Here is a 57,443-nt window from a genome sequence, read left to right as displayed (position 1 = left end):
CGAAATCCCCACCGGGAAACATGATCGTTTCGTGGCCGTCGTCGAACCGGACCAGGTACGGCGGCGCACCGTCGGCACCCTTCACTTCAAGGATCAGACCGTGCCGGTCCGTGGACTCGACCGTCGTCCCCCGGATGATGATGCGGTCCCCTGCGGTTGCCTTCATGGCGGTCACCTGTATCCCTATTGACGCCTGTGTGCCCGAAGATCATTATGGCTCTTATCGGCTGGGGGGCGCTATGGCCTGAGGTTGAGGAGCCGCGCCGTGAATGGTAAATGTGCAGTTGGCCAAGCAGGAAAAGCAGTCAGCACCCTTTTCCCGGTGATCGGTTTCGCGGCAGGACCGCGCCACGACCCGCCCCCTCCCTCCGCCCACCCCGACGGCCCGGGACACCGGCGACGCCGACGCGGACGTAATCCCGCCAGCCCGTGCACCACGGTGGAGCCAGCGGGGTACCGGCCATGATGAATGCAATCGTGCGCTGGACGCTGCAGTTCCGGCTCTTGGTCCTGGCCGCCGCGGCAGGAATCCTGGCCCTCGGGCTCACCAATCTGCCGGGCATGTCCGTGGACGCCTTTCCGGAATTCGCCCCGCCGCAGGTAGAGATCCAGACTGAAGCCCTGGGACTCTCGGCCGCCGAGGTTGAGCAACTCGTCACCTCGCCCATGGAGGCCGACCTGCTGAACGGGGTGGCCTGGGTTGAAGCCATCCGGTCCAAATCCGTGCCCGGCCTTTCGTCGATCCAGATGGTTTTCAAGCCGGGGACCGACATTTTGCGGGCACGCCAGCTCGTCTCGGAACGGCTGACCCAGGCGCGTGCACTGCCGAATGTTTCGGCGGCTCCAGTGCTCATGCAGCCGCTGTCCTCGACCAGCCGGGTCATGATGGTCCGGCTAACGTCCAAAAACATGTCCGCCATCGACATGTCCGTCCTGGCCCGCTGGACCATGAAGCCCGGACTCCTTGCCGTTCCCGGCGTCGCGAACGTGGCGATCTGGGGCCAGCGCGACCAGCAGCTTCAAGTCCTGGTGGACCCGGCACAGCTCGAAGCCAAGGGCGTCACGCTGGACGAAATCATCAAGACGACCGGCAACTCCGTCTGGGTTTCGCCACTTAGCTACCTGGAAGCATCCACACCGGGCACCGGCGGTTTCTTCGAGACGGGCCACCAGCGGATCGGCGTCCAGCATGTCCTGCCTATCACCACGCCGGAAGACCTGGGCCAGGTTCCTGTCCAAGGTCCGGCCGGCAATCTCCTGCTCAAAGACGTGGCAACGGTGGCAACCGACCACCAGCCTCTGATCGGCGACGCCCTGCTCAGCAATGAAGCCGAGTTGCTGCTGGTCATCGAAAAGTTCCCGGAGACCAACACGATGGACGTGACTCGGGGCGTTGACGAGGTCCTCCGGGAGCTCCAGCCCGGCTTGCCCGGAGTCGTGATCGATACCAGCGTCTACCGRCAGGCCTCCTTTATCGACGAAGAGGTCGGGACGCTCGGCGTCGCTGCGCTGATCGCGCTGCTGCTGATCGTTGCCCTGTTTGGCGCTTTCTTCCGTTCCTGGCGTACGGCCCTGATCACCCTGATCACGATTCCCGTCTCGCTGACCGCGGCAGCGCTGGTGCTCGATCTGCGTGGCACCGGGATGAACACCATGGTCCTGGCCGGCATGGTGCTTGCCCTGGCCGTCATCGTAGGCGACGTCGCGGAAGACCTGAACGGCATCGCGCGGGCACGCAGCGCCGCGGCCAGGTCCGGCCACGAAACTGCCGACGGCGGGACGGAGGCCGGCCAGGACCTGTCACAGGACCAGCGCCGACGCGACTCCGTGATCCCGGGCGCCCTGCGGGCAGCCCGCACGCCAATGCTCTACTCGCTGCTGATTATGGCGCTGGCCGTCATGCCCGCGCTCTTTATTTCCGGTGAGAACGGCGCCCTGTTCGGACCCTTGGTCCAGAGCTATCTGCTGGCCCTGGTTGTCTCGATGATCGTGGCGCTCACGGTCACGGCGGCACTGGCGTTCGTCCTTCCGGTCGGTTCCAAGGCGCCGCAACGGCGTTCCCTGGCGCGGCTGCAAGGCGCCTACGGCCGGACCGTGACGCGGCTGACGCAAAAGACGCGGTGGGTATTCGCAGCCGCGGCGGTGCTGGCGGTGGCCGGACTGGCGCTCGCACCCCAGCTGGCCGGGACCCGTCCTGTGGTGCCGGTGCTGGCGGACAAGACGCTGGTGGTGCACTGGAGCGCGATAGCAGGCACCTCGGACCAGGAAATGAGCCGGATCACCGAGGCTGCTGCCGTAGAACTGCGCACCGTCCCGGGCGTGGCCAATGTCGGAGGACACGTCGGGCGCGCGATCACTTCGGATCAGGTCGGTGACGTCAGCTCCGGCGAGCTGTGGGTGACCGTGGCCCCGGACGCGTCCTACCCGGACACGGCCGCCGCCGTCGACCGCGTGATCGCAGGCTACGCGGGCCTGACCAGCAAAATTTCCACCTACCCGCAACAACGCATCGACCGGATCCGCGAAGAAGCCGATAGCGGCTTTGCCGTCCGGGTCTTTGGCCTGGACCCGACAGTCCTGCGGCAGAAGGCGGCGGAGGTCCAAACAATCCTGGAGCACACAGCCGGCGTCGTTAATCCCCACGTCGACCTGCCCCCCGAACAGCCGATCGCCGAGGTCAGAGTGGACCTCGCCGCGGCCCAAAAAGCCGGCGTCGTCCCCGGTGATGTACGGCGCGCGGCTGCCGCCCTGCTGCAAGGCATCGAAGTCGGCAACCTGTACGAACAGCAGAAGGTCTTCTCTGTCATCGTGAAGGGGAATGCGGCCACCCGCAGCAGCCTGGACAGCGTCCGCAACCTGATCATTGACACCCCCAACGGCGGGCACGCCCGCCTCGGCGACGTCGCGCAGGTGACCATGGTCGGGAACGAGTCCGTGATCCTGCACGACGACACCTCGCGGCGCATCGATGTGAAGGCCGACATCCAGGGCCGTCCGCTGGGCGACATCGAAGGAGACATCAACACGGCCCTGCAGCAGATGCAGTTCCCGATTTCCTATCACGCCGAGATCCTCACCCAATACGCCCAGCAGCAGAACAATTACCAGTGGCTCTGGCTGCTCGCGGCGGTTGCCGCGGCCGGCATCCTGGTTCTGCTGCAGACGGCGACGGGGAGCTGGCGGCTCGCCGGCCCGCTCTTCCTGGGCCTGATCCTGGCAATGTCCGGCGGTGTGCTGGCCGCCCAGGCTACGGGCGGGGTCAACTCGCTGGTGGCCCTGGTCGCCTTCGCCGCTGTGCTGGGGATCGCCGTGCGYGGCACACTCCTGCTGACGGGCCAGGTCCGGGATTTACGGGCAACAGATGCTTCGGCGCCCTGGCCTGCGCTGGTGGTCCGCGGAAGCAGGGAGAGACTGGGACCCATCCTGCTGTCGACCGTGATCACGGCCCTGGCGCTTTTGCCCCTGGTCCTTCTGGGCGGCGTCGTCGGAACGGAAATTATCCTGCCGCTTGCCGTGATCATCTGGGGCGGCCTGCTGACAACAACTTTCTTCACCCTGTTTGTTGTGCCCGCTGTGCTGCTTCGGTTCGAGCCGAAGCAAGCACCCAGCGCGCGGACCGGTCAGGGCACCGCAGCACCAACGGAAAGCCAGGATGCGTCGTGAACTCCACACTTTCGCCGAGGGGCCACAAGGTCGCGGTTTTCATCCTTGCGCTGTTCGTGACGGCGTTCACCGCTCTCTCCGCCACAGGTTGCGCCCAGGCGCCGGAGGCCGCACCGTCCGAAGGCGAACCGGCGGCTATCGCTGAAGTCCCCGGCACGGACCTTCACCGGCTCACCCTCACCGAGCACGCCATTGAACGGGTCGGGATCGCGACAGCTGTGGTTGCCGTAGATCCCAAGACCGGGAAGCTCACCGTCCCCTACGGGGCCATACTCTACGACAGCTCGGGCAACGCATGGGTCTACACCAACCCCGAGCCCCAGGTCTACGTCCGCCAGTCCATCACCGTCCAGCGCATCAATGGCGACGTCGCCGTCCTGACGGACGGGCCGCCGGCAGGGACCGTGGTTGTCACGACAGGGGCCGAGGAACTTCTCGGCACCGAATTCGATACGGCCGAGTGACATGCGCTGGCTCATCGGGATCAGCCTCCGTTTCAAGACGGTTGTTGTCGCCCTCGCGTGCGCCGTGATGCTGCTCGGTTCCCTGCAGTTGGGTGCCGCTTCCGTGGATGTCTTCCCGGAGTTCGCCCCGCCGCGCGTCGAAATCCAGACCGCATGCCTCGGGTTGACCGCCCAGGAAGTCGAAGAGCTCGTCAGTGTGCCGATCGAGGCCGCGGTCAGCGGCATGCCGGGTCTGGACGAGATACGGTCCAAGTCCGTGCCCCAGCTGTCCTCGATCGTGCTGCTCTTCCATCAGGGCACTGACCTGCTCAACGCCCGTCAGCTCGTATCGGAACGGATGGCTTCGGTGACTGCGGCGCTGCCCACGTGGGCGGCCCCGCCGGTGATGCTGCAGCCGCTGTCCGCGACCAGCCGCGTGATGAAGATCGGGATGACATCGTCGGAACATTCGCTCATCGAAATGTCCATGCTGTCCTACTGGACCATCCGGGCCCGGCTGCTGCGGGTCCCCGGGGTGGCCAACGTGGCCATCTGGGGCGAGCGGCTCCAGATGCTGCAGGTCCAGGTGGAACCTGACAAGCTCAAGGCCCAGAACGTCTCCCTCAACCAGGTCATGGAAGTCACCGCCGGCGCCCTCGACGCCGGGCTGCTKAAATACTCGCCCGGACGCTTCATCGGCACCGGCGGCTTCATTGACAGTCCCACCCAGAGGATGGGGGTCCGGCACGTCCAGCCGATCCAGACCCCCGCCGATCTGGCCCAGGTGACCATTCGGGAAAAGGACGGCGTGGCGCTGCACCTGGGCGACGTTGCCCAGGTTGTCGAGGACCATCAGCCGCTCATTGGTGACGCCGTGATCAACAACGGGCACGGGCTCATGCTGATCGTCGAGAAGCTGCCCTGGGGCAACACACTCGACGTGACCAAAGGCGTGGAGGAGGCCCTCCACGAACTGCAGCCGGGCCTGAGCGGTATCAACTTCGACACCACGATCTTCCGGCCCGCCAGCTTCGTTGAGGAGGCGATCTCCAACCTCAGCATCGCGCTGCTGCTGGGCTGCCTGCTGGTCGTCATGATCCTCGTGGCGTTCCTCTTCCAGTGGCGCACGGCCCTGATCAGCATCGTCGCAATTCCGTTGTCCCTGCTCACCGCCGCACTGGTGCTCTATTTCACCTCCAGTGCGATCAACACGATGGTCCTCGCGGGGCTGGTCATAGCCGTGGGCGTCGTGGTCGATGATGCGATCATCGACGTCGAGAACATCATGCGCCGGCTTCGGCAGCGACGCGCCCAGGGCAGTGACGAATCTGCGGCGTCGGTGGTTTTGAAGGCCTCCCTGGAGATGCGGAGCCCGATCGTCTACGCGACCCTGATCATTGTGGTCGCCGCCGTACCGATCTTTTTCCTGGACGGGCTGACCGGCGTCTTCTTCCGGCCGTTGGCCGTCTCCTACACCCTGGCTGTCCTGGCCTCCATGTTCGTGGCGCTGACAGTGACGCCGGCCCTTGCCCTGATTCTGCTGGGCAACGCCAAACTGAAAGAACGCGATGCGCCGCTGGTCCGTGTGCTCAAACGCGGCTACCACGCCGCCCTGTCCAAGGCCATGAACCGGCCCCGGTTCGGCTACGCAGGCTTTGGCGTGCTTGCCGTCGTGGGCTTGCTCCTCGCTCCCCTGATGGGCTCGTCCCTGTTCCCCACGTTCAAGGAACGGGACTTCCTGATGCACTGGATCTCGGAACCGGGAACCTCTGCCGCGGAAGAGTTCCGGATCTCCCAGCGCGGCTGTGAGGAATTCCTCAAGGTCCCTGGCGTCCTGAACTGCGGCACGCACATCGGGCAGGCATTCGCCGCGGACGAAATCGTCGGTGTCAATGCCGGCGAACACTGGATCAGCATCGACCGCCACGCCGACTACGACGAGACGGTGGCCGCCGTGGAGGAAGTGGTCAAAGGTTACCCGGGGCTGCACCGTGACGTCCAGACCTATCTGAAGGAGCGGATTGAAGAGGTCATCACCGGCGCCAGCGAGCCCATCCTGGTCCGGGTCTACGGAGACGACCTCAACGTGCTCCGGGAACAGGCCCAACGGGTCAAGACCATCATGGACTCGATTCAGGGCACCCAGAACCCGCACGTCTCCCTCGAGGTGGAAGTCCCCCAGATCGCCGTGACGGTTGACCTGGCCGCGGCGCAGAAGTACGGCCTCAAACCGGGAGATGTCCGGCGTGCGGCCGCGACACTCGTGGCAGGCGAGGAAGTCGGCGACGTCTTCCGGGACGGCCGGGCCTACGACGTCCAGGTCTGGAGCACCCCGGCCACCCGCTCGTCCGTCACCGCCATCGAGGATCTGCCCATCGATACGCCCAGCGGAGCGCGGGTTCGCCTCGCCGACGTCGCCGACGTGAGCCTGCAGGCGACGCCGAACCAGATTGACCGCACCAACGGATCCCGCCGCGTCGAGGTGGGATCCTTCCTGGCCCAGGGAGCGGACTTGGGAACCGTAGCCGGCGAGCTGAAGTCGAGGCTGGAGAACTTGGATCTGCCAGCAGGATACAGCGTGCAGCTTCTCGGCGAATACACCGAGCGCGAGGCGGCAACGAACCGCCTGATGATCTACTCCGCGGCGGCCCTTGTCCTGATCCTCCTGCTGCTGCAGGCGTCCTTCCGCAGCTGGCGGCTGGCCGTCCTGTCGCTGCTGACGCTGCCAGTCGCCCTGGTGGGCGGGGTCATAGCCGCCTACATGACCGGCGGCGTCCTGTCCCTCGGGTCCCTCGTTGGCTTCCTCACGGTGATGGGGATCGCCGCGCGCAACGGCATCCTGCTGATCAACCACTGCCAGCATCTGGAAACCTATGAAGGCCAAACCTTTGGCCGCGACCTGGTGATGCGCGGGGCGGCGGAGCGGCTCTCGCCCATCCTCATGACCACCCTGGCCACCGGGCTTGCCCTGGTACCCCTGGTTGTCATGGGCAACATCCCGGGCCATGAAATTGAACACCCCATGGCCGTGGTTATCCTGGGCGGCCTGGTCACCTCCACCCTGCTCAATCTGTTCATCGTGCCCTCGCTCTATCTCCGGTTCGCCAAGTCCAAGAAGACCAGGGAGAGGGAGCGCGCTGCCGCCGGGCCGGTGTCCGTCTAACAGCTGCAGGCGTCAGAACCTCAACCATCAGAACAGGGCGGCGGTCACGGTCCGGGTGAGCTGCTGAATGATCTGGGTGCGGGGGCCCATATCGGAGTAATTCCTGCCGCGGGTGTACACGACGAACACGAAGGCCCGGCCGTCCTTGTCCAAGACGGCCGCGTCATGCAGGTTTCCGAACAGCAGCCCGTACTTGTGGTGAACCCCTACCCCGGGCGGAACCGCCGGCGGGATCAGTGTCTCAAAGTTGGTGTTCTGCATATAGGACAGGAGCTGGGCGGTGTTGCGGGCATTGAGCAGCTGTCCCGTGTAGAGCAACTGGAGGGTCCTGGCCATTTCTGCGGGAGTCAGCAGGTTGACCGTGCGGTCGTAGGTGATCCCGATCGAGGCGGCGTAATCCGTGATGCCCCACTGGCCGACCGCCCGCAGGATCAGCGCCCACGAGTCGTTGTTGCTCTGCTGGACCATCCGGCGGATCTGGGTGCCGGCAGTCGAGTTGCCCATGGGGGCGGTCAGCGAGGCGCGGCCGGTCTCAACGAGGTGGTAATACGCCGACGCGGCCAGAATCTTTGCCGTGCTGGCGGCCACAAACTTGTCCTGGATCCCGTAGCCGTGGACCACGCCGTCGGAGACATCGATCAAGGACACCCCCAGGGCATAGGCACTGTTGGCCGCGATGATCCCGTTGATCTGGCTGTCCAGTTCCGGGTCAATGGCCGGGACCGCGACGRCAGGCACGGCGGGGATCTCAGCGGGCTTCCCGGCGGCCGCCGTGACGGCGCCGGCCGCGGGCGAAGCAGTTGCTGGCGAAGCAGTTGCGGGCAGGTCAGATGCCGGCGGAACGGTCCGGCCGGCATCCGTGACCGGCGCCGTCGGCGTCGCTGCGGCGGCCGGCGGGTCAACGGGTAGCGCCGCCTGGACGCCTGCATAGACGCCGGCAGCCACAAGGGCCAGTGCGACGGCGGCCGCCGTCAGATACTGTCGCCGGGTCCTCCCCTCACGCCGGGCGCGGGACCGCGGACCGGGCCGGGAACCGTCGTTGGCCCGGTGCCCGCCGGAGCGGTAGTGCCGCGGCGCCGGCTCAGGCTTCCGGACCGGCCCCGTGCTGTTGTTCGAATCGTTCGCAGGCATCATTCTTCCCCGAAGGTGACTGACCGCGGTGGGGMCATGGACCAGCATTCTTCCCGCTGGCGGCTTCCCGCGCAAGGGCACGGCTCCGGGAAAATGTGGGTCTGCCATCCGAAGCAGCGGCGTACGCTGGTGAAAACGTAAGGAGCGGCGATGCGCAAAATCATCCTGGCCATGCAGGTGTCCCTCGACGGATTCTTCGAGGGCCCGGACCGCGACATCAGCTGGCACATGGTCGACGACGAGCTGCACCGCCATTTCAACCAACAGCTCAGCACCATGGGTGCCTTCCTTGACGGCCGCGTCACTTACGAGCTGATGGAAGAGTTCTGGCCCACCGCGGACCAGGAYCCGGCCGCCGGCGCAGTGATGGCCGAGTTCGCCCGGATCTGGCGGGACATGCCCAAGATCGTGTACTCGCGGACGCTGACAACTGCCGCCTGGAACACCACTGTGGTCCGGGATGTGGTGCCGGAAGAAGTGCTGGCCCTGAAAGAGCGGCCGGGCGGGGACCTGGCCCTCGGCGGGGCAGAACTGGCCGACACCTTCCGGCGGTTCGGGCTGATCGACGAATACTGGCTGTACGTCCATCCGGTCCTGATCGGACAGGGCCGGCCCCTGTTCAAGGCTGCGGACAGCAAAGCCCAGCTCCGGCTGCTGGAGACGCGCGCCTTCGGCAACGGGGTGGCGCTGTTGCGCTACGCCGCGTAGCCGGCACGGAGCAGCCGGGCCTGCGGCACCCCGCTGCGGCCGGCGCTGCGTCACTTTCTTAAGCGTTTCTTAACGGGCTGGCGGAAGAGTGGGAGTCGTCGCCTGTCCGGGCGCCCTTGTCCCGAGCCGGAGGATCCCATGACTGGACCTGCCCCTGTTAAGAGCGATGCGCCGCTGGGCGGTGCCGGAGCACTCAGCCGAAGTGGAGCACCAAGCCGTCCCGACGCCGTGCGCCCCGCCGCGGGTCCCCGGCTGTGGGCCCTCCCCCAGGTCCGCCACTGGTTAGTGCTGGGCGTCCTGCTGTCGGCCGCCGTCGTGGCATTGGGCCTGGCGGCGCAGCTGACACCCGGCTTCAGTGCCGCCGAGCTCGGGGTCGATCAGGACCTGAGCCAGCACCACGCCGCCGCCCTGACCGCCGTCGCGATGGCGCTGAATGTTGTGTTTGGCCCGGTGGCGGGCCTCGCGCTGATCGGCGCCGCGGCGCTGTACATCTGGCTGTTCCGCGGCGGCCTGGCCAAGGCGATTGCCTTCGGCCTCGTGGCATCATCCGGCTGGGTGGCAAGTGAATTCTTCAAGCTCCTCGTGGCCCGCCAGCGGCCCAGCCCTGCCCTGCTGTTCGAYCCCCTGGCTCCGGAAACGGGTTCCAACAGCTTYCCSAGCGGCCACGTGTCCTTTGCGGTGGCACTGGGATTCGCAGTGTACTTCCTGGCCCGTGGAACCCGCTGGGCCAAGGTCACGGCCCTCGCGGCGGCCGTGATGGCCCTCGTCGTAGCCTGGTCACGGCTGTACATCGGCGTTCACTACCCCACTGATGTCGCGGCGTCGTTCCTGGCCTCGAGCGCGGCCGTGGTCCTGCTCGCGGGACTGTGGAACCTTCTCGCGCCGCGGATAGCGGAGCGGATTCGGGCCCGTTCGGGCAGCCGGCCGCTGGGCAGTGAGGAGAAATGAGAATGCCCGCCATGGACGTTTTTGCCGCCCTTCCGGCCGTCCACGCCGCCGCAACACTGTCCCTGCTGGACCCGGCAAGCCTGCTCGCCGGGTTGGGCCCGGCCGCCCTGGGTGTGATCGCGGTGATGGTCTTCATCGAATCGGGCGTGCTCTTTCCCTTCCTGCCCGGCGACTCCCTGTTGTTCACAGCAGGACTTCTGCACCAGCAGCTGCAACTGACGTTGCCTGTGCTGATCGGCGTCGTCACCGCGGCCGCGGTCGCCGGGGACCAGGTCGGTTACATGCTCGGACGGAAATTTGGCCGGCGATGGTTCAAGGACGACGCCCGGATCCTGAAGACAGCGCACCTGACCACCACGGAGGACTTCTTCCGCCGCCACGGCGGGGCCGCCGTCGTGCTGGCCCGCTTCGTCCCCATGGTCCGGACGTTTGCTCCGCTGACCGCCGGGACCGCGCGCTATGACTACAAATCCTTCACCCTGTGGAATATCACCGGCGCCGTCGCGTGGGCAGCCTCCGTGACGATGCTTGGCACCTGGCTGGGGCACTTTGACATCATCGCCAGGAACATCGACGCCATCGTCGTGGCCATGGTGCTCGTCTCCGTCGTGCCGGGGGTGGTGCAGCTCCTCAAACGCCGCCGGAACTCCCGCGGCGCAGCCGCAGACAAAGCCGCCGGCGACACGGCAGAAGAACCCGGGGCCGGACTGCGGACTGAGGAAATGGCCGCGGAAGAATAGCTGACATGACCTCCGCTGACCTTCCGTCCCTGCTGCTCGTCGAGGACGACGCCGTCCTGGGACCGCTCATCGCCGAGCTCCTGGACCCGGACTACCGGGTCCAGTTGGTCACCAACGGCCGCGACGGCCTCCACCAGGGGCTGACCGGGAGCTGGGACATCATGGTGGTGGACCGCGGGCTGCCCGGCATGGACGGCATCGCCCTCATTACGGCTTTGCGCTCGAAAGGCATTGCCACGCCCATCCTGATCCTGACCGCGCTGGGCGATGCCGACGAAAAAGTCAGGGGCCTGGACGCCGGAGCCAACGATTACGTGACCAAGCCGTTCGACGCCGGCGAACTGGCAGCACGCCTGCGCGCACTGACGCGGACTTTCACTCCCCCGGCCCCGGCACCGGTGGCGATCGGGGACTGGGAACTGGATCCAACGCAGCGCTCCGTCCGTTCCGTCTACGGGCAAACGGTGTCACTGACCGCAAAGGAAGGCCAGCTGCTGGCTGCCCTGGCCGCGGAACCGGACCGCGTCTTCACCCGGGATGAGCTCCTCGCGGCGTGCTTCCACGCCTCGGAACAGCCCGGCGTGATCGATACCTATGTTCATCACCTGCGCCGGAAGATCTCCAAAGCAGTGATCCGCACGGTGCACGGCCTCGGATACCAGATCGGCGAAGCCCATGAGTGACGGCCGGCCGGCCGGCGGAAATCCGGACCACTCCATCCTGCGCAAGGCTTCCCTCAAGGTCGCGGTGCGGATCAGTGCTGCGTGCGCGGTCATGGTTCTCGGGCTGCTCGCCGCCACGGCGCTGTACCTCACGAACCAACTGGCCCATCCTGAAGTGCCGGGCTCGGCGGCGGCCGGGACGGCCTACACCTACCTGGATTCCAAGGACGTCCTCGAAGCCATGATCATCGCCGGGGTGGCGGGAATCCTGCTGGCCGGAATCGTCGGGTGGCTCAGTGCGCGCAGCGCGATTCGTCCCCTCAGTGATGCCCTGGCAAGGGAGCGGCGTTTTGTCCAGGACGCCAGCCACGAATTGCGCACGCCATTGACCATCCTGGACACCAGGATCCAGCTGGCCCAGCGCAACACTGTGCCCGGCTCCAGGCAAAGCCACGACCTGGCCCGGATCCGGGAGGACGCCGCGACGCTGACAGGGATTGTCAACGAACTGCTCCTCGCGGCAACCGCGGAGGCCCCGGACCGTTCCGCGCCCCCTGCCGACCTCGCCGAGGCTGCCGCCAGCGTCGCCGGCAGCCTCCAGCAGGTGGCAGAGCAGCGCCAGGTGCGTCTGGAATTCTCCGCCGATGCCCGGCCGCTGGCCCGGATCGAGAAGAATGCGCTGCGGCGTGCCGTGCTGGCCCTGGCGGACAACGCGCTGGCCCACACGCCTCCGGGCGGCCGCGTGTCCATCACGACCTCAATCGAGCAGAAGCGCGCCGTGATCACGGTGGCGGACTCCGGGACCGGAATCACCGGCGTCGATCAGGCCCGGATCTTTGACCGGTTCGTGCGGACGGCCGGCACCGGCACCTCACAGGGACAGCGGAGCTTTGGCATCGGCCTGGCCCTGGTCCGGGAGATTGCTGTCGCGGCCGGGGGCACCGTCGAGGTGGCCGCGACGGGCGACGAGGGAACCGTCATGAAGTTGACGCTTCCGCTCATGGGCAGCGGGAATCCCTGAGGTCCATCCGCCGGGGAAAGATATGCCATCGGGATCCCGGACTCCCGAATGCGGAGACAGGAAAGACCGGCGGTCGAGTTGCCCCCAAGGGAACTCGAGCGCCGGTCTTTCCGGACTGTCTGGCCCCGGGTCGGGGCCGTGCGGCTTAGGCGCGGACGAACGTCACGCCGCCGGTCGCGGTGAGCCAGGACAGCGGGTGGACCATGGTCTGGTTCTTGCCGTTCATGCCGCCACTGACCACCTGGCCGTTGCCGGCGTAGATGCCGACGTGGCCGGACTGGACCACCATGTCACCGGGCTGCGGCGTCGCCACAACGGTTCCAAGGCCAAGGAACGCGCGGGGACCGATGTCGCCAACGGGCTTACCCGCGGCGCCAAGGGCCTTTTCCACCATGGCGGTGCAGTCCTGGGTGATGCCCACCTGGCTGTAGGCGGCCGAGAGCATGATGGCGTTGCGTCCGCCCGCGGGCGCCGCGGCCGGCGCTGCTGCCGGAGCTGCTGCCGGAGCGGCCTGCACCTGGATGACCGGCTTGGCCGGAGCCTTGGGCGCTGCCGCCGGGGCTGCAGCGGGAGCCGGAGCCGGTGCGACGGGCTGTTCGATGACCGGCGCGGCAACAGAATCCACTGCGGGGCGCTCGAAGCTGATCTTGACGCTTGAATCGGCGCTGACGGGGGCACTGACCTGTCCGGTGACGTCGACGTTCGACGCCGGAGCAGAGTCACGCTGCACGGGGGCGGTGGCGGCGTTGGCGGCCATTCCGCTGGTCAGGACCAGGCCGGATGCGGCGGCGAGGACGGCGGCATGGCGCGCAAAAGTATTGACTGAAGTCATGAAAAATGTAGCCTCTCCCAATGCCTGCGAGGTGAGCTGTCGGATTCGGATGGGAGGCACCCGGCCGCACTCCCGGGCCCGTCGTTGCGGGCACTGTGCGGCTTCACCCCAAGACCTGCATATCAGCAGATCAAAAGTGGTTTCCCCGTCTCTGCCGGACGTTGATGCGAGTTACCCCCGGGCCGCGGCAGAGTTAGGCAATCGGCTGGGGAGCGCCCGTATCGGAGACAACAGGCACTCATCAACCGTAGCGCGAACCGCACCCGAAAGTCACATTCAGGTAACGGAGCCGTGATGCCGGGCCGCAATTTGCCCATAGGGCGGCGCCGTTTCCGAACATAGGATGATGCCATCAGCACCACCGGAAGCGGAGGCCCGAAAATGAACAGCCATTGTGTCGCCATCTGCCAGTTGAGCACTCAGCCCCAAGAGGATTTCGACGTCAACACCGAGCTGCTGATCCTCGACGGCGGGGACGTCCACGTGAGCACATGGGACGCGGAACCGCGCGACGGGGGTTTCGACGAGCACATCCTCAATGACCGGGTGGACGCGCTCGGGTACATGGTTGTCAACGACTGGGCTTTCCTGGACGGCAAGGCCTATGCGGTGGTGGAACGGCGGTCAGGCCCGGCGCCGGCCGGCCGCCGCGAACCGTGACCTTCCTGTCGCTGGCGCTGATCGCCGTCATCGCCTTGGCTGGACCCCTGCTGGCCCTGCCGGCGCGCTGGCACTTGCCTGTCATGCTGGGTGAGCTGCTGGCCGGCATCGCGATCGGGCGCTCAGGCCTGGCCCTGGTGGACCCCGCGGACCCGACGTTCACCCTGCTGGCCAATATCGGGTTTGCGCTGATGATGTTCGTGGCAGGCACCCACGTTCCCGTGCGGGATCCGCACATCCGTGGCGCCCTCGGCAAAGGCTCCCGCCGGGCGATGGTGGCCGCAGCGGCAGCGGTGGTGATCGGAACCGGCATCGGACTGCTGTTCGGGACTGGACATGCTCCCCTCTACGTCGTGCTGCTGGCCTCCTCGTCGGCCGCCCTGGTGCTTCCAATCGTCGATTCCCTGCGCCTCGGCGGGCCAGATGTCGTCGCTATGACAGCGCAGGTGGCAATAGCCGACACAGCCTGCATTGTGGCGTTGCCGCTCCTGGTGGATCCGCCCCACGCAGTCCAGGCGGCGTTGGGTGTCCTCGCGGTGACCGGGTGCGCGGTAGTGCTCTTTGTCGGCTTGCGCTGGCTGGAGCGCCAGGGAATCCGCCGGCGCGTGCACCGGCTCTCGGAAAGCCGCAAGTTTGCCCTGGAGCTACGGATCCAGCTGGCCGTGCTCTTCACCCTGGCCGGTGTCGCGACATGGAGCAATGTGTCTGTGATGATGGCAGGCTTTTCTTTCGGCCTGGTGATGGCTGCGGTCGGCGAACCGCGGCGGCTGGCCCGGCAACTGTTCGCGCTCAGCGACGGCTTCCTGGGTCCGCTCTTCTTCGTGTGGCTGGGTGCATCGCTGACGCTAAGGGACCTGGCCGGGCACCCGGACATGATGGCCCTCGGCCTGTTGCTGGGGGCCGGGGCCCTGCTGGCCCACGCCGACCTGGCTTTCCTGGGACTCCCACTGTCGCTGGGGGTGTTGTCGGCGGCCCAGCTTGGCGTACCGGTGGCTGCGGCGAGCATCGGCACGCAGCTTCAGGTCCTGCTCCCGGGCGAGGCCGCGGCCCTGCTGGTGGGAGCGCTGGTCACCATAGCCGCGGGCGCCGGCGCCGGGTCACGGGCGGCGAGGACTTTCGCGGTCCCGGCAAATGCCGGCGGCAAGTCCGGAAATTCCGGCAGCGCCGTTGGGCAGGGCGATCCGGGGGGTCCGAAGGCCTGACAGTCCGGATGTCTAAATGCCTGGGCCAAAGCCGAGCCGGCGGCGAAATTTCGGAGGGTCATTCTCCAATGGACGTGAATTGCAGCTCCGGCCTCCACTTTGCCATCTCTGCCAGGACCCGGGAGACGGCATCCCGGACAGCTGTGCCGTCGGCGTCGAACGTCCCGCCCGGCTCGCCGAGCACCGCGTTGGCGTGCCGGAGGAACCTGTCCCAGTCCCCCGCGCCCGCGCGCAGCGCCAGCAACGGCGAGAGAAGCGCGGCCCGGCGCAGCCAGGCATCGGGCTCGCGCACCCACCGGTCCAGCACGCTGTCGGCCCGCACCCTGGCCAGAACATCGAGTCCGTCCACCAGGGGCCCGACGACGTCGACGGCGAGCGGATCCACAAGGTCCCGCACCCGCGCCTGCCGGATGAAGCCCTCCAGCCGGGTGAGGTCGGAGTTGGTCAGGAGCTTCACGTTGGCCTGCAGCAGGACCACGGCGGCCAGCCGGCGCTCGAAAACCGGCGCGGCCCCCCGTCCGGAGCCTCCGAGGGCGGAGCCCCACAGTTCGGAACTCAGCGCAGTGACCTCATCGCGGGACAGCCCGGGATAGCGGCGGCCGGCATCCCGGACCGTGCCGCGCACGGCGCCCACGGACGTGCCGTAGAACCGGAGGCCGCTGCCCGCCGGCTCCGTTTCCAGCCGCGCCTGAAGCTGCTCAGCGCGGCGCCAGGAAGCTTCGCGCTGCAGCGAGAGGTCGATGAATTCGCCGGCATCACTCACCTGTCCATTCTTTCCCCTCGCGGCTCGCGGCGGAAACGCGGTGCCAAGCTGTCCTGGGCGGTGGGCCCGGACCATCTGCCTAGACTGAACTGGCAAGCCTCCGATCGAAAGCGGTTTACGCAACCATGCACACCAAGCTGACACTCGCCATCGCACTTTCCGCCATGACGCTGGGGGTGGCAGGGTGCGCTGCCCCTGCGCCATCTACCGCACCGTCGCCCGAGTCACCTGCGGCATCCGCGGCGCCGGCCCCTGATTTCGCATTAGACATCACGGGGGCGCCCGGCCGGATCGCCCAGGCCGGCCTCACGGTGCTGACGGCGGAGGGCAACGTGGACCACTATCACGCACATCTGGACGTACTGAAGGACGGCAATCCCATCGCGGTGCCGGCCAATATCGGCATCACCACCGGAGCTGACCAAAGGGCCAACGGCATCTCAGCCCTGCACACCCACGACACCACGGGCGTGGTCCACATCGAGTCCCCTACCGCCGGCCAGGTCTTCACCCTCGGGCAGCTCCTGACGGAGTGGGGCGTCCTCGATGGCAACGGCGCCCCCGGCACCGGTGGGGGTTCGCTGGATGGCTGGACCGTTTACGTGAACGGCCGGAAGTTCGACGCCGGGATCCGGGACCTACCGTTCAAGGCGCACGACGAGATCGTCCTGTCCTACGGCACCGCGCCGGCGACGATCCAGGCCTCCTACGATTTTCCGCCCGGAGAGTGAGGTGACCGGAGAGTGAGGTGACCGGGGGCGACGGCGGGCGGCATGCCCCTACCTGCACAACTGTGCAGCAGTCTCTCCACGCAACCCCACCTGGCACCAGCGGCGTCGAAAAATGCATGCACAAACGTGCATGTTGGAGCGATCCGCGGAGCACCTTCCCTAGCGTGAATTCAGAGACGTGAGTCGGATCACAGCGGGGGCTGATCCCCTACCTCACTTCCATTTCCACAGACCGTCACAGATGACGCGTCCAACCGAAGAGGTAATCCGTGCCACACCCGAAAACGCCCGCAGCACTCGCAACCCTGGCCGCTGCGACCTTGGCGCTGCTCGGCGCATCCCTGATGGGTGTGCCGGCGGCCCAGGCCGACACCGTTGACGTTTCGCCGCCCGGCGCGAATGACTGGTCCTGCAAGCCCTCGGCAGCCCACCCCTACCCGGTGGTCCTGGTGCCGGGAACCTTCGAAAACATGGCGAAGAACTGGGCGACGATGTCGCCGGCGCTAAAGAGCCAGGGCTACTGCGTCTTCGCGCTGAACTACGGTGCGACCAACGGCGTCGACGCCACGGGCCCGGTGGCAGACTCAGCCCGTCAGCTCGCCCCGTTTGTCGACAAGGTACTGGCCTCGACCGGTGCCAGGAAAGTTGATCTCGTGGGCCACAGCCAGGGCGGCATGATGCCGCGCTACTACCTCGGTTTCCTTGGAGGCGCGGACAAGGTGAACCACCTTGTGGGCATCGCCCCGTCCAACCACGGAACCCGCGGGCTCATCACGCCGACACCGGACGCCGTTCCGCCGGCCACCTCAGTGGGAGGGTCGAATTGCCAGGCCTGCGCCGACCAGCAGGCAGGTTCACCATTCCTCACCGAGCTCAACTCCATTGGCGACACGGTTCCTGGTCCGGCCTACACGGTGATCTCCACGACGCACGACGAGGTGGTGACGCCCTACCCCAGCCAGTTCCTCGCCGGCCCGGCCCGGCAGGTCACCAATATCACCATCCAGGACAAGTGCCCAGCAGACGTGATTGACCATGACCAGGCGCCCAACGACTCCGTCACCCAGCGTCTCGTGTCCGACGCTCTTGGTCAGCCGGCCGGCCGCCCGGGCAACCCGGCGTATCAGCCCAGCTGCGTGTAGCGCGGCACCCCGGGCGGAGGCGGCATGCGGAACGTCCCGGATCCGGGAGGTTTGCGGGCTGAGGTAACGGTCCGGTAACGTTGGCGGCTGGCCGTGAGGCCCGGCCCGAATGCAGGGCCCCGGACCGCCCCTTTGCAGGGCCCCGTTGCGCCGTTCGGCGTCTGCTCGCCCATGCCTTGCGGCAGGGGCCGGATGAAACTTCCCGCATTATCCGCCGCCCAGGCAGCGTCGGTTGTGCGTGCCAGCCACGAAAGCCCGGAGGGGTCCGTTGTTCAAGAAAACACCGCTGTTCAATAAATCAACGTTCAAAGATGCACGGCCGAAGGCACGCTCCACGGCACCACAGCTCAACAAAGTAGCGATTGCGCTGAGCCTGGGCGCACTGTCCCTGACCGGCTGCAGCGCCGGTCCCACGACGGGCGCCGCAGCCGTTTCACCGGCCACCGGGGCCGCGCATTCTGCTGCGGGCTCCACGTCCCCGGCGGCAACCCAGGCCGCGCATCCTGCCGCGAAGGCCACAGCCTCGGTGGCCGCAGCGCCGAACCCGGCGGTCCCGGCGGCCCCCAAGCCTGCCACCGGCACCACCGGTGCACCTGCGGCTCCCGGAACCGATGCGGCACCTGCACGGGCCGCCGCGCCGGTCGCGCCTGCGGCTGGCGCCCAAGCGGCAGCCGCTCCGGCGCCGACGGCGGTAACGGCGCCCGTCGCTGCCCAGGCTGCCGTCGCCGCGACCGGCGACGGTTCCCAGGCCGCCACGGCACGGGGCTGGGGTTCGGTTGTCGCGGGTGACGAGTTCTCCAAGGCCGGCGCCCCCGACTCCACCAAGTGGAGCGTCTTCAAGGGATCCGGACATGCCGGCAAGGGTGTCAGGAGCCCGCAGGCCTGGTCGGTTGCCAATGGCGTGGTCACAGTCAGCGGCRACTCGGCCGGCACCACGGGCGGCATGTCGGCTAAATTTGCCCAGCAGAAATACGGCAAGTGGGAGACGCGCATGCGGACCAGCGCCCGGGACCCGGAGTACCACCCCGTGCTGATCCTGTGGCCCAACAACAACACCTCCCCCAACTGTGCCGAGATCGACTACGCCGAGGGCAGCACCAACACCGCACAGATCAAGTTCTTCCTGCACTATGCCTGCGGCGGCTCGAACTTCCAGACCACGGCGGCCAGGACGATCGACACCACCCAGTGGCACAACTAYGCAGTGGAGTGGACCCCGGCCGGCATCACCGGTTACATCGACGGCGTCAAGACCTTCTCCGACACGAACCCCGCGCACCTGCCCTCCGTGGGCATGCACCAGACACTGCAGCTGGACTGGTTCCCCGACGGGTCGGCCACCAAGCCTTCACAGATGCAGGTCGACTGGGTCCGCGTCTACAAGTAGGACCGGCAAATCGCCAGGCAGCCCCGCGCCGTACTGCGGCGCGGGGCTGCCTTGGTGTTGGCCGAGGACGCGCCGCTACAGGCGGCAGGACTCAAACCCCTTGAAGTTCCCGGGCGGCTACCGCTGAGACCAGCATCGAACCGGCTGCCGTCACGGCGTCGATCACCGGAACCCCGAGCCGGCGGCGGAGCACGTCCGCCATGCCGATGCTGCTCAGGCCCGTGCTGGCCTGGACGATCATGTCGGCGCCGGCGTCAACCAGCATGTGGGCCGCGGCGAGGGCGTCGAAAATCCCGGCAGGCATGAGGAAGGCGTCGGGTGTTTCGATCCTTCCCTGCCCGTCAATGAGCAGCATGCGTTCGCCCAGTGCATCCGAGATCGGGCCCGGTACGTGTGCGCCGAGACCCAAAACTCCAATCCGGCCGCCGAAGGTCAGAGCCGCGGCCGCCGCTGCGGAGCCCGCTCCGATGACCGGGATATCCACGGCTGCCCGGGTGGCGGCCAGCCCGGGGTCGGAGGCGCAGCTGATAATCAGGGCGTCAGCGTCCCCCGCCATGTCCCTCGCCAGGCGGACGACCTTGGGGGCCGCAGATTCGAGCGACGCCTGGTCGTAGACGCCGGACGGCTGGTCCGGAATACAGCGGGATGTGACGGTAAATCCGAATGCTTCCTGGAGGAGTTTCCCGTGGGCGTGGAGCAGGCGTCGGTCCGACGTCGTCATCACCCGGATCAGTCCAACACGCATGGCGTACTACCTTTCGAACGGATTCGTTGGTGCGAGGCTACCCGGCGAGTATTTCCGCGTCTTTTCGGGCAGATGACCAACACAAGCGCTGCAGCGGATACGCCCCGTGGCGCCGGCGGCCGTTAGCATTCCGCGGGCAGCGTCACCGTGCCTTGTGCATGAAACGTGGCGAAAACTTCGCTCCCGTGTGGGGTTGGCGGCCCGGCGTCGTTGTAGGTTTGTCACGGTGGCCCGTCTTAGGACCCGGGTACAGTACCCGGGATTGGGGGAAGGCGGCAGGCCGGTTCCGGACTCAGCCGGAACGATGACCAAAGGAACAGCCATGTCGGTGGAGCCGTCGTCCACTCCAGGACGCCTCGAAGAACAGGATCCCGAGAACTTGGTATCCGGTGCGGAACATGCCGCATCTGCCGCCGGAATCCGACATCAGGCCGCCAGAATCATTGACGCCGTCCTCGACGACAGTGCCCCGGAACAAGCCCGCGCACGGGAGCTGCTGCGCCAGCAGCTGGCTGCGCATCCCGGACATCCGGAACGGGCCCTGCTGGAGCACCTTGCGGCGTTGAAGGCTTTGGGCGGGCACCGAGAAGGGACGTCGGAGGCTGCCGGCCCGTTCCGGCCGGAATTTGCCTCGGGCGAGTAAGCGCGACGCTTACTTGTAAACGCGGATCCAGTCGACCTGCATCTGGCTGGGTTTGGTGGGCGTCCCGTTGGGAAACCAGTCCAGTTGCACCGTCTGGTGCATGCCTACCGTGGGCTGATGCGCCGGGTTCGTGTCCACAAACCACAAGGACCCGTCGACGTATCCCTCGATCCCGGCGGTGGTCCACTCGAGCGCATAGTTGTGCCACTGTGTGGTGTCGATCGTCTTGGCCGCGGTGGTCTGGAAGTTCGGGCCACCGCAGGCGTAGTGCAGGAAGAACTTGATTTGGGCGGTGTCAGCGCTCCCTTCGGCGTAGTCGATCTCGGCGCACGTGGACGAGATGTTGTTGTTCGGCCACAGGATCAGGACGGGGTGATATTGCAGATCCCGCTGGCCAATTTTCATCCTGGCCTCCCAGCGGCCGTACCGCTGTTGGGCAAACCTGGCGGACATGCCGCCGGTGGTGCCCGCGGCGTCGCCGCTGACAGTCAAGACCCCGCCGCCTACAACCAGCGCATCCGGACTCCGGATCCCCTTGCCCGCGTGCCCCGGCCCCTTGAAGACCTTCCATTTCGCGGGATCAGGCGGCCCGGCGTAACTGAATTCGTCCCCCGCCACCACTGGGCCCCAGCCGCGGACGACGGCGGCCTGCGTCCCGTCGGAGACGGCGGCTTGCGTCCCTGCGGTCACGGCGGCCRCACGGTCTATCGCCGGCGCCCGTTCCCTGGACACTGGTGCGGCACCACACCCGGCAAGGGCCAAGGCGCCTGCAGCGCTCAACGCCGCGGTCCTGCGGTTTGCGAACATCGCGTCTCCATCCGGTCGGGACATGTCCGGGCCATGCTTCAGACAAACTTGCCTTCACACATACTTGCCAAACCAGGCGAGCGTGTCGTTCCATGCGGCCGTGGCCTGCTCCTGGTAGTAGCGCGGCCCGGTGTCATTGTGGAAGGCGTGGTCCACGCCGGGATAGATCTTGAGCTCGTTCCGGACACCGGTTTTGGCCAGAGCATCCCGGAGCGCCGGCGTGGCGCCGGTGATCCGCTGGTCCAGTTCGGCGTAGACGCCGAAGACGGCCGCCTTGATGGCCGGGACCTTGTCCAGGTCAGGCGCGGGTCCGTAGAACGCCGAGGTCGCCAACAAGCCCGCGATCGCCGTCGCCGACTGCCACGTGATGCCGCCACCGAAGCAGAAGCCGTTCATGGCGATCCGCCCGTGATCAACGAAGTCCTGGGCGTTCAGGTAGTCAAAGCCGGCCGTGAAGTCGGAAACGTGACGCTGCGCCCCGGCCTGGGTCAGTGCTCCCGGGACAGCATCCGGGTCCATGCCCGCGGTACCGCCTTCCCTGCTCAGCAGGTCCAGGGCCAGAGCCGCGTATCCGGCTTTGGCGAAGCGGCGCGCCACATCCTGGATATGCGGTGTCAGCCCGCGGTTCTCGTGGCAGACCAGCACGGCCGGTCCGGCGCCCCCGTGGTCGGGCCGTGCGAGATAGCCACTGATGTCGGTGCCGCCCGATGCGAATTGCACGGTCGCCGTCGTCAGCCCGGCCGCGCCCTCCGGGACCGATAACGGGCTTTTGGCCCCCGGCACCGCGCCCGCGGACGCTGTGCCGGACCCCGGCGCGGACGACGTCCGCGTCGGCATGGGATCGGTACTGCGGGGAACCTCCTCGGGCGTGCAGCCCACCAGGAGCATCGCTGCCGAGGCCGCCGCCATGCTGCCGGTGATGAACGCCACCCGGCGCGTGAACGTGTGCTGGCTCATGGCGCCGGAGCGGTAGTCGTCGAAGAATTCCTCAATCAGGTACTTCTCAAACTTGCCAAGCTGGGTCATGGCGGGCCTCCTCAGTGTGCCGATCATCCTCCTCCGAAGTCAGATGTCCGGCAAGGGTCCTGGACAGGCCGGCCCGACGGCGCCACTTCCCAACAACGACGACGACGCCTCGACGCAGCCCCGGCACCAGGCCACAACGGTCAAACGCGCGCGCAGCCTTCTCCCAGCCGCCTGAGGCCAGCCATTTCAGTCCTCGGGTTCCGAGGGCCGGGCAGGCCGGCGCCCCGACAGCGTCTGGACTGCCTCTGCGATGCCCTCGTCCCCTCGTTCAATCTCTTGCATGTAGAGTCTTCCGCTCGTAATGAGGCCGTCCTCGATCTCGAAGATCGTCACCCCGCGCATGCCGAAGGGCCGCCCATCAGTCCGGGTGCCGGCCCAGGTCCATTCGCTCCACGTGGTATTACCGTCTTCCACGGAGCGGAGCACTTCTGCGTGAAAATCGGGAACGCCAGCGAACATCGCTGCCCAGTTCGCGTGCATCTGCGCCCGTCCCACAAATGCCCTGCCCGGGTGGACCGGCTGCACGCTTTTGTACGACTCATGGAACAACGCGGCCGCTGCCTCAAGGTCGTGGTCATTGAACGCAGCAAGCAGGCGTTGGATAAATTGGCTCATGTGATCACTCCTCGGTGTGGCGGAGCTCGTGCTCTGTTTCATGCACAGGCCCGTTAACGGGCCCCCACTAGGGCCGGGATCCGGCCAGCCCGCATCGTAAATCTACGCCTCCGCCGTCGCCCGGTTCCAGACCGATTAGGTCTGGCCGCACAGGTCCGGACCGATYGGGCCCAGACCGGTGAGGTCCAGGCGCCAATCGGTCCGGGAATTCCTGAACTGACGCGGGCACCGCTAGCCGGTAACCTTCTTCATTGTTGCGTTCCACGTCAGCCGCCCATGTTGGAAATCCGTTGCCCGGCCGACGGATACCGTGTACGAGTCGCTCGTGGGATATCCCAGCCGGCTCGTCTCCCAGCCAAGCGACGCCCACTTAGACCGGATCGCACCGGTCACCGGGTGCGCCAGGGTAGCCGGCGTCCAGTAGATCGATGCCGAACCGGAGAAGTGGTTGTAGCGCCCCACTTTATCCGGGGTGCCCTTCTCGTCCGTGATCGGGTAACGCAGCGGGCCGGTTTCCCAGCCAAGTGCCGCCCATTTGGACCGGATGGCACCTAAGACAAAGTGCGCCCCCGTCGTCGGCGACCAGAAGATCGAGTTTCCACTTGCACCTGAGAAGTGGCTGTAGTGGCCYACCCCGTCCGCCGACGCCGTAGTGTCGGAAGTCGGATAGCCAAGCCCGGTCTCCCAGCCCAGGGACGCCCACTTGGCGCGGACCGCACCCGTCACCGAGTGCGCCCTGGTTGTCGGAGACCAGTAAATTGATGCCCCGCCGGCACCGGAGAAGTGGTTGTATCGTCCCACCCCGTCCGGACTGCGCGTCTCGTCGGTGATCGGATACCCCAGGGGTCCTGTCTCCGCGCCCAGGGCCCTCCATTTGGACCGGATCGCGCCGGTCACCGAGTGCGCCCCGGTGGTCAGCGAATAGTAGATCGAAGTCCCGCCCGCACCAGAGAAGTCGCTGTACCGTCCCACCGTGTCCGGCGACACTTTCTCGTCTGTGGTCGGGAAGCCGAAGGCACCTCCGGCGCCGCCCTCGGCCCTGTAACGCTTGTAGATCTCATTGAGGACTGCATGGGCCCCGGTCTTGGGTGACCAGCAGATCACTCCTCTGGTGTAGTCCTGGCACTTGCCTTCGCCCACGGCGTACTCCGCGGTCAGCGACCGGCCGAGGCTCGACCCGGGGCGGCCTGCGTCTATCTTCCACCCSTAGGCAGCGATGGGGTCATCGGTACCGTTCCCGGTGAGCATGACCTTCTTTGCACCCTGGCCGTCATCCGCGGTGATCAAATAATAGGTTTCTGTTGTCCCGGCCTGCACGACGGCCGTCGGCGCGAAGGTCACGGTCTGGTAGGCGGTTTCACCGGCGGGAATTTTCAAGCCCTCGGAGATCGGATCCTTAGTGGAGAAGACCCCCTGCGGCGCTTTCGCCTTCGTGATAGTCATCGGGACGTTGCCGGTGTTCTTTATCTCGAAGGCCCTGGTAACCGACGTCCCGGCGGGGACGTCACCGAAATCCAGTGAGCGCGGCATCTCCAGGTGCGCCGCGCCGGAGACGGCGGTCGCGGCCACCTTGACGGTCACTTTCCCGCGGTCGCTGGAGACCGCGACCGTATCGGTCACCGGAGCCGCCGATGTGGGGCTGAAGCTCATGGACACCGCAATCGATGCGAGGGGCTGGATGGTCTGGCCCACGACCGGAACCGTGGCCGGATCGACCCTGAGTTGGGAGTTAGCCGGCAACGCGACTCCGGTGATCTTGGCAACGGTTGTGCCCGTGTTGACGATGTTGACCGTCTGCCGGCTGACCGTTTTTGTCGGGACGTCGGTGAACTGGACCACGGCAGGAGTCGCGCCCAGGCCCTCCTTCGTGCCGACGCCGTGGACGCCGAGGAGGTCGGTCTCGCCGTCGGCCGTTTTGACCGTCAGGGTGCCGTCCGCCTGGCCCGGAACGGTCGGCGAGAAGGTCACGGGTACCGTCATGCTCGCGCCCTTGGCCAACTTCCGGGGCATCGTGAGCCCGGTTCCGATTTTGAACGGGTCGCGCGTCGTGATAGAGCTGACTGTTACCGCCCGCGACGCGGTGWTCGTTACGCTCCCGGTCACGGAGGTGCCCACCTTGGCGTTACCGAGGTCGGTGTCCTTTGCCCCTACCGCCGATGTTGTCGGGGCGCCGAAGCCCATGACGTGCCCGTCCCGGGTGCCCACGTACACACGGCCCTTGTCAGTGGCCACCGAAGAGAACTTGGCCCCAATACCCAAGGGGGAGCTAAACACTTCCTTGAGGTTTCCCGTATTGTCCGGGATTGCCCGGTAGGCGCGCAGTTCCGCATCGGCCCCGGTGCCAGCGCTGACATAGACCACCCAGACAAGTGCGGAGGACCCGTCTTTACCGGTGGACGTCACTACCGGCGAACCGGAGCTGAATCCGAACATGCCGGCGGAGGTCCCGACGGCGGCAAGGCTGACACCGCCCGCAGCGCTCGTCACGATCTTGAACGCGCGAAGGTACCCGTTGCTCTCGACGACGTAGAGGTAGCCACCGTTGGTGGTCCCGAGAAACCCGGGCTTTCCCCACACTCCGCTGTACGGACCGGCTTTGTCCAGGACGGCGTCGGTTCCGCCTGGCCCCTGCGCCATGCCGCCCAAATTGTCCCGGTCCAGCAGGTACATGGTGCCGTCTTTACCGATTTGGGCCAGCAGGTGCGGGTGTGCCACGGTGCCATAGCCGTCCGGGATCGCGACGGGAGCGCCGGAGCCTAGATCGGCGTCGTTACGGTTCAGCTTCGCGTTGTCGGCCGGGCTGAAAAAGTCGGTGGGTTTCAGATTGCCGTCGCTGCCGACCCGGAGCCGGACCACCGCCTCCGCCAGCGTGGTGGGGGGCTTCGATCCCGGCCCGGGCTTGGGGGAAATGCCGTTCCCCGTGGTGAGCAGGATTTGACCCGGACCGTCGGACACCAGTCCACCGCCGGATTGCCAGATCCCGCCCTCGGCGTTGGCGTTGCCCGATTCGGTCGCCCACATCGTCGTCTGCCGGCCGGCGGTCGATACGCCGACGACATAACCCACGAAGGGGGTGTAGTCGCAGTGGCTGGCGAACCCTGCGTAGACCACGCCGTTCAAGAGCAGCAGCCCTGGGCGCTGCATCGCCGTCATCGGGTTGAACGGGCGGGTGGGGTCATTTGTCGGGGTGCCTTGGATTGTGACAGGGAATCCTGGTTTCTCCGCGCCGGTCGCCACATCCAGGGAGTGCATGTACCAGTGCGGGAACTGCTTGCTGGCCCCGTCATTCGTCTTCGCTAGCAGGAAGACGCTTTTCGTCGCCGGGTCGTAGACCGGAGTGGACGTGATTCCAATGTTGGGCGTGAGGTCACCGCAGTGAACAGTCGACGCCGGCCACGCTGGCCCGAGTTTGCGTGTCCACTTTGCCGCACCCGTGGCGCTGTCCAGCCCGTACACGGCATTGTTTTCCGTGGCGGCAATCACCGTACTGCCTACTACGAGCGGCTGGGCGTAGACCTGCCCGTCCACGGTTGCAGAGAACAGTTTGCCGAAGTTCGAGGATGCTACCGCCGACGGCGAGAGCCCGGGCTCATCCTTGTCCCATCCGGTCCGCAGCGAATCGTTGGCGATGGTCCCCACGTCCGCAACGGCGGTCTCGCCGACGGTCAGCGTGGCGAGGGCGAGTGTTGCCGACAACAGCGAAGCCCAGGCGCCTCGGGACCACGGCCGTCGTCGGGGCTCAGTGGCGTGGATCGCGGCCGCCTGCTGCCGCCGGAGATTCGGTGCCCCACCCGTTGGTCCACCGCGTAGCCGACCCTGAAAATGGCCGGACAGCACCCGAGATTTTGCTTGATCATGCATGGCTGAGACCCGTTTCTAACCACTACATTGACTTTATTAACCCAGTACTTTGGAGCCTAGAAGCGGGGGGTATCGAGCGCGCGAGTGGAGGCTACTCGACTTTTCGGCGGCGATTCCCGTTTTCTTCCGAGTGCTACTTGCACCGTCCGCGGGCGCGCCCGAGTGCCTACTTGCCGGGCGCGCGGAATCGCCCCGGCACTCCGGCCCGGACCGCGGACTGCCCCGGCGGCGCGTTAGGCTCCTCCCATGTCGCCCGATCAATTCCTGGCCGAACTGGCCAACTCCCTGGACCACCTCGGCACGCTCGCCCGGCAGCCGCGGGACACTCTTGCCGGCGCCGTTCCGGCGTGCCCCACCTGGACGCTCGAGCAGCTCTTCGGGCATCTCGGCTCAATCGAGAGGTGGGCAGCCGGGGTGGTCCGGACGGGCACCTTTGTCCAGGAACCTGCACCGCCGGCCGAGGGCGCCGCGGCCTGGTTTCTCGCGGGCACCGCACCCTTCCTCGAGACGATGACGGGCCTTGATCCGGAGAGCGAATGCTGGACCTTTGGCCCGCCTCCGCGCACCGCCCGGTTCTGGCTTCGGCGGCAGGCCCACGAACATGCCATCCACCTGGTCGACGCCTGCCAGGCGCTTGGCCTGGAGATCCCCGCGCTGGCCGACAACTTCATGCTCGACGGTGTCGACGAGGTCCTGGCGATGTTCGCGCCGCGGCAGCTGCGACTGGACCGGATGCCGCCCCCGGACAAAGCTGTGACCTTCCAGGTGCCAGGGGCCGCCAGCTGGACACTGGGACCTGGCGCCGCCGTGGCCTTGATTTCCGCCCCGCTGCCGGTGATGTATCTGGGTCTTTGGGGTCGATCCAACCTGGCAGAGAACGCCGTCATTGAAGGTGACGCCGCCGCGGCCCTGCGTGTGCTTCGGGGTCCGCACACACCATGAGTTCCGGCATCGGGATTAGGATACGAACACGTCCCGCGAAGCCGTGGACGCTCCACGAGCCGCCCGATGCTTTCGTGACCGCATGTTCGAAGGGAACCCAAACGCATGTCAGAGCACGCCACACCCGGCACCGCAGGTCCCTCCACGCCGCGGGCCAGATGGGGAATTCTCGGCACCGGGTTCATCGCCGGGCTGCAAACGCCGGACCTGATCGACAACGGCTCAGTGGTCCAGGCTGTCGGCTCCAGGACCAGGGCATCCGCGACCGATTTCGCGGCCCGGTTTCAGATCCCCACGTCCTATGGAAGCTACGCGGATCTCGTGGCCGACCCGGACGTCGACGTTGTCTACGTTTCTACGCCGCACCCGTTCCACCACGAGAATGCGCTGTTGGCCCTGGACGCCGGTAAACACGTGCTGATCGAAAAGCCCTTCGCCATGAACGCCTGGCAGGCCCGGGAGATTGTGGAGCTCGCCGAGAGGAAGGGGCTGATCGCCCTTGAGGCCATGTGGACACGCTACCTTCCGCACATGGTCCGCATCCGTGAGCTGATTCGGTCCGGCGCCCTGGGCGAGGTCCGCACAGTGATCGCTGACCACAACCAGAATCTGCCCAAGGATCCGGCGCACCGCCTCAACGACCCGGCGCTGGGCGGCGGAGCGCTCCTGGACCTGGGCATCTACCCCGTCTCCTTCGCCTTCGACGTCTTCGGGGCGCCGACCGGGATCCGGGCAGCGGCCAGCATGACTGAAACCGGAGTTGACCGGCAGACCGCGATGATCTTCGAATACGGTGGCGGGCAGCAGGCCGTGCTGCACTGCGCGCTGGACACGGCAGGACCAAACCAGGCGTCGATCATCGGAACCGAAGGCCGGATCGAGATCCCGTCAGTCTGGTACACGCCGTCGGCCTTCACCAGGTACGACGCCGACGGAAACATCGTCGAGCGATTCGATGAACCCGTCACCGGCCGCGGCATGCAATACCAGGCGCGGGAAATGGAGCGGCTCATTGCGGCCGGCTCCATTGCCAACGACATCCTGCCGCCCCGGCAGAGCGTTCAGGTCATGGAGGCCATGGACGAAGTTCGGCGCCAGATCGGCCTCGCCTACGCCAGCGACGACAAGGACCACGGGCGCGAATAGTAACGGTGCTGGGGCGGCCCCAGTTTTCCGTGAGGAGGCACGGCCGACGCTCACCCTCGCCCGATCAGCCCGGCCACGCGATCGAGTTCTTCATCCAGATTGTAGAAATGTACCGCCAGCCGGATTCTGCCCTCCCGGACCGATGCCACCACGTTGGCCTGGCGGAACCGCGCCAGGACCGCCTCAGTGTCTGTCACCGGCACGGAGAAGATCGTGGAGCGGTGCTGCTCGGCGAACGGCCGGAACGCGGAGCCCTGCGCCGCCAGGGCCTGCTGAAGGTGAAGGGCGAGCCGGGCGTTGCGATCGAGCAAGGCCCCGATGCCAAACCTGCGGAAGATGCCGAGCGCCGCCTGCTCGGCCAGGGCGGGAAACCAGGCCAAGGAGGTGTCGAGCTTCGAGGCCGTGGGTGAGACGTCCATGGCCGGTCCGTAGAAGCTCTCGGCCGGGTTGCGCGCGGCCTTCCAGCCGGGACCGACGGGCTGGATCCGGTCAAGCAGTCCGCTGCGGACATAGAGGTAGCCCATGCCCCGGGACCCGAGCAGGAACTTGTGGCTCGCGGCGGCCAGGAAATCCACGCCGTCGCGCACCACATCCAGGGGCACCGCGCCCGCGGCCTGGCAGGCGTCGACGAAGAACCAGGCGCCGGAGCGGGCCGCGACCCGGCTGAGCGCGGCCAGGTCCGCCCGGTAGCCGTTGGCCGAATGGACGGCACTCACGGCGATCAGGCGGGTGCCGCCGTCGGCCGCCTGGCCAAATTCCTCGGCCGTCACGCCGTCCCCGCCCGGTGCCACGGCGCGGACCTCGTAACCGCGGTTCCGGAGCAGGAGCCAGGGGTAGTAGTTCGAGGCGAATTCGTTCCCGGCAACCACGACGTTCTCGCCGCGCTTCGCCGGCGGCAGGTTGGCGGCCACTATCCCGGCGGCGGAGCTCACGGCCGGGACGATCGCGATCTCCCCCGCCGTCGCCCCGACGATCTCCGCGAACATGGTGCGGGCCTCCTCCCCTGCCCGCTCGGCATCCATCCAGTCGAACCTGCCGGCGGACCATCGCTTGACGGCCAGCTCGTACGCCTCGCGGGCGGGTGCACAGCCGACGTTCATCGAGGCGGTGTTGAGATAGATGGTTTCCTGTAGCCCCGGGAAGAGTCCGCGAATTTCGGTCGCCTGCATGGCACGGACCGCCTAGCCGTGCCCGCGCGCGGAGTCCAGGCCCTTTGCGTAGGCCGCCTGCCCCACGTGCTGGAGGCAGTCGGCAATCGTGCTGACCAGCCGCACMCCRAGRGTGACGGGCGGGTCCCAGCGGGTATCGACGATGCGGTCGAAGTCGTCGTCGCCGAGGTGCTCCAGGAAATTCACGGTCTGCCGGTGGACGGCTTCGTAGTATTCGAGCAACAGTTCCGGCGGTGCCTGCACCGCGTCCACCTGGCCGCTCGTATGGCCGTAGCCGGTGTCCCGCTTGGAGAGCGGCAGGCCGAAGCGGGCGGCAAACCCCTCCGAGGTCCACACCTGGTCCAGGCCCGCGGCGGAGGCGACTTGCGCGTCCTCGACCCTGCTGAGGTGCCAGATGAGCCAGGCCATTGAATTCCCGTTGCCTCCGGTCCGTCGGAGCAGGGTGGCATCATCAACCCCGGCCAGGGCCGCGGCCACCGTCTCACGGATCCGGCCGAAGGCATCCAGCAGCAGTTCATTGGATTTCATCGAGTCCCCTCCCTGTGCATGATCGGAGTGCTTGCATGATCGGTGATCCCCATGCTTGCATGGAGGCCGCACCGGCGGATAGGGCCGGGCGTCGCCGTGTCAACGGCGCACGCGGAGACGATGACGGGGCAACACGGCCACGCGCAGTTCCGCAGTCCGCGAGGTCTTGGCAGCGGCGACCCCCGCGCCTACCCTTACGGATTATGAGCAACTTGTTGCCTGTAGCGCAGCCGGTTCGGGCGACGTCCAGTCGCTGGGAACGCCGGGACAAGTTCCATCTCGCCGGCATCACCGGCTTCGTCCTCCTGCTCAACGTGGTCGGCTGGAGTGTGCTGACCCTGGCCGTGGCTCCGCAGAACTTCGCGCTGGGCCGCTCCGGCGTGTACGGGGTGGGGCTGGGCGTTACCGCCTTTCTGCTGGGGGTGCGGCACGCGTTCGACGCCGACCACATCGCCGTCATCGACAACACCACCCGCAAGCTGGTCGGCGAGGGAAAGGCCGCGCTGGGGGTGGGCTTCTGGTTCTCGCTGGGCCATTCCACCGTGGTGTTCGGCGCGGCGCTGCTCCTGGCCCTCGGCGCGAGGGCCATGGCCGGCACCGTGCAGGACGGGGACTCGGCGCTGGTGCAGACGCTGGGACTGGTGGGAAGCGTCGTGGCTGGAACGTTCCTGATCCTGATCGGTCTGATGAACCTCGTCTCGGTGGTCGGCATCGCCCGGGTGTTCCGCGGGATGCGGACCGGGGAACTGGACGAGGCTGAGCTTGAGCACCAGCTCAACAACCGGGGCTTCCTGGCAAGGCTCCTCGGCGGAACCATCCGGCGGATCACCAAGCCATGGCACATCTATCCCGTCGGCCTGCTGATGGGCTTGGGATTCGACACCGCCTCCCAGGTAGCCCTGCTCGTGCTCGCCGCCGGTTCCGCGGCCTTCTCCCTGCCCTGGTACGCCATCCTGGTCCTCCCGGTGCTGTTTGCCGCCGGAATGAGCATTTTCGACACCGCCGACGGCGTGTTCATGTCCCGGGCTTATGGGTGGGCGTTCCTGAAGCCGGTCCGCAAGGTCTTCTACAACCTCACAGTCACGGTGCTCTCGGTGATTGTGGCGCTGGTGGTCGGTCTCACCGTGCTGCTTGGGCTCGTGGCAGACAAACTGGGACTCGAATCGGGGCCGGCGGCCGCCATCGGTTCGCTGGACCTCGAAAACGTCGGGTACATCGTCGTCGGACTCTTCGTCATCATCTGGCTGATCGCGCTCGCCGTCTGGAAATTTGGCCGGATCGAGCAGCGCTGGAGCCACGCCGGCACAAGCTGAGCGGATGCGGGCGCAACGTAGGTCAGCAGCTGGGCGAGTCGAACTCGTAGGCCCCCGAATCGGCAGCGGCCGTCCCGTTGCAGTCCCCGTCCTGGGGCACCGGACTTCCGGCGAGGTCGACGGCGGACAGGCTCGTTCCGGCGCGGTCGATGGCCGGGCTGGTGCCGGTCAGGCGGAGATCGGCCGGTGCGTTCACGAAGCGCGCAGACGCAGTGGTGGACGTGCTGTTCGGTACGAAGTTGACCGGGCCATTGAGGACGTTCTGGTTCTCGGTCCAACCGGAGCCGTTGATCCACAAGGAGTTCCTGACGCCCGCCAGGATGTTGCCGCGGATCACGGTCGATGCAGGGCAGCCCGCATGGCAGACAACGGCCTGGGACTGCGGCCCGTTCAGATACACGGTGTTGAATTCGAAGACTGTGCCGTTCGTCGGCCCGAAGGACGTCCCTGCACCGCGGGCGATCAAGCCCTTGGCCTGGGCACAGTTGGCACCACAGGTCGACCGGACCAGGTTGTAGCGGTAGGTGTTGCCGTCGGCCGTCCCGGAGGACCTTCCGATCTCGGAGAAGTTGTTGTTGTCCAAGGACACATTGTGATGGATGTAGTTCCGGCTGCCGTTGTAGATTTCGAAAGAACCGCCGTCGCGGGTGTAATCGTAGGAAAACGCAGTGGAGCCGCTGACCGTGTTGCCGGAAAGTTCGTTGTCGTTGCCGTTGATCAGCACGCCGGAAGCGCCCGAGTCGTCATTGCAGTTCACGGCCTGGGGTGTCCCGCAGTTCGTGCCCTGCGTCAGGACGTTCATGACGTTGTTGTTGGTCAGGACGTTGCCGGTGTATTTCCCGAAGTCAGACCCGGTCCCCGCCTTGATGCCAACAGCGTTGTTGGAGGCACTGGAATTCCGGACCGTATTGCGGTCGCCGGTGACGCTGATGCCCGCGTAGCCGCAGGAGACGCCCCGAAGTCCGTCAACGGTGGTGAAGTTGCCGTTGATCCTGATGCAGTTTCCAGACTTGCCGCCGGTAATCATCGGGGCATTGCCGGTCCCGTAGCCGGTCAAGGTGATGGGTGCGGCCTCGGGCACTGACGAAGTACGTAGTGCCCGCGGCCTGGGCCGGCGCCGGGAGGCCCACCGCCAACCAGCCGGCCGTCAGGATCAGGGTGGTTACGGCTGCGCGAACGGAGTTAATTCTCATGGCGATCCTCGCGGTTTGATGGTCAGAGGAGGAGAGCTCCGCGACCTTGAGTATGTCCGCTCCGGCTGCGGCCATGAGTCGAGACGCGGGCTTAGGTCATCCGCCGACCCTAGTGGGCGGGGGTTGTAAAAAGCTTGGGCATGATCAACCAGAGCTTTATCTCGAACAGCGCTGTATGATTTATTTGGTCAACAAAAGTGCCTGACCGGACCGGTCCCAGCGCGGAGACGTCGCACCGCCTACCTCAGTTCCTTCGTCCTGGAGTCTTGTCATGATGCCGCGCCCTACCCTCCCAGTCCTGGACAATCCGCCCCGCAAGCGTCGGTGGAGGCGGGGCCTGCGCATGGCGGGGGTGGTGGCGCTGAGCATTGCCGGCTTGCTCGCCGCCTCGACGTCGGCCAATCTCATCCTGGAACAGATCGAAAAGTCCCACACGGTCGCATACGGCGAAAAAGTTCACCTCAATGAGGGAATCATCAATGTCACCCGCACCGGCGAGACCGGGCCGACGGTCGTGCTGCTCAGTGGACTCGGGACCCCTGCCCCGGGGCTCGATTTTGCCCCCCTGGTCCGGGAAATGCGCGGCTTCCGAACAGTGGTTGTTGAGGGATTCGGCTACGGCTTAAGCGACATGACTGCCCGGCCAAGGACCGTTGAAAACATCGCCGAAGAACTTCATGAAGTGCTGTCAAAGCTCGGCATCAGGGCGCCCTACACTCTCATGGGCCACTCGATCGCCGGCTTTTCCACGCTGTACTACGCGAACAAGTATCCAGCGGAGGTCTCCGCCGTTATCGGCATCGACCCCACCGTCCCGGCCAGCAGGATGTCCATAGGCGGAACCACCAACCCCGCCGAGGCTCCTGCAGCGGACTACTGGTGGGCGCACGCACCGTCGACCACAGGCCTGGTCCGCTGGGCCACGGCGCTGGGTTTTGGAGAACCCGGCGGCGGCAGCTTCACGGCAGCAGAACGCCAACAAATGCGTCAGATAACGAGCTGGAACTTCGGCAACCCGGCAGTCACTGATGAAACTCTCCGGATGGGCGAGAATGCCGCCAAGCTCCAGGATCTCCGCTACCCCGACGCACTTCCGGTGCTCTACTTCCTGTCACAGGACACGATGAACCAGCAGCCGGACTGGTACGGCGCGCACGAACGGCAGCTGGCCAACGTACGGCGCCACCAGCTGGTGGTCCTTGGGGGCGAGCACTACCTGCACTGGACGCAGTCCAAGGCCATGGCAACGAAGATCACCGAGTTCCTGCGCCACGGCGGCACCCGGTAGATCTAGTGGAGAGACTTATCGGTCGGCAGGTCCGGCGGGACCAGGAGGGCCCGGATCGTTGACGGAAGGATCTTTGCCGCCGCGACCTCATCCAGTCGTTCCGCCCGGATTTCGGCCGCCGCGCTGTGGAGGATGGCGTAGAAGCAGGCGGCCTGCCACGTGAGGGAATGATCGGTACGGAAGATCCCCTCACTCCTGCCCTTTTCCAGCACCGACATCACCCTGGCCAGCGGCTTGTCGTGGTGAGCCCTGATTTGGTCGGCTGAGAGGTATGGTTCGGCCGCCGCCAAAAGCGCGTTGAATTGATGGAGGACCCGCCAGGATGACTGGATGATCTCCTGCAGGGAGTTCCAGGTGTCTTGCTCGATGTCTACAGCGGCGAGTTCGGCCTCGGCGCGGTCCATGGCCCTCTCGAACACCGCGCCAACCAGGTCCTTCCGGTCTGCGAAGTGGCCGTAGAGGGTCACCCTGCCCACCCCCGCAACCCGAGCAATTTCAGCCATGCTTGCACCGGGATTGTCACTGAGGCGTGTCAACGCGGCGTCAATGATGGCATCTTTGTTCCGGACGGCGTCTGCCCGCTTGGTGCGTTCTTTCTGCACTCCCGGCACCGGCCCTCCCAGCCCATTCAACTCCTCAAACAATGATGTTCAGGTTACCAGCGGGGACAGGTCAGCCGCCCGGACCATCCGGTTCGGGTGAGGTGCCGGCCGGCGGAGCGGTCCTATGGTCAGGGCATGGGACTATTGCGGCACCGGCATGACGAACCCATGGGCGAGCGGTTTCAGATGCGCGAGAAACTGCTGTCGATCGGGGACGACTTCTGGATCGAAGACAGCCACGGCCAACGCGCCTACAAGGTCAACGGCAAGGCGGTCCGAATCCGGGACACGTTCGTTTTGGAGGACGCCTCGGGAAACGAGGCGGCCCGCATCCAGGAGCGCAAGCTCTCGATCCGGGACAAGGTCGAAATCGAGCGCGGGGGCGACACCGCCGCGACGGTCCACAAGGCCCTGATAGGGCTCCGCGACCGCTTCTCGATCGACGTGAAGGACGGCCCTGACATGAAGGCGCACGGCAACATCGTCGACCACGAGTACGAGATCGAGCGCGACGGTCATACGGTCGCCACGATCTCCAAGAAGTGGTTCCGCGTGCGCGAGTCCTACGGCGTCGAAGTCGCGGGCGGCGAGGACGTCCCGCTCCTCCTGGCGATCACCGTCGCCATCGACTCTTTGACCTAGCCTGTCCAGGCAGCATGTCGCCCAGGAAAAGCACCGGATCCCTAGTAGCCACGACCCTGTGGAGGCTATTCGGGTTCCTGACGGCGAGCGCGGTGTGCGGCGTCCTGGCCGCCAGCCTTCTGGTGCCCACCGTGGCCGCGACCGGCGTCGCCGTCAGCGACTCGATCAAATTGTTCAACAGCCTCCCCTCGGAACTGACTGTTGATCCGCCGTCGGAATCGACCAGGGTGCTCACCGCCGACGGGAAAYCGATCGCCACCTTCTATGCTGAAAACCGCGTGAAGGTCCGGCTCGACCAAATGTCCCCGTACATCAAGGACGCGATCGTCGCGATCGAGGACCGGCGATTCTACGAACATGCCGGCATTGACCCCCAGGGGATTCTCCGGGCGCTGGTGTCCAACCTGACCAACGGCGGAAGGCAGGGTGCCTCCACCCTGACCCAGCAGTACGTCACCAACGTGCTCAATGAATCCCTCGTGTCGGCGGACAAGGGCGACCAGATTGTCCTCAACGGGCAAAAGAGCATGGCCGACAAGATCCGCGAGATGAGGCTCGCCGTCGAACTGGAGAAGAAATACACCAAGGACCAGATCCTGGAGGGGTACCTGAACATCGTGTTTTTCGCCCGGGACGCCTACGGCATCGAAGCTGCGTCCCGCTACTTCTTCAACACCACTGCCAAGGACCTCACCCTGCCACAGGCTGCCCTGCTGGCCGGCCTCGTGAACAGCCCCAGCTTCTATAATCCTGACGTCCATCCGGAAAACGCCGTCCAGCGGCGCAACCAGGTTCTCGCCAAGATGCTCAGCTATGGCGCCATCACCCAAGCGCAGCACGAAGCGGCCGTGGCCGCCCCGGTGGATCTCAAGATCACCCCCGGGAGGCAGGGATGCGCCGGCGCGGAAATGGCACCGTACTTCTGCGACTACGTCTCCCACCTCATTCTCAACAATCCGGCCTACGGCGCGGATATTGCCGAACGCGAGCGGAAGCTGTTCCGCGGCGGCCTGACCATCACCACCACCCTGGACAGCCGGCTCCAAGTGGCCGCGCAGGCGCAGGTCGATGCCACGGCCGGGGCCAACCCGGACAAGTGGGGCGCCGCGATGGTCTCCATCGCACCCGGCACCGGCAAGATCCTGGCGATGGCGCAAAACACCGTGTTTCTCCCGGCACCTGGCAAATTCGACACGCAACTGAACTTCAACGTCGATTCCAAGGACGCCAACGGCAACGACCTCAACGGCGCCGGCGGGTTCCAGCCCGGCTCCACCATGAAACCGTTCACGTTTGCCGAATGGCTCAACGAGGGCAAATCCCTTTCCGCCATGGTGGACGCGTCCCGGCGCTCCTATCCGCTCGGGTTCCGCTGGAGATCAAGCTGCGGCAGGGTGCTCGGGGCCTACAGCACCAGCCAGAAGAGCCTCGGCGCGGCGGACGACCTCCAGAACAACGACGCCGGGTACTACCGCCGCATGCGCGTGGACTACGGGCTGTATAACTCCATCAACACCGCCACCTTCGCCGAGGCCGCGCAACTCGACTTCTGCGGCATCCAGAAGATGGTCGATGCCGCCGGGCTCCACAGCGGCGTGGACAACGCCCAAATCAACATGCACCAGCTGGGCAATCTGCTGGGCGCCATTGGCGTGGCGCCTCTCCATCTGGCCAACGCGTTTGCCACCTTTGCCAACGACGGAACCTACTGCACGCCGATTGCCATTTCGGCAGTGAACGACGCGGCGGGACAGAAACTGCCGGCCGAGACCAGCTCCTGTCACAAGGCGATCAAGCCCGAGGTCGCCCGCGGAGTGAACGCCGTGCTGCAGGACGTGCTGAAACGCGGGTCCGGCGTTTACATCAAGCCCAAGGTCCAGGAGCGGTTCCCGGTCGCGGCCAAGACAGGCACGTCCAATACCAATGGCGCCACCTGGGTGGTGGGCTACACAAGCGGCCTCGCTACGGCTTCCTTCTTCGGCGACGCCCTGGAGGGCCAGAAGAGGCCCGGGCAGAACATCACCATCAACGGCAAGTTCTACAAGGCCATTGACGGCTACATGCTCGCCGGCCCGCAGTGGGCGAACTACATGCGACAGGTCGCCCGTTACTACCCCACCGCCCCCTTCCCGGCGCCGCCGGAGTCCATGACCCGGACGCCCTCCGCGAGCCGCACGCCCCCGACGACCCGCACGCCGTGCTTCCCCGGTGTTAGTGGTGCGTTGTGTCGCTGACACTGGCCCGAAATGCTCCGGATCCAAAACCGCACTCTATGCCAACGGGGCCCCGAGCCTCTATCCTCTTGCCATGGGAGACGGGGCCAATTTCCGGCGAGGGGAATCGCGCCACCGCGCGCGGGTGGCTCATGAATCCCGATAGCGCCCAGCCCCACGACAACTACGACGCGTTCCTGTCGAGGCTGGACGCCGCCACCAGCAGCCTGAGCACCCGGGCCGCGTCGCTGGACAAAGCACTGGCAGCCGTTTCCCTCCTCTTGGGACCATCTGAGTCCGCCGTCCGGAAATGGGAACGACGGCGCCATTACGTCGGTGAGCAGCTCGCCGTTCACTCCGGGTCCCCGCAGTCGTACACCGCGCTGTGCGAGCTCCACGTCGTGGCAGGAAAGATGGAATCAATGCTCCGCGGCCGTGTCCAGCGTGTCACCGAGAAGCTGGCGGTCATGCAAGGGCGTCGTGAGGCCATCGACAAGTCACTGCTGGAGCTTGAGCTGAGCAGAATTAAGCTGACGTCCTCCCGGATGCTGTCACAGGACCGCGAAAAGTTGAGCAGCATTTTTTCCGAAATCGCCGGCTCCACCGCGGCCAAAGGAGCCATTCCCGATATGGGGTTGCTGGGCGATCTCAAGGAAGCACGCGAGGCAATCATCCTGGCCGAAGCGCTCATGGAAGTGAAGGGGTACTAATCATGGAAATTTCACGGCGCGATCAGCCCCGGAAGGACATCGTCGCCCTCGTTCGCTGGTCAAAGAAACCGGGCGAAAACCCCGTCTTCAAGTTCATCATGTCGAGTATTTTGGGGCTGATTCTGTGCCTGTTCCTGATGATCTTTCTGCCCTTCCTCAGAAGTTTCGGTGCGCTGGTTTTGTTCACCCTCTTCTTCGCCGCGCTTCTGACGGTGCGCACGGTCATGGCCCAGCAGCGCTTCATGCGGGGGCTGACCAAGAGGATCAATGACACCCTCGCAGAGGTCACGAGCAGCCCGGGTGACCAATTGTCGGTCAGGCAGTTCCGGCACATGACCAAGACCGGCGARCAGCTTCCGCTCCTTGTCAGCGGCGTACCCGGGCTGAACCTGCATGTGGCCCGGGCGTCAACGCTGGAGAAACATGCCCCCGAGAAATGGGTTGCGGTGTTCACGGTTGTGCCTCCGGAGAACGGAACCGCCAGCTTCGACCGCCTGGTGGCGGCAGCAGTCAACGCCGGCCCCGGTACCATCAGCGCGAAAGCGTCCTAGCGGCGGGAGCCTGCCGCCGTCGTTGCTCCAAATCATCCAGCGCCGCTGGTGGCTCTTCGGCTATGGCGGGCAAGCGGGACGTTCTGCCCTAGCGTCTGGGCCCCAAAGACCCAACAGTGAGGACATGACGACCACGTCGGGTCGCAGGCTGTCTCTGCTCAGCAACTTGTGGGTTGCTGTTTTCTTCCCTCCCAGGAGTGCAGAGAATTCAGAGATCTGGTTCCGGGGACCGAAAATGACGCCAAGACAACATGTTGACCGGGTGAGCGCCGAGGACATGATGTCCCTGGACGCGGACATCGGCTCAGCGCCAATGCAAGTCGGGGCCATCCTCATGCTCAGCACGGACGGCAGCGACGATTCGGCACCCCTCCTGGAAGCACTGGCGCGTCGGCTCGGCGCTGTCCCCCGGCTGCGCCAGCGGCTGGTCTCTGTCCCCTTCGGCTGCGGGCGGCCCATTTGGGCGGATGATTCCGGCTTTGATCCGGCACACCATCTGGGCGTGATCGCCTGTCCGGCGCCCGTTGGTGAGGAAGCCGTGCTCAACATTGCAGCCGAAATGCTCGCTGCGCCGCTGTCCCGCGACCGTCCTCTCTGGTCAGCCAAGCTCATCACCGGCGTGAGCCAGGACCGGTCAGCGCTTGTTTTCGTTTTCCATCATGTCCTCACGGATGGAATTGGGGGTCTCGCGGTCCTGGAGGCCCTGGCAGCCGCGGAAGCCGGGTGGAACGGTCGCCGGGAGCCAGAGATTCCGTACTCGGCGCTGTACCTGGCCCTTGATGCTGCAAGGAGCCGATTCAACGCACTGGCCCGGCTGCCGGCCGCACTGCGGACCGCAGCCGCCGGAGCCTCCGAACTGCGGCAGACGGGCAAACCCCGGGCTGCCCGCACCTCACTCAACCGCCCGACAGGTCCGCAACGGACGCTTGCCGTCCTCCGCTGCGACATGGAGGCCGTCAGAGACGCCGCGCACATGCAGGGAGCGACCGTCAACGATCTCATCCTCACCGCCGTCGCTACCGCCCTGCACCGCCTGCTCCTGGCACGGGGCGAATATGTCGAAGAGTTCGTCATCTCTGTGCTGTTTTCGGCACGCCGCCACACGACAATCACCTATCTGGGGAACCGGAGCGGCATCATCCCGGTGACCGTTCCCGCGGTCGGTCCGGCCAAGGGCCGGGTGGCAACTGTTGCCGCAACGATGAGGAGTGTCAAGCAGCGGCCTCCCGGGGCCTCCACTGCAATCATCGGCCCCATATCCCGGGCCGCAGCGCACCTTGGCGCCTACCGCTTCGTCATAGACCACCAACACCTTGTCCATACATTCGTCACGAACCTGCGGGGGCCCGAACGCGCCCTGGCGATCGCGGGCAGGCCGGTAACCGGGATCATTCCACTCGGAGCGATCAGCGGTAACGTAACGGTTGCCTTTGCAGTCTTCTCCTACGCCGGCACGCTGACCATCACCACAATCGCCGATCCCGGGACTTGCCCGGACCTGACAGGACTGCGTGACGAACTTTCCAGCGCACTTGAAGCTCTGATGGTGACCGGGCCTTCATAAGCTTCGACCCGAGAATATCCGGTCATGAAGAGCCGACGGCTCGGCGCATTCTCCGCGGGTGGGATCCTAAGAGACTGACGGGGCGCTGGCTAACGGCGTATTTCCAGGCGTTTACGGACCTTTGTCCAAAAACCCGGACTGGCGCCATCGTGTGTCATCCGCCCGGTCCAGGGGCTCTTCGACGTGTCCCTCCGGTAGACATGCGCAACAGGAGCATTCCTGCTCACGAATGTCCGGCGGGCCGTCCAAGCTCAAGGTCATGCCCCGACCCTAATCGATGGACTGAGTGTCCTGCCCGCAACCGGGCCATAACTTTAGGCATTCGGGCCGCGCCCTCTTTGCCAGCTCGACTTCCTCACCAGCTGGAGTGCCACCGGAAAACGTCCGGCGGAACCGGCTGCGGCCACCGCAGCGACCATGCCTCCGGAACGCGAGTCGCAGGACGGACCGTGACGGTGCATGTCGCAAGCGCACACCGCATGACCGTGGACATCCGGACGTGGCTGTTCCAGAATCGGGAATGTGCCCATAACCGAGCAGTACGGGCTTGTCTTCGACGGTGACCTGCCGCCGATGCGTTCCCTGCGCACGGCGTGGCTGCTGTCATTGTTCCTGGGCTTCAGCGGCGCAGACAGGTTCTACCTCCACAAGCCGTTTACCGGCACCCTGAAGCTGTTGACGCTGGGCGGCGCCGGCATCTGGTGGCTCATTGACCTATTCCGGATCACCAATGAGTACGCTGCCGACGGGGCATCCATGCCGCTGGCCGGGACCAACTCCCTGCGACGCGGCCTGCGCCTGGCCTCGACTGTCCTGGTCGTCACGCTCGCCGGTGCGGTGGTCTGCGTCAGCGCCGCCCCCGTCACCAGGACTGTCAGCGCCACAGTTGCCGCGATGAACGCACTGCTGCATCCGGCCGCGCCGCCCCCGGTGAAAGAATGGGTCACCGTCGCGGAGGCCTCCGGCACAAAACTCCCGGGCCCACTCGTAACCCTCACCGGCAGGCTTCACATCGAGTACACCTTCACCGGGGCCGCCATTGCCTATCTCCAACCCGTGAAAGGACCGGCCCTCACCGTGCTGTCCCTGGCCAAGGCCGGCGCCGGGGCGATCGGCATCAGCCTGGCTCCGGGGACATACGCGCTGATAGTCAGCACCACCGGAGCCGTCTGGCACCTTACGGCCCAGGAATACCGGCCCTCCGGGTAGCACCGACTGAGCCTGAGCACGTCCGGGGGTTTCCGGGCCATGGCCTCGGTGTTTGCAGCGCCGTCGGCTCTGAGCCTGTTCCCTATTGAAGAGACGCGGTCAGGCGCGCCAGATTGTCGAATACTTTTTGGGCTACGGGCCGCCGGATCCAGTCCTCGAGCTGCAGCTCGCGGCTTTCCACGCGGTACCCGTCTTCGATCCCGCGAATTGCGTCCACAAAATCGCGCCCGTGCACAAGTACGGATACCTCCATGTTGAGGCTGAAGGAACGCACATCCATGTTGCTGGACCCAATCACCGCAACTTCCTCATCGATAGTGAAGTGCTTGGAGTGCAGCACCTTCGGCGCCCGGTAAAGGTAAATCCTGACGCCGGCGCGAAGCAGTGCTTCGTAGTACGAACGCTGCGCGTGATAGACCATGCTCTGGTCGCCGACCTCGGAAACAAAGAGCTCGACGCTTAGCCCCCGCGCAGCTGCCGTGACAATAGCCATGAGGATGGATTCGTCCGGGACAAAGTATGGACTGGTGATGCTGACGCGACGCTCAGCTTTGTGGATAAGCGTCGCGTAGAGCTTCAAATTGTTGTCGTTGTCGAAGCTGGGGCCACTGGGCAGGACTTGTGCGTCGATGAGTGCAGAATGATGGCTGACGCCTATGGCGCTGGAATCCAGTGGCAGGATCACACCCGTTTCGCTGTACCAATCTGTCGCGAAGACCGCATCCAGCTCCCGGACCACTGGTCCTTCAACGCGCATCATCAGTTCGTGCCACTGAAGCCCGCGCTTCAGGTTGCTCTTCGTGTCGTAGCTCGCGTCGATGAGGTTCTGGGACCCCGTGAATCCCACGCGGCCATCGACGACGCAGATCTTCCGGTGATTGCGCAGGTCCGGCCTCTGCCATTCGCCACGCCACGGCCGCACCGGCAGCATGGGGCGATATTCCGCCCCTATCTCCTGGAGGAACTCCAGGGTTTCTTTCCGGCCGGGGAACTTCAGGCCAGCCAGATGATCGGACAGAACCCGCACGTCAACGCCGCGCCGTCGTGCCCGGGCCAGCGACTGAAAATACGGCTCTGTCGTTGCGTCCAGCACGAGGATGTAAAACTCCACGTGCACATAACTGGTGGCCGAATCAATATCAGCGATCATGGCATCGAAAGCTCCGTTGTACTCGCCCAACAGGTTCGCACTGTTGCCCGAGACCATAGGGAGGGCCCCAAGGTTGCTGTTCAACACCACCGCCGAATGCAGCCATTCCGGCCAATCAAGGCCGCGGCTAATGAACGGGCTGCCTTCAGTCCGTGCCAGGACCAGAGCGTTGACTTCGCGCTGTTTGTCCCTGCGCGCCTTGGGCAGTTTCGAGTAACCAACGAAGAAATATGCGACGGCACCAAGGATCGGTATGAAAATTATGGCGAGCACCCAGGCAATGGCAGAGGATGGACGGCGATTCATCGACACCAGGACAGCTGCGACGGTCACGAGTAATATGTGGGCCGCCAGCAGGAGCAAGGCAAACGTTTCCGCGTCCTGGAAGAATCCGCGCACGGCTGCCTAAACGTACTTCAAGGCGCGAACGCCGTCAGACCAGCACCCGGCTCTTGGTTCCGTCAAAATATCCCAATAGTCTTCCCGGAAACTCATTTGCTTTTCCTGCTCTCAAAGATGCGTTCTCGTTTCCGGGACGGCCTGTCCCTCAGCCCTCTCTTTGGAGGGTATGACCATTGTTTGCATTAGGCCCGGCATGGGCCTCACCCGCTGCGGGTGAAATTCCGGAAATGCGTAGCGCGAGTTCCGAGTCGGGTTCGACCAGCTGGGCCCGCAGGCGACTGAAATCCCGGACCCGGTCCGCGGAATAGTCCGCCCGCCTGGCTGTAAGGATCTGCAACCCGTTCCGAGCCGCGGCAGGGCCCGTGGCTGCGCCCGAGGAGGCGTCGCCGTTCGCAGTGGCCGCCAAGTAGACGGGCACGGAAAGGAAAGGCAGGCACCCCACGGGTGCCTGCCTTTACCATCGCCCATGCCGCGCTCAGTGGCTCTTGCGTGCGTCCTGCAGGTGCCGGTCGAGCTTTTCTTCGGCTTCGCGGCGCCGCTGACCGATGATGCGCAGCTGCTGCGTGATCGGATTTCCGTAGCCATCAACGTCGCGGTGATGCGTGCCCTTCACGCGCTCGGGGCCGGAGGGCAAGGTCACCCGCGGTTCAGTATTTTCGCCCATACCGGGATGATCCCACACTGCCCGCCGGCTGAAAAGGACGGCTATTGTCTCGAAGAACCGGACGGCGCGCCGGATTCATTCCGGCCTCGTGTCCCGATGCAGGTCCGTGTCGAGGGCATGGGCGCCGGCCAACCTGGCCAGCAGGATCCCCAGCTGCGCAGACTGTTCGCTGGTGAGCGGGGCCAGGAGTTCGGCCTCGTGCCGTTCGGCGATTCCGCGCAGTGCTCCGAGAACCTTCGTACCCTCGGCCGTCAGCCGGAGCTCGTAGTTCCGCCGGTCGGCGCTGCTGCGCACGCGGGCCACCAGCCCTCGCGTTTCCAGCGAGTCGATGAGGGGAACAACGCGGCTCGGCACCGCGCCCAGGCGGTCGGCCAAGGACCGCTGGCTCAGTCCGGGGCTGCGGCCGAGCAGGCGGAGGACACCCGCGTCGCTTGGGGTCAGGCCGAGTTCGCGCGTGCGCTCGGCGAAGCGTGCCGATGCCAGCGCCCCGAGCTGGGACAGCAGGAAAGCGGTTCGCTTCGGCCGCGGCGGATCCGGTGAGTCCATGCCCCAATATTACGCCATTGACAGAATCATTCAACAGGTGAATCATTTTAGTTGTGACGTAATTATTGGAAAGAAGCGATCATGACTGACCTGTCCTCCCACCACACTGCTCCGTCGACGCGATCCGGCGGCCCCAACCCGGGCATCCTGGCGGCCGTGAGTCTGGGACTCACGATCGCAGCCCTGCTCAGCAGCGCGATGCTCACCAACGGGCAGGCCTACGTCTCGCCCTTCTCCCCCGCCGGCCAGGTCGCGACATATTTTCACGGGAACACCGACGCCGTGCGGCTCGCCAGCCTGTTCCAATTCGGCTCAGCGGTCCCGCTCGGCATCTTTGCGGCCACCGTTTACGCCCGGCAGATCCGGCTTGGCGTGCGCGTCCCCGGGCCTGCAATCGGCTTCTTTGGCGGCATTGCCGCCTCGGTGTTCCTCATGCTCTCGGCCGCCGTGGGGTGGGTCCTGAGCCGCCCGGAAATCACCACGGATGTGCCGCTGACCCATGCATTGTCGTTTCTCGCATTCATCACGGGCGGCGTCGCCTATGTYGTCGGTTTGGGACTCCTCATCGCCGGAATCGCCGTCCCCGCCCTCATCCTGCGCTTCGTGCCGCGCTGGCTGGCCTGGGCCGGCCTGGTCATCGCCGCCCTGTCCGAACTGAGTTTCCTCTCCATGGTGATCGAGCCGCTCCAGTTCCTGCTGCCCGTCGGGCGGTTCGGCGGCCTCCTCTGGCTTGTTGCCGTCGGATTCCTGTTGCCGCGGAGCCGGGCTGCCGCGAATCGTCGCGAACCGTGAGCCTGTCGAGCTGGCCGCCCGGTCTAGGCTCCCTCCCCGGAAAAGCCTCCGAGCACGCCCGCATCCGCGCGGCCATAGCGCGCGCGCTCGATGGGACGGTGATGCAGCAGGGGTTGGCGGGCGGCTGAACGGCGCCCGGTCGACCGTCCGGCGCCTGATGTCGGGGGCTGTGCGGGCGTTTCCGCCGCCCCTTCGTCCTTGACGAGTGTCAGGTTGGTTCGGCGGTCCCGGGCAGTTTCTTCCCGGAGGGCGATCAGGTGTTCCGCCAGCGCTGCTTCCGGCCGGCCCGGGTTGGCCTGCAGCAAACGGCACAGCTGCTCCCGTGCACGGGCCTGCCCCGGCGAAGAATCAGACAGCACTTCGGCGATGATCTCGGTGGCCTGCAGGCGTATCCCCCGCGCCCAGCTGTCCTCCGGCCCATTGACCGACGCGTCCGTGGGCGTGTGTCCGTGTGAGGGTTCCGCACGGGACGACAAGTCAATGGACATTGGCGATTCCTTTGTTCCCGTTCCGGCAGAGCCCGGAACCGGCCACGATCCCGAGAGCCCTGCATACATTCCTGGAGCCAGCGGGGCGGAAGACCGTGAAGACACTTTACAACGGGAAAGACCGGTCTGTCTCGGATCGGGAGTGGATTTGATTGCGGTGCCAAGCCCTGTGGCAATTCCTAATCGCGGCTCTGGATGACTTCCTTCAGCCATGCAATTGCGTCGGTCCTGGATGTAAAGAACTCGTGCGGGTACTTGGTCTCCCGGCTCGTGGCGGAAGCGATCACCCTGTCGACTGTGCTGGATCCGAGGACCGCGATGGCCACCACGCCCCTGCTCTGTGCGAATTGGTATCTGGCCGCCGCGCTGAACACCACGTCGGTCATCTCGGAGAGCATTGGCATCGGCGTCCCGCCACTGATCCGGTCCACGGCAAGCATGGCGTCCCTGGCATCTTCGGCGTCCACAAAGGAACCCGGGCGCCAGACGCTCTCGAGTATCCCAGCATCGACGCTGAGCGAGTTCTTCCCGTCGGCGGCGTCGATTGGTCCCTGCATCATGCCGTTGATCCTAGGCCCGAACTGCGGCGGCGCCCGGCACCGCGCCCATGGTGTGGCCGGCGAACGCCGCACGGCGTGGATTCTGGCCTCGCCTGCGGAACAACCGCGGGGTGCCGTACGTTGCACTTAGCCTAGTTAAGACTCGAGAAAGCGAACAAGCCACGTGGCAACCGATTACGACGAAGTCCGCTCGGACGTTAAGGAAACCCAGGAAAACTCCCTGGAAGCACTTCAGTCCGCCAACGCACCGGACGCCCGCAGCGTCGTCCAGGAACTGGACGAGGCCGACGGGCTGGACGGGGCCGGAGTCCCCGGCGGCGAGTTCATCGCCGAAGAGCTGATTGTCCAGGTCATCCCGCAGGCCGACGACGAGTTCACCTGCAGCTCCTGTTTCCTGGTCCGGYACCGTTCCCAGATCGCCCGGCGGTCCGGCACCGATRTCTACTGCACGGACTGCGAGGGCTAAAAGCGGGGAAGGCCCAAAGCCAGGTCCGTGTTTTCACTCGGATCGGGTGGCCATGATGGCGGTATTGGCGCGGACGAGTCCGAAGGTAGCCGTCACGGCCGCCAGCGCGAGCAGGATGCTGAAGGACAGCGCGGCATAGTATGCGGGGCCGGGCCAGGTGATGTTCCGGCCCCCGCCAAATGAGATAACCATCAGCCAGGCCACGAAGAATCCGAGCCCGGCTGACAGCAGAAGCACTGCCACAAGGGGAACCGCGGCCTCTCTTGCGATGATCCCGCGAACAACTTCAACGGGCATGCCCATCAGCCGCATCAGGCCCAGCACGCGTTTTCGGTCCAGGATCGCGGCAGCCGTGGACACGGCCAGCGAAATGCCGGCGATGACTACGGCGACGAAGGCGCCGAGGTAGGCAAGGGCCGCCAGCCCCTGGATGAGCCGGGCGCTGCTCGTCGTTGCGGTGTCCGCTCGGGAGGTGGCGGGCGTGGCAGTGACCCCCGACGTATTCAAGGCCGTGCGCGCCCGGTCAATCGCCGCAGGTGTCCCGTCGGTACCGGCTACCATGACCACCGGAGCCAGACCGGCCAGGCTCCGGACGGGCGCGGCCGTGAGCGGGACCGGCGCGGTGGTCCAGGAATTCAAGAACGACGCATCGAAGGCCGCAAGGTGCTCTGCCCGGCTCTCCGGGAACCCGAGTGACGGTGCATCCCCGGCCGCGATGTAGATGTCATCGATGCCCGTCGGGCCGGGGGCAGCAGGGGCGTAGCCGATGGTGACGTTGCGGATTCCGGCACGTTCCCCAGCCCTCTGGGCAGCGGCCGACACCTGGCCGGCAGCGTGTCCGGGCGCCACGAGCGCGTAGACGCTGGTGGGCAGGAGCAATCCCGGACGGGCCTTAGGCGGATCAGCGGTTTCAATTGCGCTGGCGCCTCCGGCGAAGACAGAGACCATGAAGACGGCAATGACCAGCCCGGACACTGAGCGGAAGGTGGCAACGGGCGTTCGGCGGATGCGGCTGGCGGCGATGACGGAGGCTGCGCTGCGCGCCCGGTGCAGGCCGATGGTGCTGGCCATCCGGGTCAGCCACGGGCCGATGGTGACGATGCCGGCGGCGGTCAGCGCGAAGCCGCCGAGCAGCAGCGGAGAAGTCCAGGGGTTGCCGTCCGTGTGGATCTTGGCCAACACGGCGCCTGTGGCCATGCCCGCCAGGCCGGCCAGCAACGGCACGGCCCGCCACAGCGTGGGCGCTTCCTCATGCACGGCCCGTGTAACTCCCAGCGGGCCAATGCCCGTCCGGGCAGTGCGCCCCGCGGCCACCAGCGCGCACGCAGCCACCACGAGCACGACGGCGGCCAGCGCAGATCCCGCGCCGAAGGTGAAATCAGCCACGAACACTCTCGTGCCGTTGACGGGAATCTGGGCTGCGACCGGCCCGAACACAGCCGCCATGACGACGCCGAGCAGGGCACCGGCCAGGCTGGGGATGGCGGTCTCCACGGCCGCCATTCCTGAAATCAGCCGCGGCGACGCGCCGATGAGGCGAAGGGTGGCAAAGCGTTCCCGGCGCTGGGCCGCGCCCAGGCCTGTTGCGATGCTGACCAGCAGGAGCACCGGGAACAGCACCGCGATTCCGCCGACCAGCAGCGCCGTGCGGTACAGGCTGGCGCTCTCGCCGTAGGGATTGGTGGTGAAGTCCGTGACGAACATTGCCGCCGGACCCTGGCGGAGCCGGGCCTCCGTAACGCCGGTGATGACCACCAAGGCATCGGGGCCCGGGAGGGCGGCGTCGTCGATGACGCCCGCAAACTGACCGTACCGGTCCCCCAGCTCCTCAGCCGGAGTCGATTCGATCAGTCGCTGCAGGGCGGGCGAGGCGTAGTACTCTCCCGGTGCCGGCGGGGCCTCGATGCCCGGAATTTTCACGGTGGTTGTGGGGAGCGCGGCGACGTCGCGATGACTGATGAGCTGGTCACGGAAGATATCCGCCGGGAATCCCAGCAGAATCTTGTCCGGTGTCAACGGGATCGGTTCCGGACGGCCGCTGGCGGTGAGCCCGTCGGCTGCCAGCGCAAGGGTGACCGAGGGCTGGCCCAGCTCGCGGAGCCAGGCGCCCCGCGCGTCGCGCTGGGCCAGACCGTTCGCCGCACTCCACAGCAAGAGCACCAGGCACACGCCGATTGCCACGCCGCCGCCTACACCGGCCATCCGGCCCCAGGAGGACCTGCTGCCAAGCAGCGCTATTTTCAGAAGTGCCGGGTTCATGCCGGCACCCGGTGGCCGGCAGCGATGCTTCCGTCGCGCACGATCACTTCCCGGTCGGCATATGCGGCGGTCCGGGCGTCGTGGGTGATCATCACTACGGTGGTGCCGGCTTCCCGGACAAGGTCCAGCATCAGCGTCAGGACGTTCTCGGCCGCCAGGGAATCCAGGGACCCGGTGGGTTCATCGGCGAACAAGACTGCGGGAGAGGTCACCAGGGCACGGGCGATGGCCACCCGCTGGGCCTGGCCTCCCGAGAGCTCCCCCGGCAGCTTGGCAGTGCATCCGTCCAGCCCGAGCCGTTCGAGCACTTCCTGCGAGCGCCGGCGTGCTTCGGCCCGTTTGGTACCGCCCAGAAGCAGGGGAAGGCTGACATTGTCCAGCGCCGTGAGTTCGGGCAGTAGCTGGCCAAACTGGAAAACGAAGCCGAAGTCGGTCAGACGCAGCCGGGACCGTTCAGCCTCACCCAGTCCGCTGATACTGACAGGCTCCTGGCCGCGGGGCGCATAGGCCACGGCGCCGCCGTCCGGGGCAAGGATGCCGGCCAGGCAGTGCAGCAGGGTGGACTTACCCGACCCCGACGGGCCCATGACCGCGAGTACCTCACCGGCGTGAACGTCGACGTCGATACCGCGCAGCGCCTCGGTCTGTCCGAATGCGTGGCGGACACCGCGGGCGCTGAGGATGGGTGCAGTGGTCTCGATCGTGGTCATGCGCTCTGGAGCTCCTTCTTGAGTTGGGTCAGCCGGGCACTGGTCAGCTCGATCCAGCGCAGGTCCGCCTCGATGTGAAAGAGGCCGTAGTCGCACATCAGCACCTGCAGCAGGTCGGCGTCGCGCTTGAGGCGGGTCAACTCGCGCATCCGGGCCATGTGCTCGGCGCGCTGCGCATCCAACAACCGGTCGGCGTCGTCGTCGAGCAGCAAGGCGACCACGGTCTTGGCGAACAGCTCGCTCTGCAGGGTTTCGGAGGGCACATCGGGGGTGAAGAGCCACTGCCGCACCTTGTCCCTGCCGGCAACGGTGGCCTCATACTTCTTGCGGTCCGGACCGCCGCCGCTCTCCTCGCCCAAGGCGATGATCAGCTCGTCACGGAACATCCGGGCCAGCGTGGAATACACCTGCCCGGATGCCAATGGTTTCTGGGTGCCGAAATAGCGGTCATAGGAATGCTTCAGGTCGTACCCATAGCTGGGCTCCCGGCTCAGCAGCCCGAGGAGGGCAAGAGAGTTGTTCACACCTCCATCTATACACTCAGTGCATAGTCGGGGTCCAGCGCATCGGCAGGCTTTCGTGGGCCCGGCGGCCTCACCTCGGACCGGTACCAAGGTTTTCCAAAGTTGCGGTGGGGATCATGGGCGACATTCCAGAACTGCATTGGGGGCACGGTCATGACTTCTCAGACCGAGATCGTTTTTCGGGACAACGGTTCTGCTGTGTCACCCAAATGGACATCCCGAGACCTGGATGGAGGAAATCGGTGATGAGGCAGCACTTCAGAGGGCTCCTGCGTCGGACAGCGGTCATCCTCGTGCTGGCCGTGGCCGGCGTCGGCGCAATCAGCGGGGCTGCACAGGCCGCGCCCAGCCACGACAACTCCCATTACACGGCGGGCGCTCCCGGCAGCGGGGACGCGTATTTCCCGTTCGCCGGCAACGGCGGCTACGACGTCCTGCACTACGACCTCGCCCTCCGCTATTCGCCACCGACCAATCCCGCGGTGCTCGCAGGCCGCCTCAGCGGGGTCGCGACTGTCACCCTCCGTGCGAAGCAGAACCTGGAGTCGCTCAACTTCGACCTGCGCGGCCTCGGCGTCACGTCGGTCCGGGTCGATGGCAAGGCCGCCAAGTGGTCCCAGGTGCAGAACGACGCGAACAGGATCTGGGAACTCACGGTCGGGCTGCGGCCGAAGCTGAAGGCCGGACAGACGACGTCGATCGTGATCGAGTACGGCGGAATCACCGGACGGCCGCTCGACACCACCGGAGCGCTCTACGGTTGGGTCACCACCGCTGACGGTGCGATGGTCGTCAATGAGCCCGAGGGTGCGGCGACCTGGTATCCCGTGAATGACGACCCTGAAGACAAGGCGACCTATACGTTCCGCATCACGGTGCCGGCGGGGAAGACGGCCGTGGCGAACGGCCTGCCCGTCGGCCGGCCGGCGACGAAGGCGGGATGGACCACGTGGACGTGGAAGGCCTCGGACCCGATGGCCAGCTATCTGTCGACGGCGAACGTCGGCGACTTTGCCCTGTCGTACGACGTCGGTCCGCACGGGCTGCCCATCATCAATGCGATCGACGCGGACGTGACGGGAGCGGCACTGGCCGAGACGAAGGCGTCGCTTGCGTTGCAGCCCAAGATGATCGCATTCCTTGAGGGCCAGTTCGGGCGGTACCCGTTCGAGGCCTTCGGCGCGATTGTCGACGACGACACGGTCGACTACGCGCTGGAAACGCAGACGCGGCCGGTCTACTCGGAGGTTGCGGACGAATACACGGTGGTGCACGAACTCGGGCACCAGTGGTTCGGAGACGCGGTGAGCCCGTCCGATTGGCAGGACATCTGGCTGAACGAGGGCTGGGCGACGTACATCGAGTGGCTGTGGGCCGAACACCAAGGCACGGCCACGATGCCGGAACAGTTCGGGGACGCGGTGGCGTACCTCGACGCGAACAACCGCTGGGCGCTGAACATCGCAGACCCGGGCCGTGACAACTTGTTCGCGGGCCAGGTCTACCTCCGCGGGGCGGCTGCCCTCTACACGCTGCGCGCGAAGATCGGCGACGCGGCATTCCTCAGCGGCACCCGGTCGTGGTTGAGCCGCTACAACGACTCGACGGCGACGACGGAAGACTTCGAAGCCGTGATGGAAAAGGCCTCCGGCCAGCAGCTCGACGCGTTCTTTGACGACTGGCTGCGCGAAGGCGACCGCCCGGCGATGCCACAACAAGCAGGAGCGAAAACTGTCGTGATCGCAGGACCGGCCCCCACGCATTCCCACAACGCGCCGAGGAGCACACTCCGGTAGTGGTGGGCTTGCCAAGAAGATGATTCTCACCTGCGCCTTCTTCGGCCCCATCGCGGTACGCGTCGGAACCACCCCCGTCCTGAGGTTAGAAGGCCATCAACGGGCCCAGTCGTTCTCGCAACCCGGCAACGTGAACGGGTGCTGATGTCCCCACCGAGAGAGTTGGGCCGAGAGACAGAGGAACCGCGCTTGCTGTCCAATCGGCCCAGACGGTCGCCGCCGCTTCGCCCATTGAATGAATTGCGTGCCTCTGACGAGATTCATATCGCTCCTTGGCCAATTCCGGGTCGATCTCGCACCAGATCTCTACTACGTTCGGGCTTCCCGATTGAGCGATGCCTTTGGCCGCGTGGTCCAGGTCACGTGGGCGGTACCACCACGATTCCACAATCGCCGCCCCCGGGATCGACGCCGCCAACTGCCACATGGTGTCGGAAGCGATCTGCCCGAGCCGGCCGCTTCCGACATTCCCTAACGCGATGTCCGCGAGTGCTTCCTTGAGGTTGTCCTTGGAGATGACGGGGATTGACAGTGCCTGGCCGAGTTGACGACTGAGCGTGGTCTTCCCGGAGCCAGGAAGACCATTTATCAGAATCAGGGTTTTAGCGATTGGCTCTACCTCCGCGACGCCTTGAGGGCCATCGCCGATCCCCCTCCGCGCCTGACGGGCTCGGCGGCGGCGACCATGCCGCCGTCGGGCAGAAACTCGATGGCGGTCGCGGCGCCGATCTCCGCTGCCGACGTGAACGCATCCCCCGACGGCGTGAGCTGATGGCCAAACGGTGCCAGCTGGCTGCCGTACTTGGCGATGAACTCCGGTTCGGCCGTGACCTTGGCCGTATTCCGTTGCGAGGCACGCGGTGCGGCGATCGCCTCGGAGATGGTCATGCCAAGATCCACCCGGTTCAGGACGGTCTGCAGGACGGTTGTGATGATGGTCGATCCGCCTGGCGAACCGAGGGCGAGGAACGGCTTGCCCTCCTTGAGGATGATGGTCGGCGACATGGACGAGCGCGGGCGCTTCCCCGGCTCGATCCGGTTCGGGTCGGCCGGGTCGTAGACGGTCGAGAAATCGGTCAGCTCGTTGTTGAGCAGGAAGCCGCGGCCGGGGACCACCATGCCGGACCCTCCGGTCTGCTCGATCGTGAGCGTGTAGTCGACCACGTTCCCCCACTTGTCCGCGACGGTCAGGTTGGTCGTCGAGATGTTCTCGGTGTCCAACTCGACCGCAGGCGCGACGGCGGCGGCCGGGCACGCGCCGTCGTACGAGGACACGTTCCCCGGCGCTACCGGCTTCGCCGCCGCGTGCAGCGGATCAATCTGGCAGGCGCGCTCCTTGCCGAACACCGGGTCCGTGAGCGCGGCGGTGGGAACGCTCACGAACGCGGGGTCACCCACGTACTTGCCACGGTCCGCGAAAGCAAGCGCGCTGGCCTCGAGGTAGTGGTGCAGGGCGCCCGGCGTGGACATCCCGGACAGGTTGGAAGGCTCCAGGATGTTCAGCGCCTCGCCCACCGTGGTGCCGCCGCTGCTGGAGGGCGCCATGCCGTAGACGTCCAGGTCGCGGTAGTCCACGTGCGTGGGCGCCTGATCCAGGGCGCGGTATGCGGCGAGATCCGCCGTCGTCAGGTGGCCTGCCGGAACGGGCAGCTTTGTGTTGGAAGTCTTGGGCGGAGCCTGCACCGTGGCCGCGATCTCGGCCGCAAGCGGCCCGCCGTAGAAGCCGTCCGTGCCCTTTTTCGCGAGGAGCCGGTATGTATCGGCGAGGTCGTGGTTCTGGAAGACACTGCCGACGGCGGGGGCGTCACCGCCCGGGAGGTAGAGGCTGCTGGTCGAGGGAAACGCCTCGAACCGGGCTTTGTTGTCGAGGGTCTGCTGGCGGAACGTCTTATCGACCACGAATCCACGGGTGGCCACGTTGATGGCAGGCTTGAGTGCATCGCCGAGGCTCAACGTGCCCCACCGGTCCAGGGCACGCGCCCAGGTGGCCGGGGTGCCGGGGACGCCAACGGAGACGCCGCTTGTGACGAGCTCGGGCGTGAAATTGAAGGGCTTGCCGGTCGCCGGGTCGATGAACGCGTCGTGCGGCATTCCTGCCGGTGCGGTCTCCCGGCCGTCGATCGTGCCCACCTTGCCGGTCTTCGCGTCGTAGAACACGAAGTAGCCTCCGCCGCCAATCCCGGCACTGTATGGCTCAGTCACGCCAAGGGTCGCGGCTGCGGCGACGGCGGCGTCCGCTGCGTTGCCGCCCTTGCGGAGGACCTCAATCGCCGCAGCGGATGCCTCCGGATCCACGGTGCTCACCGCTCCGCCGTACCCAGTGGCGGTTGGCGTCTTTGCGGTCTCCCGCGGATCGGCCTGCGCAGGGGCGGCGAGGGCGCCACCCGTCACGCTCAATGCCAGGGCCGCCGTGACAGCCGCCAACCCACGTGTCATATATGCCATGATCGCTCCCGAGTCCGTGTTACGCGTATTGACAATGCTTGTCACGCTACTACGTAGGCGTGCGACACTCAACACTCGCGTCGATGGCATTGGATGATCTTTCAGCAGCCGCTGGGTGACTTCAGTTTCAGCAAAATTGTCGGTGGCTCCTGAGATGATCTGAGTGTGGAGAGCAGGACAGTGTTGAGTGCGGAGAGCGGGGCGGCCGTGGAGGCCGTCGCCGCCTCCGTTGCCGCGCTTGCCGCCTTGGCCGGATCGGCCGCTAGCGATTCTTCGCCGGACGCGGATCCGTTGCGGCGGCTGGCGGAGGGTTGCCTGGACGGACTTGCCGAGGTCGCGCGGCTGGAGGCCCGGACGGCCGCGTTGAGGGTGCGGCTGACCGCCGACTACGCGCAGGCAACCAGGTTCCTGGCGCCGCCGGCGCCGTCCCCGCGGGACCGTGCCGTTCAGGAGATGGCCCTGGTGGCTGAGGTTGCCTGTGTCCTGACGGTCAGCGAACGCGCCGCCGCGGCCCTCCTCGCCGAAGCCCGGGCACTGATGTCGGCGCTGCCGCTGACCCTGGCCGCCCTTGAGTCCGGGGCGATCTCCTGGGCCCACGCCCGGATCATCGTGGACGAAACCAGCAGCCTGGATGCGGCCGGGGCGGCCGGGCTCGAGGCGCACTTCCTGGACCCTGCCGCGCCGAACCCGGCCCGCGGCTGCCCGGCCGGGGACCTCGTTCCGTCCCGGTTCAGGGCCAAGGCCCGCGCCTGGCGCGAACGCCACCACCCCGCCGGCATCGAGGAACGCCACACCACGAGCGCCGCGGACCGGCGGGTCGAGTACACCCCGGACCGGGACGGCATGGCCTGGCTTTCCGCCCACCTTCCGGCCGATACCGCCGCCGGGATCTGGGACCGGACCACCGCCGCGGCCCGCGCCCTCCAGGGCCCGGACGAGTCCCGGACCCTGACCCAGCTCCGCGCCGACATCACCGCCACCTGGCTCCTCACCACCGGCACCGGCACGGGTGCTGGATCGGACGACGGCGGCACCGGTACCGGGGCGGAAGCTCGTGCGGGGGCGGGCGGGCTTGTTCCGGTCCCGCGGGCGCAGGTCCTGGTCACCGTCCCGGTCCTGGCCCTGCTCGGCGCCACCGACGAACCGGCCGTCCTGGACGGGCACGGGCCGATCCCGCCCTCGATGGCCCGCCGCCTCATCGCCGAGGGCGCCGGTTCCTTCCACCGCGTCCTGACCGACCCCCGGGACGGCGCCCCGCTCGAAATCGGCCGGACCAGCTACCGGCTCACGGCGGCCCAGCGCCACTGGCTCCGGCTCCGCGACGGCCGGTGCCCGTTCCCCGGCTGCAGCAACCACTCCCTGGACAACGATGCAGACCATCTCCTGGCCTGGGCCGACGGCGGCACCACCGGGATCTCGAACCTCGGCCAGCCCTGCCCGAAACACCACCGGCTTAAACACGCCTCCGCCTGGACACCGGCCCGGGCCAGCAAAGACCACCCGCCCGGCTGGACCTCACCGTCGGGACGCTACTATCCCAGCGAACACCAGGACTGGGAACCACCCCGCTGGCCCGAGGACTGGGACCCACCCCGCTGGCCCGAAGACTGGCTGCCCCACATCCCGGCCACGGACGAACCCGGCCCGGAACCCGACCCCGATCAAGGCCAGCCCGCGGATCCGGGCCCAGGCCTGCCCCCGGACCCCTTCCCGGACTGGCACCAATTCACCGCCGGACACCAATTGCCCGACACAGTGCCGGAATACCGCCTGCTGCAACCCATCTGAACGGCCAACCGTCAATGTCCGGGCCATCAGCCTGCCGTCGGCAGGCCCTGTCCGCCACACCCGCGCAGGACTACGATTTTGCCTGTTGACCAAGTACCCGTGACCAGCACAGGCGGGGGCAAATGCAGAGTGAGGAAAACGCTGTGACCGGAACGACGATGGTGAGTGGACCGCACTGGCGGCGTGTAGTGGCAGCCCTCGCTAACACGGACGCTCGGACCGCCTACGCGCAGATAGTGCTCGGCGCCAAGCTCCCCGACGTGCTTGCTGACCTGAATGACCACCGGCGAAACCGGGCTATCGCTGCCCTCCTTGAGTCAGGACTCGTGGAAAGCAATGCCGCCAGTGACCTTGAGGCACCCGAGGCGATCTTCCGCGACCTCCTCAGGCAGCAACCCCGGCGGCAGCCGCAGACCGGAGTGGCCCGCTTCATGCGCTTGGGGCGGATCGAGAGGTATCCAGCCAACATGACGGAACGGCGGGAGCTCCTGGCCTGGATCGTCAGCGAAGCTTTTGAGCCGGGCGAACACCTAACGGAAAAGCAGGTTAATGAACGACTGCTCAGTTATACCGATGACGTCGTCATGCTGCGCCGCTACATGATCGACTTCGGACTACTGGACCGGACGGCCTCGGGTTCCTCGTACTCCCGGCAGGCATGACGCGGGCTCCAGGCGGGCATTACGTGGGCTTTGAACTCGACGCTCTCATAGCGCCCAAACCTGCCCGAGAGCCAACATTGGCACCCACGGGATGCAGCGGTTTCTTGTGCCACCGCGAGTCCAGCATGATTCTCAGCGGTCAGCCCGCGCCCTGGCCCTCGCGGGCCACTTCTTCCAGAATCCTGGCTGTCGGCGCTGCCGTCATTAGCTGCCCGATCACCTCGGGTT

52 protein-coding genes and 1 riboswitch (1 of these 53 running past the window's edge) are annotated in these 57,443 nt (G+C 66.2%); of the genes, 29 read left to right on the top strand and 23 right to left on the bottom strand.

Features of this window, described 5'->3' with window-relative positions:
• A protein-coding gene (locus AC1DHX_RS08980) for a DUF1918 domain-containing protein (RefSeq protein ID WP_476850038.1) crosses the window boundary here: on the bottom strand, positions 1-166 show its 5' portion. It extends 29 nt beyond the left edge of the window; 166 of the gene's 195 nt are visible here — the first part of the coding sequence; it begins with the start codon at positions 164-166; its stop codon lies beyond the left edge, outside the window.
• A gap of 296 nt (positions 167-462) precedes the next feature.
• On the opposite strand from AC1DHX_RS08980, the gene AC1DHX_RS08975 reads away from it, so the two are divergent.
• From AC1DHX_RS08975 to AC1DHX_RS08965, 3 genes are read left to right on the top strand one after another with little or no spacing between them, the layout of a single operon-like run.
• A complete protein-coding gene (locus AC1DHX_RS08975; protein WP_476856844.1) occupies positions 463-3,663 on the top strand; it encodes an efflux RND transporter permease subunit in 3,201 nt (1,066 codons plus the stop codon).
• Positions 3,660-4,127: a hypothetical protein gene (locus AC1DHX_RS08970; protein ID WP_476850040.1), complete on the top strand. Its 468-nt coding sequence runs from the start codon at positions 3,660-3,662 to the stop codon at positions 4,125-4,127. The genes AC1DHX_RS08975 and AC1DHX_RS08970 overlap by 4 nt, the downstream gene beginning before the upstream one ends.
• 1 nt (position 4,128) lies before the next feature.
• Entirely contained in the window at positions 4,129-7,269 is a 3,141-nt protein-coding gene (locus AC1DHX_RS08965; RefSeq protein WP_476858380.1) for an efflux RND transporter permease subunit, read from the top strand.
• 27 nt (positions 7,270-7,296) lie between these two features.
• Here the strand turns inward: AC1DHX_RS08965 and AC1DHX_RS08960 are convergent, their stop codons facing one another.
• Complete coding sequence (locus AC1DHX_RS08960; RefSeq protein WP_476899962.1) at positions 7,297-8,400, bottom strand: serine hydrolase; 1,104 nt, start codon at positions 8,398-8,400, stop codon at positions 7,297-7,299.
• Positions 8,401-8,550: 150 nt separating this feature from the next.
• Here AC1DHX_RS08960 and AC1DHX_RS08955 point away from each other — a divergent pair, with 150 nt between their 5' ends.
• The 5 genes from AC1DHX_RS08955 to AC1DHX_RS08935 all read left to right on the top strand — a co-directional run bounded on the left by AC1DHX_RS08955 (position 8,551) and on the right by AC1DHX_RS08935 (position 12,479).
• On the top strand, positions 8,551-9,108 hold the full coding sequence (locus tag AC1DHX_RS08955; RefSeq protein WP_476858378.1) for a dihydrofolate reductase family protein: 558 nt from the start codon (positions 8,551-8,553) through the stop codon (positions 9,106-9,108).
• A gap of 138 nt (positions 9,109-9,246) precedes the next feature.
• On the top strand, positions 9,247-10,056 hold the full coding sequence (locus AC1DHX_RS08950; RefSeq protein ID WP_476858377.1) for a phosphatase PAP2 family protein: 810 nt from the start codon (positions 9,247-9,249) through the stop codon (positions 10,054-10,056).
• A gap of 2 nt (positions 10,057-10,058) precedes the next feature.
• Entirely contained in the window at positions 10,059-10,796 is a 738-nt protein-coding gene (locus tag AC1DHX_RS08945) for a DedA family protein (RefSeq protein WP_476858758.1), read from the top strand.
• Positions 10,797-10,801: 5 nt separating this feature from the next.
• A complete protein-coding gene (locus tag AC1DHX_RS08940; protein WP_476856849.1) occupies positions 10,802-11,479 on the top strand; it encodes a response regulator transcription factor in 678 nt (225 codons plus the stop codon).
• On the top strand, positions 11,472-12,479 hold the full coding sequence (locus AC1DHX_RS08935; RefSeq protein ID WP_476858376.1) for a sensor histidine kinase: 1,008 nt from the start codon (positions 11,472-11,474) through the stop codon (positions 12,477-12,479). The genes AC1DHX_RS08940 and AC1DHX_RS08935 overlap by 8 nt, the downstream gene beginning before the upstream one ends.
• Before the next feature lie 145 nt (positions 12,480-12,624).
• Here the strand turns inward: AC1DHX_RS08935 and AC1DHX_RS08930 are convergent, their stop codons facing one another.
• Positions 12,625-13,311 (bottom strand): hypothetical protein, encoded by a 687-nt coding sequence (locus AC1DHX_RS08930; protein WP_476850047.1) that lies wholly within the window; start codon positions 13,309-13,311, stop codon positions 12,625-12,627.
• Between the two features lie 7 nt (positions 13,312-13,318).
• A riboswitch (cyclic di-AMP (ydaO/yuaA leader) is annotated at positions 13,319-13,521 on the bottom strand.
• Positions 13,522-13,722: 201 nt separating this feature from the next.
• Here AC1DHX_RS08930 and AC1DHX_RS08925 point away from each other — a divergent pair.
• Positions 13,723-13,971 carry a hypothetical protein gene (locus AC1DHX_RS08925; RefSeq protein WP_223916806.1) on the top strand — a complete coding sequence of 83 codons (249 nt, stop codon included), beginning with the start codon at positions 13,723-13,725 and terminating at the stop codon, positions 13,969-13,971.
• Positions 13,968-15,173, top strand: coding sequence for a cation:proton antiporter (locus tag AC1DHX_RS08920; RefSeq protein WP_476858375.1), 1,206 nt, complete (start codon positions 13,968-13,970; stop codon positions 15,171-15,173). Before AC1DHX_RS08925 ends, AC1DHX_RS08920 begins: the two co-directional genes overlap by 4 nt.
• Before the next feature lie 58 nt (positions 15,174-15,231).
• Here the strand turns inward: AC1DHX_RS08920 and AC1DHX_RS08915 are convergent, their stop codons facing one another.
• Positions 15,232-15,936, bottom strand: coding sequence for a DNA alkylation repair protein (locus AC1DHX_RS08915; protein WP_476858374.1), 705 nt, complete (start codon positions 15,934-15,936; stop codon positions 15,232-15,234).
• 125 nt (positions 15,937-16,061) lie between these two features.
• Between AC1DHX_RS08915 and AC1DHX_RS08910 the strand changes: the two genes are divergently transcribed.
• From AC1DHX_RS08910 to AC1DHX_RS08900, 3 genes are all read left to right on the top strand, one after another.
• Complete coding sequence (locus AC1DHX_RS08910; RefSeq protein ID WP_476858373.1) at positions 16,062-16,667, top strand: hypothetical protein; 606 nt, start codon at positions 16,062-16,064, stop codon at positions 16,665-16,667.
• Between the two features lie 344 nt (positions 16,668-17,011).
• Entirely contained in the window at positions 17,012-17,809 is a 798-nt protein-coding gene (locus AC1DHX_RS08905; protein ID WP_476858757.1) for an esterase/lipase family protein, read from the top strand.
• Positions 17,810-18,077: 268 nt separating this feature from the next.
• On the top strand, positions 18,078-19,196 hold the full coding sequence (locus AC1DHX_RS08900; protein WP_476899961.1) for a glycoside hydrolase family 16 protein: 1,119 nt from the start codon (positions 18,078-18,080) through the stop codon (positions 19,194-19,196).
• A 91-nt stretch (positions 19,197-19,287) separates the two neighbouring features.
• Here AC1DHX_RS08900 and AC1DHX_RS08895 read toward each other — a convergent pair whose 3' ends face one another.
• On the bottom strand, positions 19,288-19,941 hold the full coding sequence (locus AC1DHX_RS08895; protein WP_230010018.1) for an aspartate/glutamate racemase family protein: 654 nt from the start codon (positions 19,939-19,941) through the stop codon (positions 19,288-19,290).
• A 304-nt stretch (positions 19,942-20,245) separates the two neighbouring features.
• On the opposite strand from AC1DHX_RS08895, the gene AC1DHX_RS08890 reads away from it, so the two are divergent.
• Positions 20,246-20,584, top strand: coding sequence for a hypothetical protein (locus tag AC1DHX_RS08890; RefSeq protein WP_476858371.1), 339 nt, complete (start codon positions 20,246-20,248; stop codon positions 20,582-20,584).
• A 9-nt stretch (positions 20,585-20,593) separates the two neighbouring features.
• Here AC1DHX_RS08890 and AC1DHX_RS08885 read toward each other — a convergent pair whose 3' ends face one another.
• The 4 genes from AC1DHX_RS08885 to AC1DHX_RS08870 form a co-directional block, all read right to left on the bottom strand.
• Complete coding sequence (locus AC1DHX_RS08885) at positions 20,594-21,274, bottom strand: glycoside hydrolase family 16 protein (protein ID WP_476858370.1); 681 nt, start codon at positions 21,272-21,274, stop codon at positions 20,594-20,596.
• A 171-nt stretch (positions 21,275-21,445) separates the two neighbouring features.
• Positions 21,446-22,417 carry a dienelactone hydrolase family protein gene (locus tag AC1DHX_RS08880; protein ID WP_476858369.1) on the bottom strand — a complete coding sequence of 324 codons (972 nt, stop codon included), beginning with the start codon at positions 22,415-22,417 and terminating at the stop codon, positions 21,446-21,448.
• Positions 22,418-22,603: 186 nt separating this feature from the next.
• Positions 22,604-23,032: a nuclear transport factor 2 family protein gene (locus AC1DHX_RS08875; RefSeq protein ID WP_476858368.1), complete on the bottom strand. Its 429-nt coding sequence runs from the start codon at positions 23,030-23,032 to the stop codon at positions 22,604-22,606.
• A gap of 231 nt (positions 23,033-23,263) precedes the next feature.
• Positions 23,264-26,728, bottom strand: coding sequence for an Ig-like domain-containing protein (locus AC1DHX_RS08870; RefSeq protein WP_476899960.1), 3,465 nt, complete (start codon positions 26,726-26,728; stop codon positions 23,264-23,266).
• A gap of 411 nt (positions 26,729-27,139) precedes the next feature.
• On the opposite strand from AC1DHX_RS08870, the gene AC1DHX_RS08865 reads away from it, so the two are divergent.
• Both AC1DHX_RS08865 and AC1DHX_RS08860 read left to right on the top strand, forming a co-directional pair.
• Positions 27,140-27,835 (top strand): maleylpyruvate isomerase family mycothiol-dependent enzyme, encoded by a 696-nt coding sequence (locus tag AC1DHX_RS08865; protein ID WP_476858366.1) that lies wholly within the window; start codon positions 27,140-27,142, stop codon positions 27,833-27,835.
• Between the two features lie 105 nt (positions 27,836-27,940).
• The gene (locus tag AC1DHX_RS08860; protein WP_476856860.1) at positions 27,941-28,981 is read left to right on the top strand and encodes a Gfo/Idh/MocA family protein; all 1,041 of its coding nucleotides are present in this window, start codon (positions 27,941-27,943) and stop codon (positions 28,979-28,981) included.
• A gap of 50 nt (positions 28,982-29,031) precedes the next feature.
• Here AC1DHX_RS08860 and AC1DHX_RS08855 read toward each other — a convergent pair whose 3' ends face one another.
• Positions 29,032-30,150, bottom strand: a complete 1,119-nt coding sequence (locus AC1DHX_RS08855) for an aminotransferase class V-fold PLP-dependent enzyme (RefSeq protein WP_476858365.1) — start codon at positions 30,148-30,150, stop codon at positions 29,032-29,034.
• Positions 30,151-30,162: 12 nt separating this feature from the next.
• Positions 30,163-30,678: a mycothiol transferase gene (locus AC1DHX_RS08850; RefSeq protein ID WP_476850062.1), complete on the bottom strand. Its 516-nt coding sequence runs from the start codon at positions 30,676-30,678 to the stop codon at positions 30,163-30,165.
• Between the two features lie 203 nt (positions 30,679-30,881).
• Here AC1DHX_RS08850 and nicT point away from each other — a divergent pair, with 203 nt between their 5' ends.
• Entirely contained in the window at positions 30,882-31,991 is a 1,110-nt protein-coding gene (nicT, locus tag AC1DHX_RS08845; RefSeq protein WP_476858364.1) for a Nickel transporter NicT, read from the top strand.
• A 22-nt stretch (positions 31,992-32,013) separates the two neighbouring features.
• On the opposite strand, the gene AC1DHX_RS08840 is transcribed toward nicT, so the two are convergent.
• Entirely contained in the window at positions 32,014-33,072 is a 1,059-nt protein-coding gene (locus AC1DHX_RS08840) for a right-handed parallel beta-helix repeat-containing protein (RefSeq protein ID WP_476899959.1), read from the bottom strand.
• Positions 33,073-33,455: 383 nt separating this feature from the next.
• Here AC1DHX_RS08840 and AC1DHX_RS08835 point away from each other — a divergent pair, with 383 nt between their 5' ends.
• On the top strand, positions 33,456-34,472 hold the full coding sequence (locus tag AC1DHX_RS08835; RefSeq protein WP_476858362.1) for an alpha/beta fold hydrolase: 1,017 nt from the start codon (positions 33,456-33,458) through the stop codon (positions 34,470-34,472).
• Between the two features lie 2 nt (positions 34,473-34,474).
• Here AC1DHX_RS08835 and AC1DHX_RS08830 read toward each other — a convergent pair whose 3' ends face one another.
• A complete protein-coding gene (locus AC1DHX_RS08830; protein WP_476858361.1) occupies positions 34,475-34,975 on the bottom strand; it encodes a TetR/AcrR family transcriptional regulator in 501 nt (166 codons plus the stop codon).
• 234 nt (positions 34,976-35,209) lie between these two features.
• Between AC1DHX_RS08830 and AC1DHX_RS08825 the strand changes: the two genes are divergently transcribed.
• From AC1DHX_RS08825 to AC1DHX_RS08800, 6 genes are all read left to right on the top strand, one after another.
• Positions 35,210-35,716: an LURP-one-related/scramblase family protein gene (locus tag AC1DHX_RS08825; RefSeq protein ID WP_476858360.1), complete on the top strand. Its 507-nt coding sequence runs from the start codon at positions 35,210-35,212 to the stop codon at positions 35,714-35,716.
• Positions 35,717-35,730: 14 nt separating this feature from the next.
• The gene (locus AC1DHX_RS08820) at positions 35,731-37,950 is read left to right on the top strand and encodes a transglycosylase domain-containing protein (RefSeq protein ID WP_476899958.1); all 2,220 of its coding nucleotides are present in this window, start codon (positions 35,731-35,733) and stop codon (positions 37,948-37,950) included.
• Positions 37,951-38,081: 131 nt separating this feature from the next.
• Positions 38,082-38,639 (top strand): hypothetical protein, encoded by a 558-nt coding sequence (locus AC1DHX_RS08815; protein ID WP_223916843.1) that lies wholly within the window; start codon positions 38,082-38,084, stop codon positions 38,637-38,639.
• 2 nt (positions 38,640-38,641) lie between these two features.
• The gene (locus AC1DHX_RS08810; RefSeq protein WP_476858358.1) at positions 38,642-39,190 is read left to right on the top strand and encodes a hypothetical protein; all 549 of its coding nucleotides are present in this window, start codon (positions 38,642-38,644) and stop codon (positions 39,188-39,190) included.
• 235 nt (positions 39,191-39,425) lie between these two features.
• On the top strand, positions 39,426-40,754 hold the full coding sequence (locus AC1DHX_RS08805; RefSeq protein ID WP_476858357.1) for a wax ester/triacylglycerol synthase domain-containing protein: 1,329 nt from the start codon (positions 39,426-39,428) through the stop codon (positions 40,752-40,754).
• Positions 40,755-41,276: 522 nt separating this feature from the next.
• On the top strand, positions 41,277-41,963 hold the full coding sequence (locus tag AC1DHX_RS08800; RefSeq protein WP_476858356.1) for a TM2 domain-containing protein: 687 nt from the start codon (positions 41,277-41,279) through the stop codon (positions 41,961-41,963).
• An 82-nt stretch (positions 41,964-42,045) separates the two neighbouring features.
• On the opposite strand, the gene cls is transcribed toward AC1DHX_RS08800, so the two are convergent.
• From cls to AC1DHX_RS08785, 3 genes are all read right to left on the bottom strand, one after another.
• The gene (cls, locus tag AC1DHX_RS08795; RefSeq protein ID WP_476858355.1) at positions 42,046-43,512 is read right to left on the bottom strand and encodes a cardiolipin synthase; all 1,467 of its coding nucleotides are present in this window, start codon (positions 43,510-43,512) and stop codon (positions 42,046-42,048) included.
• A gap of 478 nt (positions 43,513-43,990) precedes the next feature.
• Positions 43,991-44,179, bottom strand: a complete 189-nt coding sequence (locus AC1DHX_RS08790; protein WP_476858354.1) for a hypothetical protein — start codon at positions 44,177-44,179, stop codon at positions 43,991-43,993.
• A gap of 75 nt (positions 44,180-44,254) precedes the next feature.
• Positions 44,255-44,725 carry a MarR family winged helix-turn-helix transcriptional regulator gene (locus AC1DHX_RS08785; protein ID WP_476858353.1) on the bottom strand — a complete coding sequence of 157 codons (471 nt, stop codon included), beginning with the start codon at positions 44,723-44,725 and terminating at the stop codon, positions 44,255-44,257.
• Between the two features lie 81 nt (positions 44,726-44,806).
• Here AC1DHX_RS08785 and AC1DHX_RS08780 point away from each other — a divergent pair, with 81 nt between their 5' ends.
• Positions 44,807-45,517: a hypothetical protein gene (locus tag AC1DHX_RS08780; RefSeq protein WP_476858352.1), complete on the top strand. Its 711-nt coding sequence runs from the start codon at positions 44,807-44,809 to the stop codon at positions 45,515-45,517.
• A 23-nt stretch (positions 45,518-45,540) separates the two neighbouring features.
• Here AC1DHX_RS08780 and AC1DHX_RS08775 read toward each other — a convergent pair whose 3' ends face one another.
• Entirely contained in the window at positions 45,541-46,005 is a 465-nt protein-coding gene (locus tag AC1DHX_RS08775) for a hypothetical protein (protein ID WP_476858351.1), read from the bottom strand.
• A gap of 179 nt (positions 46,006-46,184) precedes the next feature.
• Positions 46,185-46,565, bottom strand: coding sequence for a DUF7793 family protein (locus tag AC1DHX_RS08770; protein ID WP_476850075.1), 381 nt, complete (start codon positions 46,563-46,565; stop codon positions 46,185-46,187).
• A 163-nt stretch (positions 46,566-46,728) separates the two neighbouring features.
• On the opposite strand from AC1DHX_RS08770, the gene AC1DHX_RS08765 reads away from it, so the two are divergent.
• The gene (locus AC1DHX_RS08765; protein ID WP_476899957.1) at positions 46,729-47,031 is read left to right on the top strand and encodes a DUF4193 domain-containing protein; all 303 of its coding nucleotides are present in this window, start codon (positions 46,729-46,731) and stop codon (positions 47,029-47,031) included.
• A 33-nt stretch (positions 47,032-47,064) separates the two neighbouring features.
• On the opposite strand, the gene AC1DHX_RS08760 is transcribed toward AC1DHX_RS08765, so the two are convergent.
• The 3 genes from AC1DHX_RS08760 to AC1DHX_RS08750 are packed head-to-tail and all read right to left on the bottom strand — an operon-like array spanning position 47,065 to position 50,524.
• Positions 47,065-49,290 carry an FtsX-like permease family protein gene (locus AC1DHX_RS08760; RefSeq protein WP_476858350.1) on the bottom strand — a complete coding sequence of 742 codons (2,226 nt, stop codon included), beginning with the start codon at positions 49,288-49,290 and terminating at the stop codon, positions 47,065-47,067.
• Entirely contained in the window at positions 49,287-50,000 is a 714-nt protein-coding gene (locus tag AC1DHX_RS08755; RefSeq protein ID WP_476858349.1) for an ABC transporter ATP-binding protein, read from the bottom strand. Before AC1DHX_RS08755 ends, AC1DHX_RS08760 begins: the two co-directional genes overlap by 4 nt.
• Positions 49,997-50,524: a PadR family transcriptional regulator gene (locus AC1DHX_RS08750; protein ID WP_476858348.1), complete on the bottom strand. Its 528-nt coding sequence runs from the start codon at positions 50,522-50,524 to the stop codon at positions 49,997-49,999. Before AC1DHX_RS08750 ends, AC1DHX_RS08755 begins: the two co-directional genes overlap by 4 nt.
• A 245-nt stretch (positions 50,525-50,769) precedes the next feature.
• Here AC1DHX_RS08750 and AC1DHX_RS08745 point away from each other — a divergent pair, with 245 nt between their 5' ends.
• A complete protein-coding gene (locus tag AC1DHX_RS08745; protein ID WP_476858347.1) occupies positions 50,770-52,320 on the top strand; it encodes a M1 family metallopeptidase in 1,551 nt (516 codons plus the stop codon).
• A gap of 85 nt (positions 52,321-52,405) precedes the next feature.
• Here the strand turns inward: AC1DHX_RS08745 and AC1DHX_RS08740 are convergent, their stop codons facing one another.
• Together AC1DHX_RS08740 and ggt are read right to left on the bottom strand one after the other, a co-directional pair.
• Positions 52,406-52,909, bottom strand: a complete 504-nt coding sequence (locus tag AC1DHX_RS08740; protein ID WP_476858756.1) for a P-loop nucleotide/nucleoside kinase family protein — start codon at positions 52,907-52,909, stop codon at positions 52,406-52,408.
• A 26-nt stretch (positions 52,910-52,935) separates the two neighbouring features.
• Entirely contained in the window at positions 52,936-54,756 is a 1,821-nt protein-coding gene (gene ggt / locus AC1DHX_RS08735) for a gamma-glutamyltransferase (RefSeq protein WP_476858755.1), read from the bottom strand.
• 174 nt (positions 54,757-54,930) lie between these two features.
• Here ggt and AC1DHX_RS08730 point away from each other — a divergent pair, with 174 nt between their 5' ends.
• Both AC1DHX_RS08730 and AC1DHX_RS08725 read left to right on the top strand, forming a co-directional pair.
• Positions 54,931-56,553 carry an HNH endonuclease signature motif containing protein gene (locus AC1DHX_RS08730; RefSeq protein ID WP_476858346.1) on the top strand — a complete coding sequence of 541 codons (1,623 nt, stop codon included), beginning with the start codon at positions 54,931-54,933 and terminating at the stop codon, positions 56,551-56,553.
• A gap of 143 nt (positions 56,554-56,696) precedes the next feature.
• Entirely contained in the window at positions 56,697-57,215 is a 519-nt protein-coding gene (locus AC1DHX_RS08725) for a DUF2087 domain-containing protein (RefSeq protein WP_476858345.1), read from the top strand.
• Positions 57,216-57,443: the final 228 nt, after the last annotated feature.

It is taken from the genome of Arthrobacter sp. 05N33_2 (assembly GCF_056397425.1).
This window is presented reverse-complemented; position numbering and strand designations above follow the sequence as displayed.

Excerpts from the sequence above, each read along its gene's own strand:
- AC1DHX_RS08745 (WP_476858347.1), top strand. The coding sequence starts at position 50,770 with ATGAGGCAGCACTTCAGAGGGCTCCTGCGTCGGACAGCGGTCATCCTC.
- AC1DHX_RS08935 (WP_476858376.1), top strand. The coding sequence starts at position 11,472 with ATGAGTGACGGCCGGCCGGCCGGCGGAAATCCGGACCACTCCATCCTG.
- AC1DHX_RS08775 (WP_476858351.1), bottom strand. The coding sequence starts at position 46,005 with ATGTCCATTGACTTGTCGTCCCGTGCGGAACCCTCACACGGACACACG.
- AC1DHX_RS08945 (WP_476858758.1), top strand. The coding sequence starts at position 10,059 with ATGCCCGCCATGGACGTTTTTGCCGCCCTTCCGGCCGTCCACGCCGCC.
- AC1DHX_RS08860 (WP_476856860.1), top strand. The coding sequence starts at position 27,941 with ATGTCAGAGCACGCCACACCCGGCACCGCAGGTCCCTCCACGCCGCGG.
- AC1DHX_RS08910 (WP_476858373.1), top strand. The coding sequence starts at position 16,062 with ATGCACACCAAGCTGACACTCGCCATCGCACTTTCCGCCATGACGCTG.
- AC1DHX_RS08865 (WP_476858366.1), top strand. The coding sequence starts at position 27,140 with ATGTCGCCCGATCAATTCCTGGCCGAACTGGCCAACTCCCTGGACCAC.
- AC1DHX_RS08855 (WP_476858365.1), bottom strand. The coding sequence starts at position 30,150 with ATGCAGGCGACCGAAATTCGCGGACTCTTCCCGGGGCTACAGGAAACC.
- AC1DHX_RS08890 (WP_476858371.1), top strand. The coding sequence starts at position 20,246 with ATGACCAAAGGAACAGCCATGTCGGTGGAGCCGTCGTCCACTCCAGGA.
- AC1DHX_RS08770 (WP_476850075.1), bottom strand. The coding sequence starts at position 46,565 with ATGATGCAGGGACCAATCGACGCCGCCGACGGGAAGAACTCGCTCAGC.
- ggt (WP_476858755.1), bottom strand. The coding sequence starts at position 54,756 with ATGACACGTGGGTTGGCGGCTGTCACGGCGGCCCTGGCATTGAGCGTG.
- AC1DHX_RS08815 (WP_223916843.1), top strand. The coding sequence starts at position 38,082 with ATGAATCCCGATAGCGCCCAGCCCCACGACAACTACGACGCGTTCCTG.
- AC1DHX_RS08830 (WP_476858361.1), bottom strand. The coding sequence starts at position 34,975 with ATGGCTGAAATTGCTCGGGTTGCGGGGGTGGGCAGGGTGACCCTCTAC.
- AC1DHX_RS08785 (WP_476858353.1), bottom strand. The coding sequence starts at position 44,725 with ATGGACTCACCGGATCCGCCGCGGCCGAAGCGAACCGCTTTCCTGCTG.
- nicT (WP_476858364.1), top strand. The coding sequence starts at position 30,882 with ATGAGCAACTTGTTGCCTGTAGCGCAGCCGGTTCGGGCGACGTCCAGT.
- AC1DHX_RS08825 (WP_476858360.1), top strand. The coding sequence starts at position 35,210 with ATGGGACTATTGCGGCACCGGCATGACGAACCCATGGGCGAGCGGTTT.
- AC1DHX_RS08895 (WP_230010018.1), bottom strand. The coding sequence starts at position 19,941 with ATGCGTGTTGGACTGATCCGGGTGATGACGACGTCGGACCGACGCCTG.
- AC1DHX_RS08880 (WP_476858369.1), bottom strand. The coding sequence starts at position 22,417 with ATGACCCAGCTTGGCAAGTTTGAGAAGTACCTGATTGAGGAATTCTTC.
- AC1DHX_RS08755 (WP_476858349.1), bottom strand. The coding sequence starts at position 50,000 with ATGACCACGATCGAGACCACTGCACCCATCCTCAGCGCCCGCGGTGTC.
- AC1DHX_RS08940 (WP_476856849.1), top strand. The coding sequence starts at position 10,802 with ATGACCTCCGCTGACCTTCCGTCCCTGCTGCTCGTCGAGGACGACGCC.
- AC1DHX_RS08760 (WP_476858350.1), bottom strand. The coding sequence starts at position 49,290 with ATGAACCCGGCACTTCTGAAAATAGCGCTGCTTGGCAGCAGGTCCTCC.
- AC1DHX_RS08930 (WP_476850047.1), bottom strand. The coding sequence starts at position 13,311 with ATGACTTCAGTCAATACTTTTGCGCGCCATGCCGCCGTCCTCGCCGCC.
- AC1DHX_RS08875 (WP_476858368.1), bottom strand. The coding sequence starts at position 23,032 with ATGAGCCAATTTATCCAACGCCTGCTTGCTGCGTTCAATGACCACGAC.
- AC1DHX_RS08790 (WP_476858354.1), bottom strand. The coding sequence starts at position 44,179 with ATGGGCGAAAATACTGAACCGCGGGTGACCTTGCCCTCCGGCCCCGAG.
- AC1DHX_RS08905 (WP_476858757.1), top strand. The coding sequence starts at position 17,012 with ATGGGTGTGCCGGCGGCCCAGGCCGACACCGTTGACGTTTCGCCGCCC.
- AC1DHX_RS08805 (WP_476858357.1), top strand. The coding sequence starts at position 39,426 with ATGACGCCAAGACAACATGTTGACCGGGTGAGCGCCGAGGACATGATG.
- AC1DHX_RS08835 (WP_476858362.1), top strand. The coding sequence starts at position 33,456 with ATGATGCCGCGCCCTACCCTCCCAGTCCTGGACAATCCGCCCCGCAAG.